At 72.6% G+C, this 55231-nt stretch carries 60 protein-coding genes and 1 pseudogene (1 of these 61 only partly in view); 28 read left to right on the top strand and 33 right to left on the bottom strand.

Going from position 1 to position 55231, the window contains the following annotated elements; all coding sequences use genetic code 11:
• Window positions 1–26: 26 nt before the first annotated feature.
• The 3 genes from FHX75_RS07735 to FHX75_RS07720 all read left to right on the top strand — a co-directional run bounded on the left by FHX75_RS07735 (window position 27) and on the right by FHX75_RS07720 (window position 2088).
• Window positions 27–425 carry a TraR/DksA family transcriptional regulator gene (locus tag FHX75_RS07735; RefSeq protein ID WP_154937541.1) on the top strand — a complete coding sequence of 133 codons (399 nt, stop codon included), beginning with the start codon at window positions 27–29 and terminating at the stop codon, window positions 423–425.
• 51 nt (window positions 426–476) lie between these two features.
• Complete coding sequence (locus tag FHX75_RS07730) at window positions 477–1352, top strand: DUF72 domain-containing protein (protein ID WP_154937539.1); 876 nt, start codon at window positions 477–479, stop codon at window positions 1350–1352.
• A gap of 307 nt (window positions 1353–1659) precedes the next feature.
• On the top strand, window positions 1660–2088 hold the full coding sequence (locus tag FHX75_RS07720; RefSeq protein ID WP_154937534.1) for a DUF2267 domain-containing protein: 429 nt from the start codon (window positions 1660–1662) through the stop codon (window positions 2086–2088).
• 57 nt (window positions 2089–2145) lie between these two features.
• Here FHX75_RS07720 and FHX75_RS07715 read toward each other — a convergent pair whose 3' ends face one another.
• On the bottom strand, window positions 2146–2895 hold the full coding sequence (locus FHX75_RS07715; protein ID WP_154937532.1) for a DUF72 domain-containing protein: 750 nt from the start codon (window positions 2893–2895) through the stop codon (window positions 2146–2148).
• A gap of 9 nt (window positions 2896–2904) precedes the next feature.
• A complete protein-coding gene (locus FHX75_RS07710; RefSeq protein ID WP_154937529.1) occupies window positions 2905–3654 on the bottom strand; it encodes a PIG-L deacetylase family protein in 750 nt (249 codons plus the stop codon).
• A gap of 221 nt (window positions 3655–3875) precedes the next feature.
• Here FHX75_RS07710 and FHX75_RS07705 point away from each other — a divergent pair, with 221 nt between their 5' ends.
• Both FHX75_RS07705 and FHX75_RS07700 read left to right on the top strand, forming a co-directional pair.
• A complete protein-coding gene (locus FHX75_RS07705; protein ID WP_154937526.1) occupies window positions 3876–4166 on the top strand; it encodes a hypothetical protein in 291 nt (96 codons plus the stop codon).
• 7 nt (window positions 4167–4173) lie between these two features.
• Complete coding sequence (locus FHX75_RS07700; RefSeq protein ID WP_154937523.1) at window positions 4174–5442, top strand: cupin domain-containing protein; 1269 nt, start codon at window positions 4174–4176, stop codon at window positions 5440–5442.
• An 86-nt stretch (window positions 5443–5528) separates the two neighbouring features.
• On the opposite strand, the gene FHX75_RS07695 is transcribed toward FHX75_RS07700, so the two are convergent.
• The 5 genes from FHX75_RS07695 to FHX75_RS07675 all read right to left on the bottom strand — a co-directional run bounded on the left by FHX75_RS07695 (window position 5529) and on the right by FHX75_RS07675 (window position 10672).
• A complete protein-coding gene (locus FHX75_RS07695) occupies window positions 5529–6194 on the bottom strand; it encodes a hypothetical protein (RefSeq protein WP_154937520.1) in 666 nt (221 codons plus the stop codon).
• The gene (locus tag FHX75_RS07690) at window positions 6191–8872 is read right to left on the bottom strand and encodes an FtsK/SpoIIIE domain-containing protein (RefSeq protein WP_154937517.1); all 2682 of its coding nucleotides are present in this window, start codon (window positions 8870–8872) and stop codon (window positions 6191–6193) included. The genes FHX75_RS07695 and FHX75_RS07690 overlap by 4 nt, the downstream gene beginning before the upstream one ends.
• The gene (locus tag FHX75_RS07685) at window positions 8865–9782 is read right to left on the bottom strand and encodes a hypothetical protein (RefSeq protein ID WP_154937515.1); all 918 of its coding nucleotides are present in this window, start codon (window positions 9780–9782) and stop codon (window positions 8865–8867) included. The genes FHX75_RS07690 and FHX75_RS07685 overlap by 8 nt, the downstream gene beginning before the upstream one ends.
• 10 nt (window positions 9783–9792) lie before the next feature.
• Window positions 9793–10053 carry a hypothetical protein gene (locus FHX75_RS07680; protein ID WP_088962374.1) on the bottom strand — a complete coding sequence of 87 codons (261 nt, stop codon included), beginning with the start codon at window positions 10051–10053 and terminating at the stop codon, window positions 9793–9795.
• A gap of 223 nt (window positions 10054–10276) precedes the next feature.
• Window positions 10277–10672 carry an NYN domain-containing protein gene (locus FHX75_RS07675; RefSeq protein ID WP_154937512.1) on the bottom strand — a complete coding sequence of 132 codons (396 nt, stop codon included), beginning with the start codon at window positions 10670–10672 and terminating at the stop codon, window positions 10277–10279.
• Between the two features lie 122 nt (window positions 10673–10794).
• On the opposite strand from FHX75_RS07675, the gene FHX75_RS07670 reads away from it, so the two are divergent.
• From FHX75_RS07670 to FHX75_RS07665, 3 genes are read left to right on the top strand one after another with little or no spacing between them, the layout of a single operon-like run.
• Window positions 10795–13347 carry an ATP-dependent Clp protease ATP-binding subunit gene (locus FHX75_RS07670; protein WP_154937510.1) on the top strand — a complete coding sequence of 851 codons (2553 nt, stop codon included), beginning with the start codon at window positions 10795–10797 and terminating at the stop codon, window positions 13345–13347.
• Window positions 13348–13361: 14 nt separating this feature from the next.
• Window positions 13362–13523 (top strand): hypothetical protein, encoded by a 162-nt coding sequence (locus FHX75_RS30630; protein ID WP_170285310.1) that lies wholly within the window; start codon window positions 13362–13364, stop codon window positions 13521–13523.
• The gene (locus tag FHX75_RS07665) at window positions 13523–13873 is read left to right on the top strand and encodes a DUF3140 domain-containing protein (protein WP_154937508.1); all 351 of its coding nucleotides are present in this window, start codon (window positions 13523–13525) and stop codon (window positions 13871–13873) included. Before FHX75_RS30630 ends, FHX75_RS07665 begins: the two co-directional genes overlap by 1 nt.
• Window positions 13874–13938: 65 nt before the next feature.
• Here the strand turns inward: FHX75_RS07665 and FHX75_RS07660 are convergent, their stop codons facing one another.
• The 3 genes from FHX75_RS07660 to FHX75_RS07650 form a co-directional block, all read right to left on the bottom strand.
• Window positions 13939–14178: a hypothetical protein gene (locus FHX75_RS07660; RefSeq protein ID WP_154937505.1), complete on the bottom strand. Its 240-nt coding sequence runs from the start codon at window positions 14176–14178 to the stop codon at window positions 13939–13941.
• 19 nt (window positions 14179–14197) lie between these two features.
• Complete coding sequence (locus FHX75_RS07655; protein ID WP_154937502.1) at window positions 14198–15178, bottom strand: LysR family transcriptional regulator; 981 nt, start codon at window positions 15176–15178, stop codon at window positions 14198–14200.
• 67 nt (window positions 15179–15245) lie between these two features.
• Entirely contained in the window at window positions 15246–15863 is a 618-nt protein-coding gene (locus FHX75_RS07650; protein WP_154937499.1) for a hemerythrin domain-containing protein, read from the bottom strand.
• Window positions 15864–16052: 189 nt separating this feature from the next.
• Between FHX75_RS07650 and FHX75_RS07645 the strand changes: the two genes are divergently transcribed.
• A complete protein-coding gene (locus tag FHX75_RS07645) occupies window positions 16053–17381 on the top strand; it encodes a M20/M25/M40 family metallo-hydrolase (RefSeq protein WP_154937496.1) in 1329 nt (442 codons plus the stop codon).
• A gap of 49 nt (window positions 17382–17430) precedes the next feature.
• Window positions 17431–18090 carry a hypothetical protein gene (locus FHX75_RS07640; protein ID WP_154937492.1) on the top strand — a complete coding sequence of 220 codons (660 nt, stop codon included), beginning with the start codon at window positions 17431–17433 and terminating at the stop codon, window positions 18088–18090.
• A 94-nt stretch (window positions 18091–18184) separates the two neighbouring features.
• Here FHX75_RS07640 and FHX75_RS07635 read toward each other — a convergent pair whose 3' ends face one another.
• Entirely contained in the window at window positions 18185–18376 is a 192-nt protein-coding gene (locus FHX75_RS07635; protein ID WP_039906151.1) for a DUF5703 family protein, read from the bottom strand.
• A gap of 415 nt (window positions 18377–18791) precedes the next feature.
• On the opposite strand from FHX75_RS07635, the gene FHX75_RS07630 reads away from it, so the two are divergent.
• Window positions 18792–19535, top strand: coding sequence for a hypothetical protein (locus tag FHX75_RS07630; RefSeq protein ID WP_154937490.1), 744 nt, complete (start codon window positions 18792–18794; stop codon window positions 19533–19535).
• 333 nt (window positions 19536–19868) lie between these two features.
• On the opposite strand, the gene FHX75_RS07625 is transcribed toward FHX75_RS07630, so the two are convergent.
• A complete protein-coding gene (locus FHX75_RS07625) occupies window positions 19869–20870 on the bottom strand; it encodes an SseB family protein (protein WP_154937488.1) in 1002 nt (333 codons plus the stop codon).
• Window positions 20867–21286 (bottom strand): YbaB/EbfC family nucleoid-associated protein, encoded by a 420-nt coding sequence (locus FHX75_RS07620; protein ID WP_170285309.1) that lies wholly within the window; start codon window positions 21284–21286, stop codon window positions 20867–20869. Before FHX75_RS07620 ends, FHX75_RS07625 begins: the two co-directional genes overlap by 4 nt.
• A 100-nt stretch (window positions 21287–21386) precedes the next feature.
• Here FHX75_RS07620 and FHX75_RS07615 point away from each other — a divergent pair, with 100 nt between their 5' ends.
• Genes FHX75_RS07615 through FHX75_RS07605 form a run of 3 tightly spaced genes read left to right on the top strand, consistent with a single transcriptional unit; the run spans window position 21387 to window position 23720 of the window.
• The gene (locus FHX75_RS07615; protein WP_154937482.1) at window positions 21387–21719 is read left to right on the top strand and encodes a hypothetical protein; all 333 of its coding nucleotides are present in this window, start codon (window positions 21387–21389) and stop codon (window positions 21717–21719) included.
• Entirely contained in the window at window positions 21716–22780 is a 1065-nt protein-coding gene (locus tag FHX75_RS07610; protein WP_154937479.1) for a WXG100 family type VII secretion target, read from the top strand. The genes FHX75_RS07615 and FHX75_RS07610 overlap by 4 nt, the downstream gene beginning before the upstream one ends.
• A gap of 22 nt (window positions 22781–22802) precedes the next feature.
• Window positions 22803–23720, top strand: coding sequence for a hypothetical protein (locus tag FHX75_RS07605; RefSeq protein ID WP_154937476.1), 918 nt, complete (start codon window positions 22803–22805; stop codon window positions 23718–23720).
• 54 nt (window positions 23721–23774) lie between these two features.
• Here the strand turns inward: FHX75_RS07605 and FHX75_RS07600 are convergent, their stop codons facing one another.
• Window positions 23775–24746, bottom strand: a complete 972-nt coding sequence (locus FHX75_RS07600) for an aldo/keto reductase (RefSeq protein WP_154937474.1) — start codon at window positions 24744–24746, stop codon at window positions 23775–23777.
• Window positions 24747–24946: 200 nt separating this feature from the next.
• Here FHX75_RS07600 and FHX75_RS07595 point away from each other — a divergent pair, with 200 nt between their 5' ends.
• The 6 genes from FHX75_RS07595 (at window position 24947) to mshC (ending at window position 30604) form a co-directional block, all read left to right on the top strand.
• Window positions 24947–25999, top strand: coding sequence for an LLM class F420-dependent oxidoreductase (locus FHX75_RS07595; protein ID WP_154937472.1), 1053 nt, complete (start codon window positions 24947–24949; stop codon window positions 25997–25999).
• A complete protein-coding gene (locus FHX75_RS07590; protein WP_154937470.1) occupies window positions 25996–26832 on the top strand; it encodes an undecaprenyl-diphosphate phosphatase in 837 nt (278 codons plus the stop codon). Before FHX75_RS07595 ends, FHX75_RS07590 begins: the two co-directional genes overlap by 4 nt.
• 256 nt (window positions 26833–27088) lie before the next feature.
• Window positions 27089–27793, top strand: coding sequence for a histidine phosphatase family protein (locus FHX75_RS07585; RefSeq protein ID WP_154937467.1), 705 nt, complete (start codon window positions 27089–27091; stop codon window positions 27791–27793).
• Between the two features lie 111 nt (window positions 27794–27904).
• Entirely contained in the window at window positions 27905–28483 is a 579-nt protein-coding gene (locus tag FHX75_RS07580; RefSeq protein WP_154937464.1) for a DUF3090 domain-containing protein, read from the top strand.
• Window positions 28480–29298: an SCO1664 family protein gene (locus FHX75_RS07575; RefSeq protein WP_154937461.1), complete on the top strand. Its 819-nt coding sequence runs from the start codon at window positions 28480–28482 to the stop codon at window positions 29296–29298. Before FHX75_RS07580 ends, FHX75_RS07575 begins: the two co-directional genes overlap by 4 nt.
• Before the next feature lie 67 nt (window positions 29299–29365).
• Window positions 29366–30604 (top strand): cysteine--1-D-myo-inosityl 2-amino-2-deoxy-alpha-D-glucopyranoside ligase, encoded by a 1239-nt coding sequence (gene mshC / locus FHX75_RS07570; protein ID WP_154937458.1) that lies wholly within the window; start codon window positions 29366–29368, stop codon window positions 30602–30604.
• A 199-nt stretch (window positions 30605–30803) separates the two neighbouring features.
• On the opposite strand, the gene FHX75_RS07565 is transcribed toward mshC, so the two are convergent.
• Window positions 30804–31595 (bottom strand): GntR family transcriptional regulator, encoded by a 792-nt coding sequence (locus FHX75_RS07565; RefSeq protein ID WP_154937455.1) that lies wholly within the window; start codon window positions 31593–31595, stop codon window positions 30804–30806.
• Between the two features lie 127 nt (window positions 31596–31722).
• The gene (locus FHX75_RS07560; RefSeq protein WP_154937452.1) at window positions 31723–32592 is read right to left on the bottom strand and encodes a PAC2 family protein; all 870 of its coding nucleotides are present in this window, start codon (window positions 32590–32592) and stop codon (window positions 31723–31725) included.
• Window positions 32593–32852: 260 nt separating this feature from the next.
• Here FHX75_RS07560 and metH point away from each other — a divergent pair, with 260 nt between their 5' ends.
• Window positions 32853–36368, top strand: a complete 3516-nt coding sequence (metH, locus tag FHX75_RS07555) for a methionine synthase (RefSeq protein WP_211364360.1) — start codon at window positions 32853–32855, stop codon at window positions 36366–36368.
• 89 nt (window positions 36369–36457) lie between these two features.
• Here metH and FHX75_RS07550 read toward each other — a convergent pair whose 3' ends face one another.
• Window positions 36458–36862 (bottom strand): RidA family protein, encoded by a 405-nt coding sequence (locus FHX75_RS07550; protein ID WP_211364359.1) that lies wholly within the window; start codon window positions 36860–36862, stop codon window positions 36458–36460.
• A gap of 446 nt (window positions 36863–37308) precedes the next feature.
• Here FHX75_RS07550 and FHX75_RS07545 point away from each other — a divergent pair, with 446 nt between their 5' ends.
• Entirely contained in the window at window positions 37309–38505 is a 1197-nt protein-coding gene (locus FHX75_RS07545; protein ID WP_154937449.1) for a low temperature requirement protein A, read from the top strand.
• A gap of 146 nt (window positions 38506–38651) precedes the next feature.
• Here FHX75_RS07545 and FHX75_RS07540 read toward each other — a convergent pair whose 3' ends face one another.
• Window positions 38652–39137 (bottom strand): carboxymuconolactone decarboxylase family protein, encoded by a 486-nt coding sequence (locus FHX75_RS07540; RefSeq protein WP_154937446.1) that lies wholly within the window; start codon window positions 39135–39137, stop codon window positions 38652–38654.
• A gap of 167 nt (window positions 39138–39304) precedes the next feature.
• On the opposite strand from FHX75_RS07540, the gene FHX75_RS07535 reads away from it, so the two are divergent.
• Window positions 39305–40246: an RNA polymerase sigma-70 factor gene (locus FHX75_RS07535; protein ID WP_154937443.1), complete on the top strand. Its 942-nt coding sequence runs from the start codon at window positions 39305–39307 to the stop codon at window positions 40244–40246.
• A gap of 37 nt (window positions 40247–40283) precedes the next feature.
• Here FHX75_RS07535 and FHX75_RS07530 read toward each other — a convergent pair whose 3' ends face one another.
• The 4 genes from FHX75_RS07530 to FHX75_RS07515 all read right to left on the bottom strand — a co-directional run bounded on the left by FHX75_RS07530 (window position 40284) and on the right by FHX75_RS07515 (window position 43359).
• Complete coding sequence (locus tag FHX75_RS07530) at window positions 40284–40781, bottom strand: DinB family protein (protein WP_154937440.1); 498 nt, start codon at window positions 40779–40781, stop codon at window positions 40284–40286.
• A gap of 233 nt (window positions 40782–41014) precedes the next feature.
• Window positions 41015–42109 (bottom strand): winged helix DNA-binding domain-containing protein, encoded by a 1095-nt coding sequence (locus tag FHX75_RS07525; protein ID WP_154937437.1) that lies wholly within the window; start codon window positions 42107–42109, stop codon window positions 41015–41017.
• Between the two features lie 192 nt (window positions 42110–42301).
• Entirely contained in the window at window positions 42302–42724 is a 423-nt protein-coding gene (locus FHX75_RS07520) for a nitroreductase family deazaflavin-dependent oxidoreductase (protein ID WP_154937434.1), read from the bottom strand.
• Window positions 42724–43359: an NAD(P)-dependent oxidoreductase gene (locus tag FHX75_RS07515; protein ID WP_154937431.1), complete on the bottom strand. Its 636-nt coding sequence runs from the start codon at window positions 43357–43359 to the stop codon at window positions 42724–42726. Before FHX75_RS07515 ends, FHX75_RS07520 begins: the two co-directional genes overlap by 1 nt.
• A 98-nt stretch (window positions 43360–43457) precedes the next feature.
• Between FHX75_RS07515 and FHX75_RS07510 the strand changes: the two genes are divergently transcribed.
• Complete coding sequence (locus FHX75_RS07510; RefSeq protein ID WP_154937428.1) at window positions 43458–43823, top strand: winged helix-turn-helix transcriptional regulator; 366 nt, start codon at window positions 43458–43460, stop codon at window positions 43821–43823.
• Window positions 43824–43958: 135 nt separating this feature from the next.
• Here the strand turns inward: FHX75_RS07510 and FHX75_RS07505 are convergent, their stop codons facing one another.
• Window positions 43959–44612, bottom strand: coding sequence for a Type 1 glutamine amidotransferase-like domain-containing protein (locus FHX75_RS07505; RefSeq protein WP_154937425.1), 654 nt, complete (start codon window positions 44610–44612; stop codon window positions 43959–43961).
• Between the two features lie 211 nt (window positions 44613–44823).
• Here FHX75_RS07505 and FHX75_RS07500 point away from each other — a divergent pair, with 211 nt between their 5' ends.
• Window positions 44824–45225: a hypothetical protein gene (locus FHX75_RS07500; protein WP_154937422.1), complete on the top strand. Its 402-nt coding sequence runs from the start codon at window positions 44824–44826 to the stop codon at window positions 45223–45225.
• A 103-nt stretch (window positions 45226–45328) separates the two neighbouring features.
• Here the strand turns inward: FHX75_RS07500 and FHX75_RS07495 are convergent, their stop codons facing one another.
• The gene (locus FHX75_RS07495) at window positions 45329–46279 is read right to left on the bottom strand and encodes an alpha/beta fold hydrolase (RefSeq protein WP_154938911.1); all 951 of its coding nucleotides are present in this window, start codon (window positions 46277–46279) and stop codon (window positions 45329–45331) included.
• Between the two features lie 2 nt (window positions 46280–46281).
• Window positions 46282–47487: a cytochrome P450 gene (locus tag FHX75_RS07490; protein WP_154937419.1), complete on the bottom strand. Its 1206-nt coding sequence runs from the start codon at window positions 47485–47487 to the stop codon at window positions 46282–46284.
• A gap of 588 nt (window positions 47488–48075) precedes the next feature.
• On the opposite strand from FHX75_RS07490, the gene FHX75_RS07485 reads away from it, so the two are divergent.
• Window positions 48076–48411, top strand: coding sequence for a ribonuclease FAU-1 family protein (locus FHX75_RS07485; RefSeq protein ID WP_170285308.1), 336 nt, complete (start codon window positions 48076–48078; stop codon window positions 48409–48411).
• Window positions 48412–48616: 205 nt separating this feature from the next.
• On the opposite strand, the gene FHX75_RS07480 is transcribed toward FHX75_RS07485, so the two are convergent.
• Window positions 48617–48898 carry a hypothetical protein gene (locus tag FHX75_RS07480; RefSeq protein ID WP_246157777.1) on the bottom strand — a complete coding sequence of 94 codons (282 nt, stop codon included), beginning with the start codon at window positions 48896–48898 and terminating at the stop codon, window positions 48617–48619.
• A gap of 425 nt (window positions 48899–49323) precedes the next feature.
• Window positions 49324–49527 carry a transcription antiterminator/RNA stability regulator CspE gene (cspE, locus tag FHX75_RS07475; RefSeq protein ID WP_013283833.1) on the bottom strand — a complete coding sequence of 68 codons (204 nt, stop codon included), beginning with the start codon at window positions 49525–49527 and terminating at the stop codon, window positions 49324–49326.
• A gap of 873 nt (window positions 49528–50400) precedes the next feature.
• Here cspE and FHX75_RS07470 point away from each other — a divergent pair.
• Window positions 50401–50868: an SAM-dependent methyltransferase gene (locus tag FHX75_RS07470; protein WP_154937410.1), complete on the top strand. Its 468-nt coding sequence runs from the start codon at window positions 50401–50403 to the stop codon at window positions 50866–50868.
• 219 nt (window positions 50869–51087) lie between these two features.
• On the opposite strand, the gene FHX75_RS07465 is transcribed toward FHX75_RS07470, so the two are convergent.
• On the bottom strand, window positions 51088–51600 hold the full coding sequence (locus FHX75_RS07465; RefSeq protein ID WP_246157775.1) for a suppressor of fused domain protein: 513 nt from the start codon (window positions 51598–51600) through the stop codon (window positions 51088–51090).
• A gap of 38 nt (window positions 51601–51638) precedes the next feature.
• On the opposite strand from FHX75_RS07465, the gene FHX75_RS31945 reads away from it, so the two are divergent.
• On the top strand, window positions 51639–51767 hold the full coding sequence (locus tag FHX75_RS31945) for a hypothetical protein (RefSeq protein WP_281290799.1): 129 nt from the start codon (window positions 51639–51641) through the stop codon (window positions 51765–51767).
• Between the two features lie 174 nt (window positions 51768–51941).
• On the opposite strand, the gene FHX75_RS07460 is transcribed toward FHX75_RS31945, so the two are convergent.
• The 5 genes and pseudogenes from FHX75_RS07460 to FHX75_RS07440 form a co-directional block, all read right to left on the bottom strand.
• Window positions 51942–52583, bottom strand: coding sequence for a GNAT family N-acetyltransferase (locus tag FHX75_RS07460; RefSeq protein WP_154937407.1), 642 nt, complete (start codon window positions 52581–52583; stop codon window positions 51942–51944).
• Between the two features lie 188 nt (window positions 52584–52771).
• Complete coding sequence (locus FHX75_RS07455) at window positions 52772–53659, bottom strand: low temperature requirement protein A (protein ID WP_170285307.1); 888 nt, start codon at window positions 53657–53659, stop codon at window positions 52772–52774.
• 25 nt (window positions 53660–53684) lie between these two features.
• Window positions 53685–53978 (bottom strand): annotated as a pseudogene (locus tag FHX75_RS32200) (low temperature requirement protein A); the annotation flags it as partial.
• 413 nt (window positions 53979–54391) lie between these two features.
• Window positions 54392–54895 (bottom strand): O-acetyl-ADP-ribose deacetylase, encoded by a 504-nt coding sequence (locus FHX75_RS07445; RefSeq protein WP_154937401.1) that lies wholly within the window; start codon window positions 54893–54895, stop codon window positions 54392–54394.
• A 165-nt stretch (window positions 54896–55060) separates the two neighbouring features.
• On the bottom strand, window positions 55061–55231 hold the 3' portion of the coding sequence (locus FHX75_RS07440) for a hypothetical protein (RefSeq protein ID WP_154937398.1). The gene runs 123 nt beyond the window's last position; the window shows 171 of its 294 coding nt (coding positions 124–294); its start codon lies beyond the right edge, outside the window; it ends in the stop codon at window positions 55061–55063.

Below are 55231 nucleotides of genomic sequence, written 5' to 3'. Positions count from 1 at the left end.
CGGAGCCCCACGAAAGGCAGGCAGCGATGCTCGTCCACGACACCGTCGGTACGGGCCGATCCCAGGCGGAGATCGACCAGATCCGACTCTCCCTGCAGGCCCGCTACGACGAGCTGTCCGCGGAGTACGAGCAGGCCGTCGCGCAGAGCCAGGTGCTGCGGCTGGTGGAGGTCGGCGACACCGCCGGCGACGACCAGGCCGACAGCGGCACCAAGACCGCCGAACGGGACACCGCGCAGTCGCTGCTGCGCACGATCCTCGATCGTCGCGCCCAGTTCGAGCACGCGCTGACCCGCCTGGACGAGGGCACCTACGGCTTCTGCGAGGGCTGCTCGGCGCCGATCCCGGTCGAGCGCCTGGAGATCTTCCCGTCGGCCACCTCCTGCGTGGCCTGCAAGCAGACGCGGGAGCGGCGGGCCGCCTGAGCGGCGGGCGTCGCGGTTGCCAGTCAGGTCCGGGCGCGGTGAACTCCTCCCATGGGTGACATCAAGGTGGGCACCGCGTCCTGGACCGACCGGACCCTGCTGGAGTCGGGGTGGTACCCGCAGACCGCGGACACCCCGGAGAAGCGCCTGGCGTATTACGCCCGGCGCTTTCCGCTGGTCGAGGTGGACGCCACCTACTACTCGCCGCCGGCCGAGCGGACCGCCCAGCTGTGGGCCGAGCGCACCCCGGCGGGGTTCACCTTCAACGTCAAGGCGTTCAGCCTGCTGACCGGGCACCCGACGAAGGTGTCCGCGCTCTACAAGGACCTGCGCCCGGAGACGGAGAAGAAGAACCTCTACCCGGACGACCTGCCCGCGCAGGCGTACGAGGAGGTGTGGACCCGCTTCCTGTCCGCACTGGACCCGCTGGTGACGGCCGGCAAGCTCGGCGCGGTGCTGTTCCAGTTCCCGCCCTGGTTCACCATCAAGCGGGAGAACAAGGAGTACCTGCTGGAGGTGGAGCGGCGCTGCCGCCCGCTGCGGCCGGTCTTCGAGTTCCGGCACGGCTCCTGGTTCGACGGCGCCAACGCCGACGAGACCCTCGCCTTCCTGCGCAAGCACCGGCTGCCGTACGTCTGCGTGGACATGCCGCAGGGCCACCGCTCCTCCGTACCCCCGGTGCTGGCCGCCACCGCGGACCTCGCGGTGGTGCGCTTCCACGGGCACAGCGACAAGTGGACCAGCAAGGACATCCACGAGAAGTTCGGCTACCACTACTCCGACCGGGAGTTGCGGGACTGGGCGCCGAAGCTGCGCGAGCTGGCCGACTCGGCCGGCCAGACCCACGTACTGATGAACAATTGTTACCGCGATTTTGCCCAGACCAACGCCGCCACCCTGGCCGGCCTGCTCGACGCCGGCGGCTGACGCGGTCGCCGGAGTTCACCCGGCCGGGGTGACGCCGGCTCACCCGATCGCCGCGCAGCATGGGCGGTGTCTGCGGTCCGTCGACCGACGGAACCGTGAGGCCGACAGCGACGGAGGTGGCCCATGGCGGTTCGCGTCGTGACGGACAGACGACGTGGCGGGGTGCTGCACGTGGTCGGAAGGGCCGACGGCAACGCCCGCGAGCGACCCGGCCGGATCAGGCCGACCCGACTGTCGCGGGGGCCGAGCGGGCCGCCGCGCCGCACCGACGACCGACGATGGGAAGACGACGCACGGGGGTGGGCAGATGGCTGAGCAGTTGAGTTCGGCGTTCGAGACCTCGCTGGACAAGACGAACCTGATCCTGAAGGACATCGAGCAGGCGTACGGGTGGCCGAAGGCGCAGCGCAACCAGTCGTACGCGGCGTTGCGGACCGTCCTGCACCTGCTGCGTGACCGGATGTCGGTGCAGGAGAGCGCGGAGTTCGCCGCCCAGTTGCCGGTGCTGCTGCGCGGGATCTACTTCGACGGGTGGCAGCCGGACAGCGTGCCGATCAAGCTGAACCGCGACGACTTCCTCTACGAGGTCCGCCAGGGCTTCCCGTACGACGTGGAGGGCGGCACGGAGCGGGTGGTGCAGGTGGTGCTCGACGCCCTGCGCAAGCACGTGACGCAGGGCGAGTGGCAGGACGTGAAGTCCAACATGCCGGGCGACCTGCAACGCATGATCCCCTGACCGAGGGTGATCTCCGGCCCGTCCCGCCTGCATGGCGGGGCGGGCCGCCGCGTGCTCTCAGGCCGTGCGGCTGACCGAGCGCCCGGCCCGGCGGGCGAGCCCGGCGAACGCGACGGCGTCGACCACGGCCGCCCCGCCCGGATCGTTGTTGAAGTAGACGTACGTCGGCTCGGCGTCGTCGAAGGCCTCGGCGAGGCGGCGTACCCAGGAGGCGAGCGCGGCCCGGCCGTAGCGCGGCCACGGCTGGGCGCGGCCCTCGTGCAGCCGCAGGTAGCCGAAGTCCGTGGTACGCCACAGCGGCGTCACCGGCCGGCCCCGCCGGTCGGCCCAGACCAGCGCGGCCCGCCGGCGCTCCAGCACCTGCCGCACCGGCGCCGTCCACCAGGACGGGTGCCGGGGTTCCACGGCCACCCGCACCTCGGCCGGGAAGAGGCGCAGGGTGGCGTCCAGCGCCTCCGGATCGGCGGGCAGGTTCGGCGGGAGCTGCACCAGCACCGGCCCGAGCCGGTCACCGAGCGCGGTGGCCCGGCCCAGGAACCGGGCGACCGGCTCGGCCGGGTCGCGCAGCCGCTTGATGTGGGTCAGGTAGCGGCTCATCTTCACCGCCACGCAGAAGTCCTCCGGGGTACGCGCCCGCCAGGCGGCGAAGGTGTCCCGCTCGGGCAGCCGGTAGAAGGCGTTGTTCACCTCGACGGTGGCGAACCGGGTGGTGAAGTGCTCCAGCCAGAGCCGCTGCGGCAGCTTCGGCGGGTAGAAGCGCTCCCGCCAGTCGCGGTACTGCCATCCCGAGGTGCCGACCAGGATCATCGCTTCCGCCTAGTGCAGGCCCAGCGGGAAGATCTCGAACGCGGCGCCGTAGCGGACCCCGAGCCGGGTGCCGACCGGGCGGCTGATGCTCTCCAGGAACTCCGCCGGGTCGAACCCGCCGTCGCCGAGGCCCCGCAGGTAGGCGTCGTGCGCGCGCAGCGAGGCCAGCCCGGCGTCGAAGGTGGCCGTGACGTCCACCCCGTGCCGGGACAGCGGCGAGGCGGCCGCCCACACCTCCCGGACCCGGTTCCACGGCGCCACGTCGCCGGTCAGCTGCTCCGGGAAGATCCACCGGTTGCCGGCGTCGCGGGCCGCGTCGAGCACGGCCCGCCCGGTCGCGATGTGGTCGGCCTGGTTGAGCGCGTACGCCCCGTCCCAGGTGTCGCGGAAGTTGTTGGTGATCACCACGTCCGGGCGGTGCCGCCGGATCACCTCGGCGATCGCCCTTCGCAGCGGCACGCCGTACTCCAGCAGCCCGTCCGGCTGGCCGAGGAACTCCACCGTGGTCACTCCGACCACGGCGGCCGAGGCGCGCTGTTCCTCCTCGCGGACCACCCGGGCCCGCTCCGGGGTCGTCCCGTCGATGCCGGCCTCGCCGCTGGTGACCAGGCAGTAGGTGACCTCCTTGCCCTGCCCCGTCCACCGGGCGACGGCGGCGGCCGCGCCGAACTCCAGGTCGTCGGGGTGGGCCACCACGGCCAGGGCGCGCTGCCAGTCCTCGGCCAGCGGCGTCAGCGGTGCGGGCTGCGGCTGCCCCATGGTGACCTCCCTGCCGGACGGGCCGTCCCCCCATCCTGGCACCGCCGTCGCCGCCGCGCCCGATTCGCGGCGCGCCGGTGAGCCCCGGTGGGGCCGGGCGAACTGTCCCGCTCGCCGGGTCCCGCCGTCTACGGTGTGGTTAGAGAAGATCGCGCGTGGGGTACCACCCGCTGCACGACGGACCCCGCCTGTGGCGGGGCGGCACACCCGAGGGAGCACCCATGGCACTCAACGACGACGACATGCAGACCACCAGCGGCGGCGGCCTCGAGGGCCCGGCCGACGGTGGCGCGACTCCCGGTCACCAGGACGGCGGCGCCGACGGCGGTGCGGACCGTGGTGCGGAGCGCGGCGCCGACCAGGGCGCCGACCGGGGTGCCGAGGGTCCGGCCGACGGTGGCGCCACCCCCGGCCAGCAGGACGGTGGCGCCGACGGTGGTGCCGAGGGTCCGGCCGACGGCGGTGCGACCCCGGGCCAGCAGGACGGCGGCGCCGACGGCGGCGCGCGCTGACCAGGTCATGACGATCATCGACCCGCCGGGCGGTCACGGCCGCCCGGCGGTTCCGTCCGCCGCCGAGGCCCTGGCGCGCTGCGTCAGCGTGGAGCCGGCGAAGTTCGCCGCCGCCCACTGGGGACGGGCCCCGCTGCTCTCCCGCGCCGACGAGCTGCCCAACCCCGACGGCTTCACCGACCTGCTCAGCCCCGCCGACGCCGACGACCTGCTCAGCCGCCGGGGTCTGCGTACCCCGTTCCTGCGGGTGGCCAAGGACGGCCAGCTCGTGCCGGCGGCGCGCTACACCGGCGGCGGTGGTGCCGGCGCCGAGATCACCGACCAGGTCCTCGACGAGAAGGTGCTGGAGCTGTACGCCTCGGGCGCCACGCTGGTGCTCCAGGGACTGCACCGCACCTGGCCGGCCCTGGTCGACTTCGCCCGCGATCTCGGCGCCGCGCTGTCCCAGCCGTTGCAGGTCAACGCCTATCTGACCCCGGCCGGCAGCCAGGGCTTCGCCACCCACTACGACACCCACGACGTCTTCGTGCTCCAGGTCGACGGCCGCAAGCACTGGCGCATCCATCCGCCGGTGCTCCCCGACCCGCTGGAGCAGCAGCCCTGGGGTGGGCGGGCCGACGAGGTCGCCGCCACCGCCGACGGGCCCGCCGCGCTGGACGTGGTGCTCGCTCCCGGCGACGCGCTCTACCTGCCGCGTGGCTGGCTGCACAGCGCGCAGGCGCAGGAGTCCAGCTCGCTGCACCTGACCGTCGGCATCCGCGCGCTGACCCGGTACGCCATGGTGGAGGAACTGCTCACCCTGGCCGCCGAGGACCCCCGACTGCGCGCCGGGCTGCCCTTCGGCACCGACGTCGCCGACCCCGACGCCGTCGAGCCCGAGCTGACCGAGACCGTCGAGGCGCTGCGGGACTGGCTGCTGCGCGTCGACCCGGCGGCGGTCGCCGCCCGGCTGCGGCAGCGCGCCTGGCCCGCCGCCCGGCCGGCCCCGATCCGGCCCCTCGCCCAGGCCGCCGCGCTCGCCGCGCTCGCCGCCGACAGCCGGATCGCCCCGCGGGCCGGGCTGCGCTGGCAGCTCACCGCCACCGACGACCACCGGGTGGCGCTGCGGCTGCCCGACCGGACCATCACCCTGCCCGGCACCTGCGAGCCGGCGGTGCGCACCCTGCTCACCGGCACCGTCACCCGGGTGGGCGACCTGCCCGGCCTGGACGACGACGCCGACCGGCTGGTGCTGGCCCGCCGGCTGCTGCGCGAGGCCGTCGCCGTCCCCGCCTGACAGCCGCTGCGCCTCGACGGTCCACCGAGCCGACCGACCGGCCGGCCCGCCGCCCGGTCCCGCCGGACCCGGTCGGACCGCCGGGTTCAGCGGGTCGACACCAGCAGGGCCACCGTGGTCGCCACCCCGGCGACCAGCACGATCGCCATCGGCCGCGGCCCCAGCAGGGCGTGCCGCCGGTCGGCCAGCCGCTTCGCCGGCGCCAGGCCGGCCAGCGGTCCGAGCAGCGTCACGACCAGCGCCAGCACCGGCATCCCCACCGCCAGGTCACCGCCGTAGCGGTGGCCGAGCGCGCGGGCGCCCGCCCCGAGGCCGTACGCGACCAGTGCTCCCGCCACCCCGCAGAGCGCCAGCAGCGGGTTCACCGACGCGGGCAGCTCACCCGGCTGCCCGGCCCGGTCCAGCAGTTCCCGCACCCCGCGCAGCGACGACACCGGGTCACCGGAGGCGTCCCGGGCCGGCCCCGGCGCCGGGCCGAGCCGCCGCCCGCCCAGTCCCAGCCGGCCCCGCAGCTCCGCCCAGAGGTGCCCGACCTCGGCGTCGACCCGCTCCACCATGGACCGGGCCTCGGCCACCTCGGCCTCGGCCCGGCGCAGCTGCGCGGTCGCCTCGGCCACCGCCCGTTCGGCGGCGGCGCACTGCTGGTCGTGCCAGGCCTGCGCCTCGGCCCGCTGGGCCCGGACCCGGCCGGTCAGCTCGGCCAGTCGGCGGACGTGGGCGGCGTACGTGTCACTGGCGACCGGTTCGTTCATCGGGAGGGACCATAAGGGATGATCACCTGTCCGGTGCGGTGCACCGCCCGGTCGAAGAAGAGCCCGCGCCACGGACGGGGATACCAGTCCGGGCCGCCGGTGCCCGGATAGAGCGAACCCAGCTCCGCGCCCTGCACGTCGAGGGCGACCCAGGCCCCGATCTGGTCGGTGCGGGCGGCCGGCCCGCCGAGGTCCACCCGCATCCGGGCGATCCCGCGCCACCAGGCCAGCACGTGGGTACGCCGTTCCGGCCCGTCGTGCAGGATCCGGCGCAGCTGCTCCAGCCCGCTGCGCCCGCCGGCCGGCGCGGCCAGCCGTCCGGCCGCCGCGTCCACGGCGAACAGCAGCAGGTAGTGCGGGGTGCTCGGGGTGCCCGGCCGGCCCAGCGCCTCGGCCGTCTCGGCCATCAGCTCCGGCACCGTCTCCTCGTCGTACCAGGCCGCGTCGTCGGCCAGGTCCTCGTAGAGGGCGCGGGCGGCCGGGTCGGCGTCCGGGTCGAGGCAGGCGATGGAGAACCGGGCGGTACCCGGCCGGTGCTGGCGGGCCAGCGACCGGGCGGCGGCGTCGAGCACCGCGCACGCCTCGTCCACCCGGGTGCCCAGCACCGCCAGGTTGCGCCCGGGGGCGCGGGGCAGCCGCAGCGCCGCCGAGCGGGCCTGCACGTCGATGATCTCGCCGAGCAGGGCGACCGGCCCCCGGGGCGGCGGGGTGTCGCCCTGCGGGGTCAGCGCGCGGTAGTCGGGCGCGTCGAGCAGCCGGGGGACGGCGTCGCCGTCGAAGAGCCGCGCCGGCGCGGCGTCCTGCGGCCGCATCCGCCACAGCCGGTGCTGCAGTTCGCTCCAGGTCTCCCAGTCGCTGGCCGACGGGATCCGGGCCACCTGGTTGCCCTCGGTCATTCCGGACTCGGCGTTGACCACCGCGTGGTGCCGGGGCAGCGCCTGCGCCGCGTCGTTGCGTTCGGCCAGGATGCGCAGCGCCTTGGGCAGCGCGATCCGCAGGGTGAACTGCGCGACCAGCGCTGGCCGCCCCCACAGCGCCTCGATTCCCCGCACGTCCTGCGAGGCGAGCACCAGGTGGATGCCCTGCGACCGGCCCCGCCGGGCCAGGTCCTCCAGCAGGTCGGCGGCCTCCCGGGCCACCACGTCCCGGCCGGCCAGCAGGGCCTGGAACTCGTCGACCACCGCCACGATCCGCGGCCAGTGCCCGGTCGGGTCCACCGCCCGCAGCTCGGCCAGCTTGGTGACCTCGTGCTTCTTGGCGGCGTCGGCCCGCCGGCGCAGCTCCTCGGCGAGGAACCGCAGCAGGGCCAGGCCGAACTCACGGTCGGTGTTGACGTTGATCCCGACCAGCCGCATGTGCGGCAACCAGCTCGGGTCGCGCCGGCCCTGGGCGAACCGGGCGAAGGACACCCCCTCCTTGAAGTCGAGCAGATAGAACTCCAGCTCGGCGGGGGAGTAGCGGGCGGCCAGCGCGCCGATCCAGGCGAAGATCAGGTTGGTCTTGCCGGTGCCGGACGGGCCGCCGATCAGCGCGTGCGGCGGGTAGTCGCCCAGGGTCAGCAGCACCGGCCGCCCGTGCGGGCCCTCGCCGATCGGCGCGGTCAGCCCGTGCGCCGAGTCCTCCTTCCACATCTGCTCCGGCGGGGGCAGCAGGTCGGTGAAGGGCGTCGGGGGCGGGCCGGCGTTGACCCGGGAGGCGATCTCCCGGCAGGTCTCGGTGACCAGCGTGGCGGGCGGCGGCGGGTCGAGGCGTACCGGCAGGCCGGGCGGGGCGCCGACGCGGGCGTCGCCCGGCTCGGCGGCGACCCGGGTGACCGTCGGGTCCTCCGGCAGCGGGATGCCCCGCACCACCAGGTGCACCCCGCAGGCCGCCCCGGTGCGGACCACCCGGTCCAGCTGGCCGCGTTCGTGCCGGGACAGCTCGTCCCCGCCGAGCAGCACCGCCACCCGCCACGGCTCCGGCCGGCGGCCGGTCGCCGCGGCCAGCTCGCGCAGCGACGCGTACTCGCCGGCCAGCACCGTCTCGTTGATCCGGCGGATCTGCTCCACCAGGTCGTCGAGCAGCCGGCCGAGCCCGCCCGGGCCGACGAAGGTGAGCAGCCCGGCGGTGCCCAGCGGGGCGAAGCCGGCCAGCCCGCCGCCCAGGTGCTCCGGGTCGTAGCCGTACAGCCGCACCGCGCCCGGGTCGGCCCGACCGACCCCGCGCAGCAGCAGCGCGCCGACCACCGCGTCCGCGCCGTCCCGGTCGCCGCCGGACAGGTGCACGTGGCCGGCGTCCAGCAGCGGGACCAGCGCCGGGACCGGTTCCGCGCCGGCGATGCGCAGCGTGCCGACGCGTACCGGACCGACCGGCTCGCCGCGCCCGGCCGGTGCCGCCCGCCAGGCCGTCCACGCCGCGGACGCCGGGCCCGGCGCTTCCCGCAGCGCGGCGGCGGCGGCCCGGCGGGCCAGCTCGGCGATCCGCGCCGCGTGCCGGTCGTCGATCTCGGCCAGCCGGCGGTCGCGTTCCGCGCCGACCCGCTGCGGCACCGCCGCGGCGGCCCGCCGCACCCGGACCAGCCGTTCGCGGGCGGCGGTCAGCTCCGTCTCGGCGCCGGCCAGCCGGGTACGCGTCGCGCCGAGGGCCTCGGAGAGCATCCCCCGTACCCGCGTGACCAGTTGGCTGCGCAGGTCAGCCACGGTGCCCACCGTCGGGCCGGTGCCCGGCGCCCGGCGCGGCGGCGGCCGGCGCCCGGCGGGCGTCGGGCTCGTCGCGGGGCAGGTCCCGACCGAGCCGGGCCAGCAGCACGCCGGTCACCACCCCGGCGGTGACCGCCGGGTCGGCGGCGTGCGGCTGCTCGCCGGCGCGGGGCGGGGGCATCCGGCAGACCCGGGTGAGCAGGGTGTCCAGCACCGGCGGCGGCAGGCCGGGGAGCAGGTCGCGGACCCGGCCGTCCAGCTCGCGCCGCAGCCGGCCCAGGTCGTCGGCGCGGGGCGGGTGCCCGAGCAGTTCCCCGGCCAGGTCGCGCAGCAGCGGCGGGGCGACCGCGGCCAACCCGAGGCCGACGTCGGCGTGTGCCGTGCGCAGCTCCCGGTGCAGCCGGTCCCGGTCGCCGGAGCGGACCCCGGTGACCACCCGGCGCAGCAGCTCCCGGGAGTCGGCGATCCGCTCGTCCGGCTCGTCCGGCGGGCCCTCCCGGCCTCCGGTCAGCTCCGCCACCCGCACCGACCACCAGCGCTTGACCGTCGGGTCGGCCGGTGGCTGCGGTGCCGGACCGGTCGGCGGCGCGGCGTCCGCGCGGGGCGCGTCGTGCCTCGGCTCGCGGCGGGCCGGCGCCGCCGGGGGCGCGCCGTCGGGGGCCAGCCCGATCGCGGCCAGGTACGCCGACAGCTGCTCCTGGGCCACCCGCAGGGCGTGCCCGGCGGCCTCGGCGTGCTCGGTGGCCGCGGAGAGCTCCGGCACCCCCATCGGGTTGGCCGACTCCTGCCGGACCCAGCGCAGCCGCTCGGTGGCCTGGCCGAACTTCTCCAGCGCCTGGGCCAGCGGCGCCAGCGGCAGCTCCTCGGCGGCGGCGCGCACCTGCGCCCCGACGTCCTCGATGATGGACACGGCCGCCCGCTCAGAGCGTCGAGACGTAGAGCTGCGCCTGCTCGACCGCGACGAGGGTCGCGGCGAGGCACTCCTCCAGCTCCTGGCCGGCCTGGGTCAGCGAGGCCTGCGCGCTCTCCACCGTCTCGTGCCCGCTGCCCTCCAGCGCCCCGGCCAGGGTCTGCTGCGCCTCGGAGAGCTTCTCACCGGCCGCCTGCACGGCTGTCTGCCCGTCACCGATCTGTTGGAGGGCGACCTCGATGGCTGCCTTCAGCTCGGCGACGCTCGCCACGGTGACCTCCTGGGGGCGGGGAGACGTCCATTACAACGTATACCCGTCGGGTAGAGAACATCCGCCCTGTCGGTGTTCCCGCCCCGGTGTCCGGTTACGCCCGTGACCTGCGGGAAAGCGCCCGCTGCCGGACTACCCGGTCCCACCAGGGGATCCCTCGGTCCCGCTGACGGGACCGCCGGACCGCCGCGCGAACTCCCTGCTCACGGGGCCGGCCGGCGCGTCAGGGGGTCGGGTGGGTGTGCTCGCGCAGCCAGCGCGGGCCGTGCAGCTCCGCGCCGAGGGCCGCCACCCGGTCGCGCAGCTCCCGGTCGGAGGTGACCACCAACCGGCGCCGGTCCGCCGCGTCGCGCACCAGCGCCACGATGGCGTCGTCACCGGAACCGGGCGCCGGCACCGTGTGCACCCCGGCCACCCCGGGCACCTCTCGCGCCGCGCCCTCCACCACCAGCACCACCTCCACCGGCGGCGGCAGTTCCGGCGGCAGCCCCCGGTCGGCCAGCGGCGCCAGGGCGTCGCGCAACCGGGCCGCCGCCCCGGCCCGGTCCCGCCACCAGCCGTCCGGGCGGGACCCGACCACGTTGGCACCGTCGACGATCAGCAGCGGGCGGGAGTCCATGCCCCCAGCCTGCCATCCGCCGGCGTTTGTCGCGCCGGCCGCCGGGTAGCCACCGGCGACCGTGCCGCGCCCGCGGTGTCGCCCTCGGCGACCGTGCCACGCCCCGACTGCGGAGGACAGAGATGATGGGACCCGGTGACTACGGCTCCGACCCCTGGGACGAATTCCTGGCCCGGTACTTCGGCCGGGGTGAGGGCGGACGCCGACCGGCCCACCGGGTCGACATCACCCGGCTGATGACCGCCGACGCCCGGGAGATGCTGGCCGACGCGGCCCGGCGGGCCGCCCAGAAACACAGCAACGACCTGGACACCGACCACCTGCTCTGGGCAGCGCTGCAACGCGAGCCGCTGCGCGACCTGGTACGCCGGGCCGGCGCCGACCCGGACGCCCTGGTCAACGCCCTCGGCGGGCGGGGCGACGGCGCGCCTGGGGGCGAGGTGCCGCCGAACCTGTCGCTCACCCCCGCCGCCAAGCGGGCGCTGCTCGACGCCCACCAGCTGTCCCGGGCGATGGGGGCGAACTACATCGGCCCCGAGCACATCCTGATGGCGCTGCCGCTCAACCCGGAGTCGCCCGCCGGCCGGATGCTGGCCGCCGGCCGCATCCAGCCCGAGTCGTTGCAGGCGGCCAGCGCGGAACGCGGACCGATGGGCGGGCCGAAGCCCGACCGGGGCACCCCGACCCTCGACCAGTACGGGCAGGACCTCACCGAACTGGCCCGGATGGACCAGATCGACCCGGTGATCGGGCGGGCCGACGAGATCGAGCAGGCCGTGGAGATCCTGTCCCGGCGGACCAAGAACAACCCGGTGCTCATCGGTGAGGCCGGCGTCGGCAAGACCGCGATCGTGGAAGGGCTGGCCGAGCGGATCTGCGACGGCGACGTGCCGCAGACCCTGCTCGGCAAGCGGGTGGTGCAGCTCGACCTCGCCGGACTGGTCGCCGGCACCCGCTACCGCGGCGACTTCGAGGAACGGCTGAAGAAGGTCATCGACGAGATCCGGGCGCACCGGGACGAGCTGATCATCTTCCTGGACGAGATCCACACCCTGGTCGGCGCGGGCGGCGCCGGCAGTGAGGGCGGTATGGACGCCTCCAACATGCTCAAGCCGGCGCTGGCCCGCGGCGAGCTGCGGGTGATCGGCGCGACCACGCTGGACGAGTACCGCAAGAGCATCGAGAAGGACGCCGCGCTGGCCCGCCGCTTCCAGCCGGTCCTGGTGCCCGAGCCCAGCGTCGAGGACACCGTCACCATCCTGCGCGGCCTGCGCGACCGGTACGAGGCGCACCACCAGGTCCGCTTCACCGACGAGGCGCTGGTCGCGGCCGCCGAACTCTCCGACCGCTACGTCACCGACCGCTTCCTGCCGGACAAGGCGATCGACCTGATCGACCAGGCCGGCGCCCGGGTACGGCTGCGCACCCGCACTCCCGACGCCGACGTGCGCGAGCTGGAGCAGCAGCTCGACGAGGTGCGCCGGGACAAGGAACAGGCGGTCGCCGACGAGCAGTACGAGCGGGCCTCCGCGCTGCGCGACCGGCTCGCCGAGGTCGAGGAGCAGATCCGCCGCGCCCGGGGCGACGAGGGCACCGGCCGCGTCCCCTCGGTCGGCCCGCAGGAGATCGCCGAGGTGGTCTCCCGCGCCACCGGCATCCCGGTCAGCCAGCTCACCGAGGAGGAGCGGGACCGGCTGCTGCGGCTGGAGGGGCAGCTGCACGAGAAGGTCGTCGGCCAGGACGACGCGGTCACCGCGGTGGCCGAGGCGGTACGCCGCTCGCGTACCGGGCTGGCCGACCCGAACCGGCCGATGGGCAGCTTCCTCTTCCTCGGTCCCACCGGCGTCGGCAAGACCGAACTGGCCCGGGCCCTCGCGGAGGCGCTCTTCGGCGAGGCCGACCGGATGGTGCGGGTCGACATGAGCGAGTTCCAGGAGCGGCACACCGTCGCCCGGCTGGTCGGGGCGCCCCCCGGCTACGTCGGGTACGAGGAGGCCGGCCAGCTCACCGAGGCGGTGCGCCGCCGCCCCTACGCGGTGGTGCTGCTCGACGAGATCGAGAAGGCCCACCCGGACGTGTTCAACATCCTGCTCCAGGTGCTCGACGACGGCCGGCTCACCGACAGCCAGGGCCGGACGGTGAACTTCAAGAACACCGTCTTGATCATGACGAGCAACCTGGGCTCGGAGCTGATCACCGGCACCACCCGTGCGGTGGGCTTCGAAGCCGGCGGGCCCGGCGGCACCCAGGAGAGCGACGAACTGCGCGAGCGACTGATGCGCCGCCTCCAGGAGAACTTCCGCCCGGAGTTCCTCAACCGGATCGACGAGACGATCATCTTCCGCCGGCTGGAGGCCCAGCAGCTGCGGCAGATCACCGAACTGCTGCTGGAGGAGACCCGCCGCCGGCTGCACGCCCAGGACGTCCAGGTCGAGTTCACCACCGCCGGCGTCGACTGGCTCGCCGAGCACGGCTACCAGCCGGAGTTCGGCGCCCGGCCGCTGCGCCGGGTGATCCAGCGGGAGGTCGACAACCGGCTGTCCCGGATGCTGCTGGAGAACCAGCTCTCGCCGGGGCAGAAGCTCACCGTCGACGCGCGCGACGGTCAGCTCGCCTTCGACGTGGCCGCGGGAGAGCGGGGCTACACCGCGGCCTCGACGTCCCACCCGCGATGACCCGGAGGGCGGAGATGACCGAACCCGAGGAGAGCGACGAGGAGACCGACCGCACCGAACCGATCCTCGCGCCGCCGACGGCGAACCCGGCCCGGGTGCAGGTGCCGCCGGAGGGCCTGAAGCAGCAGACCGACGAGAACCCGGCGCCGTCCGGGCCACCGGAAGAGGAGGCGTGATGGTACGCGAGCAGCGACTCGACCCCGAGGTCGAGGTGATCTGGGACGACTTCCACGCCGAGGTGAACGTCCCCTCCGAACAGTTGCGGCAGTGGCTGTTGACCCGGGGCTCGGGGGAGGAGTCGTTCGGCCCGAACCCGGACCTGGACCTGCCCGAGCCGGGCCGGCAGATCCTGCGGGTGCTCAGCAAGCGCAAGGTGGACCTGACCCGGGAGGACATCGAGGTGATGCGGGAGGCGATCGACCGGATCCGGGCGCTGACCGCGGAGAAGCCGCGCGGCGGCAACGCCAACGACGAGTGGCGGCACTCCCTGCTCGACCTGGGCCACGACGTCCTGGTCGAACGCTGACAACGCACGGGCGGCGGCACCCGGGAGCTCTCCCGGGTGCCGCCGCCCGTCGGTGGCGGCTCGCGCTACGGCTCGGTGCCGACGCTGGGCAGTTCCAGGCCGGCGGCGGTGGCGAGGGCCTGCCGCTCGGCCCGGGTCTGCTCCTCCTGGGTGACCAGGGTGGCGTACTCGGTGATGTCGGCCGGATCGGGCACGTCCGGCAGCCGACGCAGGAACGCCTCGAGGTTCCGGACGGCGGCGGAGTGCGCGGCGGCCGCATCACGCAGCAGTTCCCGCTCGTCGGCGTCACGGTAGCGATCGGTCATGGGGTCCAGGTACCCGCCGTCAGGCGATTCGCACCCCGCCGGCCGGTCGGGCCCCGAACTCCGGGTGGCGCAGCAGCCAGGCCAGGTAGTCGGGGTGCGGCGCCAGCGAGTCGGTGTACGCCGCCACCGCCGTCTCCAGCACCGCCTCGGCGACCCGGGCGGCGGGCGACTCGGGGTGCCAGCCGAGCAGCAGCCGCCAGCGCAGCGGCACGCCGGCCAGCCGGCGGGTGACCAGGCCGTCGACCGGGCGGAAGGTGGCCTGGCACAGCGCCACCGCCTCGCCGGCGTCGACCAGGTCCACGCAGCCGCGCACGTCGGTCTCGTACACCTTGCGGGGGGTGAAGCCGGCCCGGGCGCAGGCGGCGGCGAAGCAGTCGCCGAAGCAGCCCTCGCCCGGCGCGGCCACCCACTGTTCGCGGCGCAGCTCGGCCAGGCCGATCTCCTCCCGGCCGGCCATCGGGTGGCTGGTCGGCAGCAGCACCAGCACCGGGTCGACCGCCACCTCCCGCCAGCAGAGCCCGAACTCCGGGGACGGCGTGGCGTCGCCGCAGACCCCGGTGAGCGCGAAGTCGAGCCGCCCGCCGGCCACCAGCCCGGCCAGCTCCGCGGCCGACCAGGAGGCGTACGTGGTGATCTGCGCCTGCGGCTGCTCGGCGACCAGCCGGTGCACCAGCCGGCCGAGGATCGGGCTGTTCACCCCGCCGAAGCGGTACCGGCCCAGGCTGTCGTCCGCCCCGGCCAGCCGGGCCGCCTCGTCCTGCAGCCCCTTCATCGCCGGCAGCAGCACCCGGGCCCGGGCCAGCACCAGCTCGCCCAGCGCGGTGGGCCGGGCGCCGCGCCGGTCGCGTTCGAACAGCGGGCCGCCCAGGGTGCGCTCGATGCGCTGGAGCTGCGCCGTCAGGGCCGGCTGGGCCAGGCCCAGGGTGGACGCGGCCTTGGTCACGCTCCCCGTCTCGGCGATCGCGCAGACGACCCGCAGGTGTCGCAGCTCCAGATTCATAACGTGACGGTAGGACCACGGCACGGGCCGGCGGAAGGGCCTGGGCGGATCGGCGTCGGACGATGGATCAGTCGCGCGCGTCGCGCTTCAGGTCGGCCAGGTACGTCCGCCGCCCGGTGACCGCGTCGCGCACCTTGTCCACCACGCCCAGCGCCGGCTCGACCACCCGGTTCCAGGGCGGGGTGGCCGGCGTACCGGGGTGCGGGCGGGTGGGGGCCGCCTCCTCGGCGATCTCCCACCGGTTGCCCAGCCGGATCAGCTCCGCGTCGGTGGCCACCTCGCGCAGCGGGGTGATCAGCGCAGACACCGCCTCGACGTGCCGGCGGACCCGCGCGGCGACGTCCGCCAGCGCCGGGTCGTCCGGCCCGCCGAGCGACTTGAGCGCGGCCAGCAGCGCCGCGTCGGCCGCCAGTTCCCGGTCGACCCGCTCGGCGCTCTCGGGCAGCGCCGCCCGCGCGGCGGGCAGCAGGTACTGCTCCTCGGCGGAGAGGTGCCGCGAGATCGCCGCGGTCAGCACCTCGGCCACCTCGCGGCGCCGCTCGGGGCTCAGCCGCTGGTCGGTCACCTGGTCGGCCAGGCCGAGCAGTTGCCGGTGCTCGGTGTCGGCGATGTCGGCCATGCTGCGCCCGCCGGGCCGGTAGGCGTCGTCGGCGGTGGGCGGCAGGGGCGGCAGCGGGACGGTCATGGGGCCCTCCTCGACGGGCGGCCGGAGCCTGGGGACGGCCGGCGCGACGGGCGGTGCGGGGTGGCCGACGCGATACCCGTACCGCAAGATCGTGAAACGGGGACGGCCCGGGAGTGCCGTGCGGACGCCGACGCGCGCGAGCGCCGGCCGGGCCGCCGCGACAGCTCGCCCGACTGGTAGAAAGAGCCGATGACGAGCGACCCCGCCTCCGCCCGACCCGACCCCACCGACGAGGTCGTGGAACTCTGCCGCGACCTGCTGCGCATCGACACCACCAACACCGGTGACAACGCCACCAGCGCGGGGGAGCGGCTGGCCGCCGAGTACGTCGCGGAGAAGCTGGCCGAGGTCGGCGTCGAGTCGCAGATCCACGAGTCGGCGCCCGGGCGGGCCAACCTGGTCGCCCGGATCCCCGGCACCGACCCGGGCCGGGACGCCCTGCTGGTGCACGGCCACCTGGACGTGGTGCCCGCCGACGCCGACGAGTGGTCGGTGCACCCGTTCTCCGGGGAGATCCGCGACGGCTACCTGTGGGGCCGGGGCGCGATCGACATGAAGGACTTCGACGCGATGGTGCTGGCCGTGGTGCGGCACTGGCAGCGCACCGGTGTGCGCCCGCCGCGCGACATCGTGCTGGCCTACACCGCCGACGAGGAGGCCGGCAGCGACTACGGCGCGCACTTCCTGGTGCAGCGGCACCGGGAGCTCTTCGACGGCTGCACCGAGGCGATCGGCGAGGTCGGCGGCTTCTCCTACTCCATCGACGACGCGTCCCGGCTCTATCTGATCGAGACGGCGGAGAAGGGGCTGGACTGGCTGCGGCTGCACGCCAAGGGCCGCCCCGGGCACGGGTCGTTCATCCACGACGACAACGCGGTCACCGCGCTCGCCGAGGCGGTCGCCCGGGTCGGGCGGCACCGCTTCCCGGTCACCGTCACCCCGACCGTGCGGGCCTTCCTCGAAGAGGTCTCCGACGTGCTCGGCGTCGAGCTGGACCCGGACGACCCGGAGGCGGCGATCGCCAAGCTCGGCCCGATCGCCAACATCATCGGGGCGACCATCCGCAGCACCGCCAACCCGACCCGGCTCGCCGCCGGCTACAAGGACAACGTCATCCCCGGCCGGGCCACCGCCACCATCGACTGCCGCAGCCTGCCGGGGCAGTCGGAGATGCTGGAGCGTCAGCTGCGCGAGCTGGTCGGACCGGACATCGACATCGAGTACATCCAGCGCCAGCCGGCCCTGGAAACCACCTTCGACGGTGACCTGGTCGAGGCGATGTCGGCGGCGCTGCGCGCGGAGGACCCGGGCGCCCGCCCGGTGCCGTACATGCTCTCCGGCGGCACCGACGCCAAGGCGTTCTCCCAGCTCGGCATCCGCTGCTTCGGGTTCGCGCCGCTGCGACTGCCGGCCGACCTGAACTTCTCCGCCCTGTTCCACGGCATCGACGAGCGGGTACCGGTGGACGGACTACAGTTCGGCGTGCGGGTCCTCGACCGGTTCCTGCGCACCTGCTGACCGGGTCCGTCGTCGGACCGCATCCTCCCCATCGCGAAGGGACTCCCTCATGACCGACCAGCACGGTGAGCTGGACGCTGCTCTGGAGCGCGTGATCGACGCCGCCCGGGCCCATCTGACGGCCGTGCGCGCCGCCCAGGGCCGGATCGACGACGACGGCGTCTGGCAGGCGTACGTGGCGTTGAACAACGCCTCGTACGCCTACGACGAGCAACTGCTCGACGCGTTCGGCGAGGTCACCCCGTGGGACGTCGAGTCGATCGACCCCGACGAGGCCGACGAGCGGTTCGGCGGCGCCGAGGGTGTCGAGGCCAGCGACCCGCACCCGGCGGTGATCTCGGTGCGGCAGCGCCGCGACTACCGGGTACCGAGCGTGTCCGCGCTGATCCAGGTCGCCGAGGCGGCCCGCCGCGAGGGCACCCCGGAGGAGGACGAGCCGGCGCCCGTCGAGGGGGTCGGCGAGGCGGTGCTGGAGCTGCTGCAGAGCGGGGACGGCTCGCTGAGCGCGCTGGACGTGCCGGAGCTGGAACCGCTCGACGGCGTGGTGATGGTCAGCGAGGTGGGCACCCCGGTCGACCTGGAGTCCTTCGACGACGACGACCCGGTGGGCCCGTTCCAGCCGGCCGCCGACGACCGTCTCGTCGGGCGGCTCGACGAGCACCCGTTCCTCGACGAGGACGAGCACGACCACGCCGGGCACCAGCACTAGGCCCTGGGCCGCGACGCTCCCGGGGCCCGACCGTGCGGTCCGGCCCCGGGCGCGTGGGCAGCCGACCCGGGTACGCCGGGCGGCGTGCCCGCCGTCAGTAGGACAGACCCGGCTGCGGCTGGTTGACCCGCCGACGGCGCAGCATGACCTGCCGCGTGCCGTCCCGGAACAGCCGCACCCGGGCCAACTCCCAACCGGAGAACTCCGCCTGGATCGCCAGCTGCGCCGCGGCGGTCAACCGGTCGACGTTCGGCGGCAGCCGCAGCGGCGCGTATTCGTAGTCCATGGACCTATGCTGCCCAGCCCGCAGGCCGTTCGCCACCCCCTCCCGCGTGACCCGCGCCGCTGGCCGGCCACCCCGGCGCCACCACCGCCCCGGACGGCACCGCTCGCCCGGTTTCCCCGGGTATACGTGCGGCGTCCCTCGGGCACCCGCCCGCGCCCCTGTGGTGCGTTCGTGGCGACCATCCGGTTCGAACCGATGACCGAGGCGCGGTACGCGCGCTACCCCGAGCGGGCGGAGGTCGACTGGCCCTGACGGCAGGCCCGACGAGCCCGCCCTGGTGGGTCGCGGCCGCCCGTCGGCGGCGTCGTGGTCCAGCGTCGCAGCGGTGCCGTTCCGGCGCACGGTGCGGCCGGGCGCCGCCGGCCGGTACCGATGGGGGTCTCCGCCCCGCCGCGCTCCGCCGTACCATGCGCCGGTGCCGCTCACCATGACCGTGACCCGACCCCGCCCTGGCCGCGCCGCCCCGCTGTTCGCGCGAGTCGTCGCCGGGCTGGTGGCCACATTGCTGCTCGCCGGCTGCGGTCTCGTCGTCCGGTCCCGCCCCGCCGCCGCCCTGCGGTTCGAGTTCGCCCCGACCACTGGGGACGGGTACATGAACCAGGTGCTCACGATCGTCAACGAGGGCACCCAGGTGCTCGCGCCGACGCTGGAGTTCACCGCGCTGGACGCCGCCGGGCGCACGTTGCCCAGCGTGCGGGTCGCCTCGGTCTACGGCAGCGACCGGGGCCGGCTGGTCGTCCCGCCGGGCGCCAGCAGCGACGTGCTGACCTTCACCGGTGCCGGAGCCCGGGCGGCCGAGGACGTGACCGTCTCGGTACGCACCGCGGAGCCGGTGGACGCCCCGCCCGTCGACGCCGAACCGGTGGTGACTCCGGTGGACGACGCCGGCCGGGTACTCGACCGCAACAGCCGGTTCACGGCCGTCTCGCTACGCAACGACGACAGCGAGCAGATGAGCGTCCGGCTCGTGTACATCATCTGGAGCAAGCCGCCCGCCGACCAGCGGCAGCAGGCCGAGCGGGTGGTGCCGGTCGGCGACCTGATCGTCCTACCGCCCAAGCACACCACCCTGGTGCCGGTGACCGGGGAGGCGCGGGCCGCCGTGGCGGATGCGGCGGGCCGCGTCCCGACCAGCATCAAGGCGTACCAGTCCCGGTAGCTCTCGCGGCCGAGCGCGCCCTTCCCGGTCCGGCCGCCGCTCGACGCGTGGACCGACCGGCCGCTGCCCGGCACGGCGGTGCGGGGGTGCGGCCACGCCGACGAGGCGGCGCGGTGGTGTGCGCACCGGCACCCCCGTCCGCTGGACGGAGATCCTCGCGCCGAGGGCGGCACGGGCCGTGACCCGGCTCGGCCGGCCACGGCGGGAGCACCGCCGGTCGGGGTGCCGACGGTCGGATCACCGCCGGTCGGGTGCCGACGACGCGACCAACGCGAGCGACCGGGAAGGCGACCGCGCCGATCCGGCGGGTCCGAGGTGCGGTGGGGACGCCGGTCAGCGGCCGGTGGTGCCCGGTTCCTCGACGGTGGCCGGAGCGAGGGACCCCGGCGGATCGGTCGGGTCGTTCGCGGCGAGCAGCGCGGCCAGCGCCGGGGCGGTCAGCGTCAGGCCGTGGGCGGCGCCGGGGTCGACGGCGAGGCCCCAGCCCGGGTCCGGCCAGTCCGCCAGCAGGTCGGCGGCGGACAGCGCGACGAACGGCACCCCGACCCCGGCGAAGGCGGTCAGCGCGTCCGCCGAGGTGAAGACCGGCAGCAGCGGCGCGCGGTCGGCCCCGAGGACGACCGTCCACGGAAAGTCCCGGTCGGGCGACGGCTCGCCCGCCAGCGGTACGCAGACCGGGCCGGCGGCGAGCACCCCCAGGTAGCGGGGCAGGTCGTGCGCGGCCGCCGCCCGGGCGAGCAGTTCGGCCGGCTCCGGCTCGGCCGTCCGCGACCCGCCGCCGTCCGCGACCGTATCCCCCGGGGGGACGACGTCGGCGGCCGTCGCGTCGGCCCCGGCGCCGCCCTCGAGCGGCGAGGGAACGCCGGCGCCCGCCTCGACCGGCACGGCGACGCCGACGCCCGCTGGCACGGCGACGCCGACGCCGGCCGGTGCGGGCGCGCCGACACCGGACCCGGCTGCGCCGGTCACCTCGACGCCGGTCGCCGTCGGCGGTTCCGCCCCGCCGTCGAGCGGGAGCACCCGACAGGAGAGCGCGGCCGGGTCGGCGGTCAGCGCGACGGCGGCGGTCCGGGCGGCGAAGCCGCTCCACCAGTGCAGGCCCTCGGCGGTACGCGGGGTGGCGTACCACCAGTCGCCGTCGTCGCCGGGCCGCCAGCCCAGCTCGGCCAGCCGCTGGCCCTCGTACCCGGGGCAGTGGCCCTCGACGGTGTCGCGGCGCACGGACAGCCGGAGCCGGCGCGATCCGGCGCTGAGTTCCAGGTCGGTGTCCCGGTCGCAGGCGACGAGCGTGCGGTGCAGCCGGGTCACGATCTCCGGCCAGCCGATCCCGGTCACGCCGGCGGCCTCGGCAGCCGGGCGTCCAGGGCGCCGAGTCGGGCGACGGCCTCCTCCAGGCGGCCCAACGCCGCGAAGTCGCCCGGCTTGCCGAACAGTTCGGTCAGGCCCGCCCCGAGCGTCGCGTCGAGACCCTCGGTGCGCTCATCGAGCTGGGCGGTCGCCGCCGCCCGGGCCCGCCGGTACGCCTCCAGCACCATCTTCGCCAGGTCGGCGGTGCCGGAGCGCAGCGCCGCCGGCTCGACGGACAGGTCGGTGAGCCCTCCGGTGGCGTCCACGGTGGCCGACACCAGGCCCGTGTCGTCGGTGGCGGTGCCGTCGACGTCGTCGAGGCCGGCGTGCAGCCCGGCGAAGCGGCGTTCGATGTCGGCGAGCCGGCCGGCGAGCGCGTCCAGACCGGACAGCGGATCAGTCATGCGGGCTTCCTCCCCCTTGGTTCCTCCTCGGGCCGGGGTGGCGGCCGGAGGCCGGGGAATCGTATCTTCGACCCGCGTCGGATGCGGGGGAGGAACGGCGATGGCAGCTGACATCGAAGTGGACGTGACGGCCGTGAAACGGCTGGAGGCGGCCGCCACCGGAGTGGCCAACGCACTGGGCGCGCTGGAGAGCCGGGTGGTGGCCGCGGGTGACCTGCCCGACGGCGCCTTCGGTCACCTGCCGTTCGCCAGCGACATGCTGCGCGCCAAGTACGCCGAGCAGGTCGCCGACGGCACGACGCTGTTCCGGGCCGGTCAGGACGCGTTCACCCGCGTCGGGGCGGCGCTGGGGTCCACCGCCGAGTCGTACGAGCGCAACGAGCAGGACATCGACTCCGGCTTCCGGGCGATGCGCGAGGGGATGGGCCGGTGAGCGGACCCGCCGGAAGCGCCGTCCAGCTCTGGAACGGCATCGACAACGCGCTGTCCGGTGTGGAGGACGTGGTCGACAGCGTCTGCCGCACCCTGGCCTGGCCGCTCATCCAGCTGGTCGACATGGTCGACGGCGAGCCGGAGGCGCTGCGCGCCCGGGCCGGTGACTGGGACGCCCTCGCCGCCCAGGTGCGCGAGCTGGCGCTGAGCCACCGCGGCGTGCGCGAGGCCGAGCAGCCGGGCTGGCGGTCGCCGGCGGGGGAGGCGTACGGCAAGCGCCTCGCCGAGGTCGAGCAGCAACTGCTGGACGTGGCCGGGCAGTTCACCGCCACCGCCGAGTACCTGCGCGGCGTCGCCGAGGCCCTGCAGATCGTGCACGAGGTGCTGGTCGACCTCTGCGTCGAGTTCGTCAACTGGATGCTGGTCACCCTGGTGACCGCCCTGCTCATGGCGCCGTTCACCGCCGGGGCGTCCTGGGCGGCCGGCCTGGCGGTCACCGTGACCCGCGGCATGATCGTGCTCACCCGGTCGCTGAAGATCATCCGTCCGCTCGCCACCCACCTGCAGAAGGTCATCCGGCTGCTCCAGCGGGTCATGCTCTACCTGCGCAAGCTGCGCAACCACCTGGACAAGCTGGTGGACAAGCAGAAGGCCCTGCGGATGGGGCAGAAGGCGATCGACAAGCGGCGCGCCGCCGGCAAGGCCGACAAGTGGTTCCACAAGATCACCGACCCGGCGCAGGGCACCTTCAAGCTCGGCAAGTCCGGGTCGCCGTTCGACATGGGGATGCTGGAGCGGGCCGGCGCCCTGCGCGCGCACGGCCTGGCCGACGGCGGCCGGATGATCGCCCAGAACTGGGCCACCAACCTGCCCTGGAACGTGCCGAACTCGGTCGTGCACGGCGCGGTGTGGGGCGGCACCGCCCTGGTCAGTGGCCTGTCGGTGCCCGGCTCCGACCTGGTCAAGGACGAGATCGGCGACGCGGTGCAGGGCGGCGCCGACTGGATCGACCAGAATGTCTTCGGGCAGCCACCCGCCGAGCAGCAGCCGGCGGGCCGCTGACCGGCGACGGAGGAGGTACGGCGTGACGGGTGCGTGGGGACGGCTCGGGCGGCTCGGCGACGCGGTGCGCGACGGCGCGCGGGTGGCCCGCGACCGGGCCCGCGCGCTGCGCGACGAGTTCCGCACCTCCGACGAGCCGGAGCGGGCCCTGGTCGCCCCCCTGGTGACCGGGCAGGAACTGCGCTACATCGGCCTGGCCCCGGTACGGGCGCACGAGACGCACCGCGCCGGCAGCCAGTTCGTCGACCACGTCGGCACCGAGGTCGCCGAGGCGCTCGATCCCCGGGCGCTGTTCGGGCTGCTGAACATCGTCAACCCGGTGGCCTGGGTGGAGGCGGTGCTGACCCCGGTCCGGATCGTGGCCGGGGTGCTGCTGCTGCCCGGCAAGGCGGCCGCGCTCGCGGCGGGACTGCCCGAGGCGGCCGGTCGGGAGGTGGACGTCGAGCCCACCCCGGCGGTCCCGCAACCCCGGCCGGTTCTGCCGCTCACCGCTGAGCAGGAGGCGTTCCGGGCGCTGTTCCGGCTCAGCCGCCACCGCCCGCTCGCCGACCAGCTCGCCGAGATTGCCTACCGCCGCCGGTACGTGTTCAGCGGCGACCTGGCCACCCTCGCCGGCAGCCTGCTGCTGTTCCTGGAGCGCTACACCGGCACCCCGCTCGCGGTCACCGACACCCACCTGCACCTGCTGCGGATGGGGCGCCGCCCGGACGAGGGCCGGCCGGACCGGCGCGAGCCGCGGCTGCTGTGGAGCGTCGAGCGGCGGCGGATCACCCGGATCGACTGCGACCACGGGACGGCGCGGCTGATGCAGTTCCCGGCGACCCTGCACTTCGACGACGGCTCGTGGATCCGGATCGTCAACCCGGCCACCCGTGACGACCAGGCCCGCTTCCTGGCCGCCGTGAGGGAGATCCCCGGCGACCGGCCCACCCTCGACTGATCCGCCCGCCGGCGCGCACCGGCCGGCCTGCCCGCCGGCCCCCGGACCGCCGCCTCAGCCGTCGCGTTCCGGGTAGCCCACCGGCACCGCCGACACGTCGTCCAGCGCCGTGGTGATCTCCGCCGGCAGGGTCATCCGCTCCACCTGGAGCGCGCCGAGGAGCTGCCCCACCGTACGGGCGCCGAGGATCGGCGCGGTGACGCCCGGCCGGTCCCGGATCCAGGCCAGCGCCACCTCCATCGGCGAGACGCCCAGCCCGCCGGCGGCGGTGGCCACCGCCTCCACGATGCTGGAGCAGCGCGGCTCCAGGTAGGTGGCGACGAACCGTTCGAAGTGCGGCGAGGCGGCCCGCGAGTCGGCCGGCCGGCCGTGCCGGTACTTGCCGGTGAGCACCCCACGGCCCAGCGGGGACCAGGGCAGCACGCCCAGCCCGAGCGCCCCGCAGGCCGGCAGCACCTCCCGTTCGACGCCCCGCTCCAGCAGCGAGTACTCCACCTGCGCGGCGATCACCGGGGCGCGCCCCGGCCAGGCCGCCTGCCACGCGGCGGCGCGGGCGGTCTGCCAGCCGGAGAAGTTCGACACGCCGACGTAGCGGACCCGGCCGCTGGCCACCGCGTGGTCCAGCGCCGCCAGGGTCTCCTCCAGCGGCGTGTCCGGGTCGTACCCGTGGACCTGCCACAGGTCGACGTGGTCGGTGCCCAGGCGGCGCAGCGAGGCGTCCAGCGTGCGCAGCAGGTGCCCGCGCGAGCCGTCCCGGCGCCGGCCGCTGCCCGGCCGCAGCCCCGCCTTGGTGGCGATGAGCAGCTCGTCGCGGGGAACCAGGGCGCCCAGCAGCGAGCCGAGCACCGACTCGGCGTCACCGTCGCCGAAGACGTCCGCGGTGTCGACCAGGTTGCCGCCCGCGTCGAGGTAACTCTTCAGCTGGGCGGCCGCGTCGTCGGCGTCGGTGTCCCGGCCCCACGTCATGGTGCCGAGCGCGAGCCGGGAAACCGCCAGCCCGCTTCGGCCGAGCGGTCGCTGTTGCATGGGTGAACCTTATTTCGAACCTGGCGTCACGGATATCCTCGCTCCCGTCATCTCTGCCCGCCACGTCGCCGATCCGACCGTGGCGTGGCCCCGCGCTGGTCGCCGGGCACCCCGGCGGGGCCCGGGTGAGCCGGTGATCGGGTCCACCGCCGCCATTGCGTACCCTGGTGCGACCTGTGGTGCGGATGGGGGAGGATCCAGTGCGACTCGGGCTCAGCCTCGGATACCAGACGGCGTGGAGCACGCCCGCCGACCACCTGGCACTTGCCCAGGAGGCGGACCGGCTCGGTTACTCGGTGGTATGGGCGGCGGAGGCCTACGGCTCCGACTCGCCCAGCATGCTGGCCTGGATGGCCGGCCAGACCCAGCGGATCGACGTGGGCAGCGCGGTGATGCAGATTCCCGCCCGGACCCCGGCCATGACCGCGATGACCGCGGCCACCATCGACGCGCTCTCCGGCGGCCGGTTCCGGCTCGGCCTGGGCGTCTCTGGGCCGCAGGTCTCGGAGGGCTGGCACGGCGTGCGGTTCGCCAAGCCGCTGGCCCGCACCCGCGAGTACGTCGACATCGTGAAGCTCGCGGTGGCCCGCAAGGAGGTGGCCTACGACGGCGAGCACTACACGCTGCCGCTGCCCGACGGCCCCGGCAAGGCGCTGCGGCTGGGCTTCCACCCGCCCCGCGAGCACATCCCGATCTACCTGGCCGCCGTCGGCCCGAAGAACCTGGAGCTGGCCGGCGAGGTCGCCGACGGCTGGCTGGCCGTCTTCTACGCCCCCGAGTTCGCCGAGGAGCAGCTCGCCTCGGTGCGCGCCGGCCGGGCCAGGGCCGGCAAGGAACTGGCCGGCTTCGACGTGGTCCCCTCCGTGCCGGTGGTGGTCGGCGACGACGTCGCCACCTGCGCCGAGCTGGTCCGCTGGTACGCCGCGCTCTACGTCGGCGGGATGGGCAGCCGCCAGCAGAACTTCTACAACCAGCTCGCCACCCGGATGGGCTACGGCGACGCCGCCCGCGAGGTGCAGGACCTCTACCTGGCCAAGCGGCAGCGCGACGCGGCCGCCGCGGTGCCGATGGAGTTCATCGACCGCACCTCGCTGCTCGGCCCCAAGGAGCGCATCGCCGAGCGGATGCGCGAGTACGCCGCGGCCGGCGTGACCACCCTCTCGGTGACCCTCTTCGTCGCCGACCGGGACAGCGGCGTGCAGACCCTGCGTACCGTCGCCGAGGCGCTGGAGCTGTCCGGGGTCGGCGAGTGACCTGGGTCGAAGCCATCGTCCTGGGCATCGTCCAGGGACTCACCGAGTTCCTGCCGGTCAGCTCGTCCGGACACCTGCGGATCACCTCCGCGATCTTCTTCGACCGGGACGCCGGCGCCTCCTTCACCGCGGTGACCCAGCTGGGCACCGAGGCGGCGGTGCTGATCTACTTCGCCAAGGACATCTGGCGGATCACCCGCACCTGGCTGCTGGGCCTGCGGGACCGCTCGGTACGCGCCAGCCTCGACTACCGGATGGGCTGGTACGTGATCGTCGGCTCGATCCCGATCGGGCTGTTCGGCTTCGTGTTCAAGGACCAGATCCGCACCGCCGGCCGCAACCTCTGGGTGGTCGCCACCACCCTGATCGTGTTCGCCTTCGTGCTCGCCTTCGCCGAGTACTGGGGGCGGCAGACCCGCACCCTGGCGAACTTCCGGATGCGCGACGGCGTGGTGATGGGCTTCGCCCAGGCGATGGCGCTGATCCCCGGGGTGTCCCGCTCCGGCGGCACGCTCACCGCCGGCCTGCTGCTCAACCTCACCCGGGAGGCGGCGGCGCGGTACTCGTTCCTGCTGGCCATCCCGGCGGTGGTGATGTCCGGGATCTTCAGCGTCGGTGACGTGTTCGAGCCGGCCGCGCCGGGCACCTCGGTGCCGAGCGTGGCGCAGATGGTGGTGGCCACCGCCATCGCCTTCGCCATCGGCTACGCCGCGATCGCCTGGCTGCTGCGCTACGTGGCCCACCACACCCTGTACGTCTTCGTGCTCTACCGGGTGGCGCTCGGCACGTTGGTGCTCGCGCTGCTGCTCACCGGCACGATCACCGCCACCTGAGGCGTACCGGCGACGACCGCCGGCGACGGCCCCCGACACCACCGGTGCCGGGGGCCGTCGCCGTCCGCGGCCTGCGCCCAGGGCCTGTGTCGAAGTCCCTGGCCGGCCTGCGGCGGGCCCAGACGACGACCGGCCGCGTTGGAGATTCGTCCGGATACAACGCCGGTATCCGGACGAATCTCCGCCTTGCCGGATCGCCGCCTGGACTCCGCCTCGGCTCGACCGAGGACTTCGACACAGGCCCTAGGGTGGTGTCGTGGCGACCCTTCTGCTTCTGCGACACGGCCGGACGACGGCGAACGCCGACGGCGGGCTGGCCGGCCGCCAGCCGGTCGAGCTGGACGACACCGGCCGGGCCCAGGCCACCGCGGTCGGCGAGCGGCTGCGCGCCCTGCCCCTGGCCACCGTGGTGACCAGCCCGCTGATCCGCTGCCGGCAGACCCTGGAGCTGGCGTTGCCGCAGGTGCAGCCGGTGGTCGAGGAGGGCCTGATCGAGTGCGGCTACGGCGCCTGGGAGGGGCAGCCGCTGAAGAAGCTGGCCAAAGAGCCGCTCTGGCCGGTGGTGCAGCAGCACCCGAGCGCGGTGGTCTTCCCCGAGGGCGAGTCGATGGCGGCCATGGCGGCGCGGGCGGTCGCCGCGGTGCGCACCTGGGACGCCGCGGTCACCGCCGAGCACGGGCCGGAGGCGGTCTGGCTGGCGTGCAGCCACGGCGATGTGATCAAGGCCATCGTGGCGGACGCGCTCGGCGTACACCTGGATCTCTTCCAGCGCATCGTCGCGGACCCGGCGTCGGTCACCGCGATCCGCTACACGCCGCTGCGGCCCTTCCTGGTCCGGCTCAACGACACCGGCGGTGACCTCGGCGGGCTGGTGCCGCCGCCGCGCAAGCGGCGCCGGCGGGCGACCCGGCCGACCGACTCGGACGCCGCGGTCGGCGGTGGCGCGGGGGCGGCCGGGTGAGGGGACCCGCCACGCCCGGCGGGGCGCGAGCAGCTGGCGGCGTTTCGCCCTCGGCTGAACGACCCTCGGTGCGGTGCGCGACGCTTCCGTGTGCCGGATAGGGTCGTGGGTATGACCCACCAGGTGCACGCCTTCGAGCCGCCGGAGCGGTTCGTCGCCGGGACCGTCGGGCCGCCGGGGGAGCGCACGTTCTTCCTCCAGGCGCGCGGCGGTGGCCGGCTGGTCAGCGTCGCGCTGGAGAAGGTGCAGGTCTCCCTGCTCGCCGAGAAGCTGGAGGAGCTGCTCGCCGAGGCCCAGCGCCGGTTCGGCGTCGACCTGCCCGAGGCGCCCGTCCTCGTCGGCGACAACGACCCGCTGGACACTCCGGTCGACGAGGAGTTCCGGGTCGGCACCCTCGGCCTGGCCTTCGACGTCGACAGCGCGACCGTGGTGATCGAGGCGATCGCCGCCGGTGAGGCGGAGGTCGAGGTCGAGCTGGGCGACGAGGAGGACGACGACCAGGACGACGTCGAGGAGCCGGACGAGGACCTCGACCGCCTCCGGGTCCGGCTGACCCCCGAGGCGACCCGGGAGTTCATCGAGCGGGCCCGCCGGGTGGTCAACGCCGGCCGTCCGCCCTGCCCGCTCTGCGGCCAGCCGCTCGACCCCGCCGGGCACCTCTGCCCGCGGCACAACGGTTACCACCGGTGACCTCGTCGGAGTTGCAGCCCCGCCAGGACGGCAGCGCGGCGCTCCGGCTGCTGCGCGACGGTGAGCTCGCCCTGGAGGGGCGGCTGGTCGACGCCTCCAACACCACCCTGCGCGGGATCCTGACCCTGGGCGGGCGGACGGCCCGCTGCGTCTACAAGCCGGTGCGCGGCGAGCGGCCGCTCTGGGACTTCCCCGACGGCACCCTGGCCGGCCGGGAGGTCGCCGCCTACCTGGTCTCCCGGGCCACCGGCTGGGACCTGGTGCCGCCGACCGTGCTCCGCGACGGCCCGTTCGGCCCCGGTTCCTGCCAGCTCTGGATCGACGAGCCGGACGACGCCGAGCCGCTGGTCGGCTTCGTACCGGCCGAGGCGGTGCCGCCGCGCTGGTTCCCGGTCGCCGCCGCCCGCGACGACGACGGCGCCGCGTACGCCCTGGCGCACGCCGACGACCCGCGGCTGGCCCGGCTGGCGGTGCTCGACGCGGTGCTGAACAACGCCGACCGCAAGGGCGGCCACGTGCTGGTGGGCCCGGACGACCGCCTCTACGGGGTCGACCACGGCGTCTGCTTCCACGTGGAGGAGAAGCTGCGCACGGTGCTCTGGGGCTGGGCCGGCCGGCAGCTGCCGCCGGACGCGGTGGAGATGCTCGACGTCCTGGCCCGTCAGGTCGCCGGTGAGCTGGGCGAGGAGCTGTCCGACCACCTGACGATCGGGGAGATCGCCGAGCTGGCGGCGCGGATCGACCGGCTGCGCGAGACCGGGTGCTACCCGCAGCCCCCGCAGGACTGGCCGGCGATGCCCTGGCCGCCCATGTGAGTCGCTGTCACGTTGATCACCCGTGGGGTGCCTGCCCGCCGCCTGACGGCTCGTTAGGCTGACGGTCATGGAGTCTTGGGCGGGACACGAGGTGCCACGGCTGCCGGGCGGCGGCGGGCCACTGGGCTTGTACGACTCGGCGCGGCGCGGCGTCCACCCCAGCCGCCCCGACGGCGCGGCGACCATGTACGTCTGCGGCATCACCCCGTACGACGCCACCCACCTCGGCCACGCCGCCACCATGATCACGTTCGACCTGGTGCAGCGGATGTGGCGCGACGCCGGCCTGACCGTGCGGTACGTGCAGAACGTCACCGACATCGACGACCCGCTGCTGGAGCGCGCGGCGCGCGACGGCGAGGACTGGAAGGTCCTGGCCATGCGGGAGACCGCGCTGTTCCGGGAGGACATGGAGGCGCTGCGGATCATCCCGCCGGCGCACTACGTCGGCGCGGTGGAGTCGATCCCGGACATCGCCGAGAAGGTCCTCGTCCTGCTCAAGGACGGCGCCGCGTACCGGCTCGACGACGGCACCGGCGACATCTACTTCGACGTCAACGCCGCCCCGGAGTTCGGCTACGAGTCGAACCTGACCCGCGAGCAGATGCTGGAGATCTTCCCGGAGCGCGGCGGCGACCCCGACCGGGCCGGCAAGCGCGACCCGCTCGACCCGCTGCTGTGGCGCGGCGCCCGCGAGGGCGAGCCGTCCTGGCCCGGCGGCGAGCTGGGCGCCGGCCGCCCCGGCTGGCACATCGAGTGCGCGGTGATCGCGCTCAACCTGCTCGGTGACCGGATCGACGTGCAGGGCGGCGGCAACGACCTGCTCTTCCCGCACCACGAGTGCTCCGCCGCGCACGCCGAGCGGCTCACCGGCGAGGCGCCCTTCGCCGCCCACTACATGCACGCCGGCATGATCGGCCTGGACGGCGAGAAGATGTCGAAGTCCCGGGGCAACCTGGTCTTCGTCTCCCGGCTGCGCGCCGACAAGGTCGACCCGATGGCGGTGCGGCTGGGCCTGATGTCCGGTCACTACCGCGCCGACCGCGCCTGGACCGACGACCTGCTCACCACCGCGCATGCCCGCCTGGACCGCTGGCGGCGGGCCGCCGCCGCGCCCGCCGGGCCGTCCGGGGCGGACTTCCTGGCCGGGGTACGCGCCCGGCTCGCCGACGACCTCGACACCCCCGGTGCCCTGGCACTGGTCGACGACTGGGCCGACCGCGCCCTGGCCGGTGCCGCCGACGACCCGCAGGGGCCGGCCCTCTTCGCCGACACCGTGGACGCCCTCCTCGGCATCCGCCTCTGAGCCTCGGCCGGCGGTTGCCGCCCCGGCGGTTGCCGCCCCGGGTCGCAGTCCCATGATCCAGTCGCATTTACCGACACCGCCGACGGCGTGTCGTGTCGGTGAATGCGACTGGATCACGAGAGTCGGGCGGTGGCAGCCGGCTCAGGCTGCTGGCCGCGCTCGCCGCGGCTGAGGCCCCGCACAGGGGTGCGGCAAGGGGTCAGCCGAGTACCAGGCCGGGGTCCGGGTCCTGGTCCGGGGTGGGGGCGGGGATCTTGTACTCCTCGGTGAGGGTGGTCATCGGGCCGGGCCAGGTGGCCTGGGCGACCTCGATCGGCTTGCGCTTCTCGTCGTAGGCGACGTGCAGCAGGTGCAGCACCGGGGTGTCGGGGCGGATCTGGAGGGTCTCCGCCTCCTCCCGGCTGGGCTGGCGGGCGCTGATCGTGTCGGTGGCCGAGACGTACCGGCGGCCGGTGGCCTCCTCGGCCTCCTGGTAGAGCGGGCGGCCGAACGCCTCGGCCCGCTCCAGGGAGGTGCCCGCGGTGTCGGCCGGCAGGAACCAGGAGGCGCCCACCTCCACCGGCGAGTCCTCGGTGCGTACCAGGTGCCGGCGGCAGAGCAGCTCGGTGCCGTCGGGCACCCCGAATGCGTCGGCGACCTCCGGCGGGGCGGGGGAGCGGCCGACGGAGACCAGCTGCTGCCGGTACCGGGCGGCCAGGTCGGTGTGGTAGCCGCGGAAGCCGCCGTAGCGGCCCCGGGAGAGCCGGTTGAGCCGGCGCCGGGTGCCCCGCACGTACGTACCCGAGCCGGGCTTGGTGATCAGGATGCCCTCGACCCGCAGCTGGTCGACGGCGCGCTGCACGGTCTGCTTCGCCACGCCGAACATCTCGGCGATGGCCGGGATGGACGGCAGCCGCTCGCCCGGCGCCCAGTCGCCCCGGCGCACCTGGGTCTTGAGCTGCGCGGCGATCTGCCGGTGCGGGAACTCGGCGGCCCCCGGGTTGATCTGCACACCCGCCTCCTCATACCACTAGGTTCCTAGGATGCCCTACGCGGCGTGACCCGCGCCACCCCGGACACGCACAGAACGGCCCCGGACGCGCGAACGTCCGGGGCCGGTGACTCGGTGGGGAAGGGCGTTACCAGGAGCCCGCCGTGGGGCCGGCGGAACCGCCCCGGCGGCGCAGGTACTTCTCGAACTCCTGGGCGATCTCGTCCCCGGTCAACGGGGTGATGCCGGCGTCGCCGACCCGCTCCTCCAGCTCGCGGACGTACTCACCGAGCTCGGCGTCCTGCTCGGCGGCGCCGCGCACCCGCTGCTCCCACTCGGCGGCCTCCTCGGCCAGGTCGGCCATCGGCACCGGCAGGTCGAGCACGTCCTCGACCCGGTGCAGCAGCGCCAGGGTGGCCTTCGGGCAGGGCGGGTTGTTGGCGTAGTGCGGCACGTGCACCCAGAACGACACCGCGTCGACCTCGGCCCGGGTGCAGGCGTCCTGCAACACCCCGACGATGCCGGTCGGCCCGTCGTAGCGGGTGGGGGTGAGCTGGTAGCGCTGGGCGGCCTCGGCGTCGGAGGCGCTGCCGCTGATCGGCAGGGGACGGGTGTACGGCACGTCGGCCAGCAGCGCCCCGAGCAGCACCACCCGCTCGACCTCCAGGCTGTGGCAGATCTCCAGCACCTGCTCGCAGAAGGTGCGCCAGCGCATGCTGGGCTCGATGCCACGGATCAGCACCACGTCCCGCTCGGTGCCCTCCGGGCTGGCCACCATGAACTTCGTGGTGGGCCACTCGACCCGCCGGGTCTCACCCTCGGCCATCGTGATGGTCGGGCGGCTGACCTGGAAGTCATAGAAGTCCTCCGGGTCCAGCTCGGTGACCGGACGGGCCTGCCAGACCTGTTCCAGGTGCTCCACGGCGGCGGTGGACGCGTCCGCGGCGTCGTTCCAGCCCTCGAAGGCGGCGATCGCCACCGGGGACCGCAGCACCGGCAGCCCGTCGAACTCGGTCACGCCGTCACCTCACCCTGCTCGTCGGGGACGGCGCCGGGCGCCGACCCGGTCCTCCGCCCGCCGTGCACGGTGACGTCCCTGATGTCCTTCACGTCCGCCAGCCTACGTGGCGGCGCCAGGTGCGGCCCGTCGGCCGCGCCGGTCCGCCGCGCTGGTGGACCGCCCAAAGGGTACGAAAGGGATGGGCGTTCCCGCTGGCAGAATGTGGGACCGGCTACGGCCGTGGACCGGCGGGCGCATCGTCGCATTAACCTGAACCCGTGCGGACTTCGTTGCTGGATGTGCTGGCCGACCGGATCCTCGTCGCCGATGGGGCGATGGGGACGATGTTGCACGCTGCCGACCTGACCCTCGACGACTTCGAGGGGCTGGAGGGGTGCAACGAGATCCTCAACGTCACCCGCCCGGACGTGGTGCGTGGCGTGCATGAGGCGTACCTGGCCGCCGGGGCCGACTGCGTGGAGACCAACACCTTCGGCGCCAACCTCGCCAACCTCGGCGAGTACGGCATTCCGGAGCGGATCCGGGAGCTCTCCGCGGCCGGCGCCCGCCTCGCCCGGGAGGCCGCCGACGCGTACGGCACGCCGGAGCGGCCCCGGTTCGTGCTCGGGTCGATCGGGCCCGGCACCAAGCTGCCCACCCTCGGGCACACCGCGTACGCGACGCTGCGCGACGCCTACCAGGAGAACGCCGCCGGTCTGATCGCCGGCGGGGCCGACGCGCTGATCATCGAGACCTCCCAGGACCTGCTCCAGGTCAAGGCGGCGGTGGTCGGCTGCCACCGGGCGATGGCCGAGCTGGGCCGGAAGGTCCCGATCATCTGCCAGGTTGCCATGGAGACCACCGGCACCATGCTGGTGGGCAGCGAGATCGGGGCCGCGCTGGCGGCCATCGAGCCGCTGGGCGTGGACCTGATCGGGCTGAACTGCTCGACCGGCCCGGCCGAGATGGGCGAGCACCTGCGCTACCTGTCCCAGCACTCCCGGACCCCGCTGTCGGTGATGCCGAACGCGGGCCTGCCGGTGCTGACGGCCGACGGGGCGTACTTCCCGCTGACCCCGGTGGAGCTGGCCGACGCGCTGGAGCGCTTCGTCACCGAGTACGGCGTGTCGCTGGTCGGCGGCTGCTGCGGCACCACCCCGGAGCACATCCGGGTACTGGCCGAGCGGCTGCACGGCGCGACCCCGGCGCCGCGCGCGCCGCGGCACGAGCCGGGCGTCTCCTCGATCTACCACCCGGTGCCGTTCGCGCAGGACGCCTCGGTGCTGATGGTGGGGGAGCGGACCAACGCCAACGGTTCCAAGGCGTTCCGGGAGGCGATGCTCGCCGCCGACTGGCAGGCGTGCGTGGAGATCGCCCGCAGCCAGGCCCGGGACGGCTCGCACCTGCTGGACCTCTGCGTCGACTACGTCGGCCGGGACGGCACGCAGGACATGCGCGAGCTGGCCGGGCGCTTCGCCACCGCCTCCACCCTGCCGATCATGCTGGACTCCACCGAGCCGGCGGTGATCGAGGCCGGCCTGGAGATGCTCGGTGGCCGGTGCGTGGTCAACTCGGTGAACTTCGAGGACGGTGACGGGCCGGAGTCCCGCTACGCCCGGGTGATGCCGGTCGTCAGGGAGCACGGCGCGGCCGTGGTGGCGCTGCTGATCGACGAGGAGGGGCAGGCGCGGACCGCCGAGTGGAAGGTCCGGGTCGCCGCCCGCCTGATCGACGACCTCACCGGACGGTGGGGGATGGACCGCTCCGACATCCTGATCGACGCGCTGACCTTCCCGATCGCCACCGGGCAGGAGGAGACCCGGCGCGACGGCATCGAGACGATCGAGGCGATCCGGGAGATCGCCCGCCGCTACCCCGGCGTCAACTTCACCCTTGGCATCTCCAACGTCTCGTTCGGGCTCAACCCGGCGGCCCGGCAGGTGCTCAACTCGGTGTTCCTGCACGAGTGCCAGCAGGCGGGGCTGACCAGCGCCATCGTGCACGCCAGCAAGATCCTGCCGATGAGCCGCATCCCAGACGAGCAGCGGGAGGTGGCGCTGGATCTGATCTACGACCGGCGCCGCGAGGGGTACGACCCGGTGCAGCGCTTCATCGAGGCCTTCGAGGGCGTGGACGCGGCGTCGGCGCGGGCCGGGCGGGCCGAGGAGCTGGCCGCGCTGCCGCTGGACGAGCGGCTCAAGCGGCGGATCGTCGACGGCGAGCGCACCGGCCTGGAGGCCGACCTGGACGCGGCGATGGCCGGCGGCCGGTCGCCGCTGTCGATCATCAACGACCTGCTGCTCGACGGCATGAAGGTCGTCGGCGAGCTGTTCGGCTCCGGGCAGATGCAGCTGCCGTTCGTGTTGCAGTCCGCCGAGGTGATGAAGACCGCGGTGGCCTACCTGGAGCCGCACATGGAGACGGCCGAGGACGGCGGCAAGGGCCGCATCGTGCTCGCCACCGTCCGGGGCGACGTGCACGACATCGGCAAGAACCTGGTCGACATCATCCTGTCCAACAACGGCTACGAGGTCGTCAACATCGGCATCAAGCAGCCGATCACCGCGATCCTGGACGCCGCCGAGGAGCACCGCGCCGACGCGATCGGGATGTCCGGCCTGCTGGTCAAGAGCACCGTCATCATGAAGGAGAACCTCGCCGAGATGGCCTCCCGAGGGGTGGCCGAACGCTGGCCGGTGCTGCTCGGCGGGGCCGCGCTCACCCGTGCGTACGTCGAGGACGACCTGCGGTCGATGTTCCCCGGCCAGGTCCACTACGCCCGCGACGCCTTCGAGGGGCTGTCCCTGATGGACCGGGTGATGACCGCCAAGCGCGGTGGCGCGCCGGTCGTCGACCCGGAGCGGGAGGCCGCCCTGGCCGCCCGGCGGGCCCGCCGGGAGCGGCAGCGCACGATGGTCAGCGAGGCGCTGCCCGAGCTGCACGACGCCTCGGTCCGCTCCGACGTGGCCACCGACGTGGAGGTGCCCACCCCGCCGTTCTTCGGCACCCGGGTGGTCAAGGGGGTGCCGCTGGCCGACTACGCGGCGCTGCTCGACGAGCGGGCCACCTTCCTCGGGCAGTGGGGGCTGCGCGGCGCCCGGGGCGGCAAGGGCCCGTCGTACGAGGAGCTGGTGGAGACCGAGGGCCGGCCCCGGCTGCGCTACTGGCTGGACCGGCTGATCGCCGACAAGGTCCTCGAGGCGGCCGTGGTCTACGGCTACTTCCCCGCGTACGCCGAGGGCAACGATCTGGTGGTGCTCGACGAGAACGGCAGCGTCGAGCGGGCCCGGTTCTCCTTCCCCCGCCAGCGCCAGGAGCGCCGACTCTGCCTGGCCGACTTCTTCCGCCCGAAGGGCGACCAGCTGGACGTGGTGGCGTTGCAGCTGGTCACCGTCGGACAGCCGATCAGCGAGTACACCGCGAAGATGTTCGCCGGCAACGAGTACCGCGACTACCTGGAGGTGCACGGGCTGTCCGTGCAGCTCACCGAGGCGCTCGCCGAGTACTGGCACCGGCGGGTGCGCGCGGAGCTGACCCTGCCCGGTGGCCGTACCGTCGCCGACGACGACCCGGCGGACCTGGCCGGCCTGCTGCGCACCGACTACCGGGGCTGCCGGTACGCGTTCGGCTACCCGGCCTGCCCGGACCTGGAGGACCGGGCGAAGATCGTGGAGCTGCTGGGCGCGGAGCGGATCGGGGTGCAGCTGTCCGAGGAGTTCCAGCTCGTGCCGGAGCAGGCGACGGACGCGATCGTGGTGCACCACCCGGAGGCGAACTACTTCAACGCCAAGTGATCAGCGCAAGGGCTCTGCCTGCGACGGCCCACCCTGCGGAACCGTGGTTCGCGTGATCATGCCGTCTCCAGGCCGTCCGGCGTCGTGCGTCAGGAGCCGATGTCCAGGCGAACGACGGCCCCGATCTCCACGAGTTGGGCTGGTAGAGCCAGTTCCACCACGCCGAAGGTGGTGCTGGTCGGACGGTGGTCCCCGAAATACCGTGCGTGTGCCGCAGCCGCTGCGTTGAAGTGTTCGCGCAGGCCCACGACGAGGACTGTGGTCTCTACCACCTGGAGTCGGGAAGCGCCGAAATGCGCCAGCACCTTGTCCAGGTTCTCCAGCGTTGCCTTCATTTGGGCGTCGAAGTCGCCCTCCCCCACGAAGTTCCCCTCGGCGTCGTGCGCGAGCTGCCCTGAGATGTAGACCGTGTCTCCGACCTGCATCGCCTGGCTGAATCCGTACAGACCCTCCCAGGGAACATGGAAATTGAAAGACTTCACCGTGGTGCTCAAGAACCCTCCATGTGAGATCAAGTAATGCGTGTCCGTGCAGCAACGTCGGTCATGTTTCTTCGCGCGACCATGACGCGGGGTCGGGCTAAAGCCTCGATGTGCTGATGCCGCGCGTCGATCGCGTTCTTCCGCGGAAGAATCCGTGATTCTTCTGCGGGGTACGGGAAGCCTGCATCTGCCCTGGCAGTCACGAAATCCTGAGCTGCTGCGCGGCAGGCAGCTTTCGTGGCAGCCTACTTGACGGAGTGGTATGAGACGCCGGGATGACGGATGATCCAACGCCGCAAGAGGCTGTGCGCGACATGCGCGTCGGGCAGCGGCCCGCCGAGAGGGTGGAGCAGCGGATCAGTCAGCCGCCCAGGGTTCCGCCTATCCGCGTCGGGGCCCTGATCGACGTGGTACGACTGCGTCAATAGTGGCGCGAGGCGGACGGAAACGGGCGGAAGATGACGGTCGGCGGCTTGCGTGGTCTGCTCCGTGGCCGCGAGGGAGAGCTCCTTCTCGACCTGGTTTATGTCTTCGCGCTCAGCCGGATCGCGGAGCGGCTGATCGTGGACCTCACCACACAGCGGCGGGTCGTTCTGCCAGAACTCGGTCAGACGGCGTTGTTGCTGCTGGCCTTCTGGTTGACCTGGGTCCGTGCGGCGCTGGTGACCAGCGCCTTCGATCCGCGAAAAGGGGCGATCCGGCTCGAACTCGTCCTGGTCATGTTCGGCGTCATGATCATGGCGGTCACGCTGCCCTTTGCGTTCGGCCATCGGGGCGTGGTCTTCGCGGTCACCTATGTCGCCATTCAACTCGGCAAGCCCCTCGTCCTCCTGCTCGGCCGGTGCGACCCTGAACGGCACAACCCCGCGCGGGCACTCTGCTGGGCAGCGGTATCCGCCGTGCCCTGGATCGCCGGCGCGGTTCTCTTCCCGCAGAGTCCCGCGCGCGGGGCCCTGTGGACGCTGGCGTTGGCGCTGGACTACACAGGACTCGTCGTCGGCTGGCCTGTTCCGGGACTTGGCCGCACCCGTATCGAAGACTGGAAGCTCGCCGGCGAGCACATTGCCGAGCGTTTTCAGCAGTTCATCGTCATCGCGCTCGGCGAGACGATTCTGCTCGCGGGACTGACGTTCGCCGAGCAGTTCACCCCCGATCGGGTGGCGCCGAGCGTCGTGGCCTTCGCCAGCACGATGCTGATGTGGCGAATCTATTTCCACCGCGCCGGGGCGGTGTTGCCCGCCGCCATCGAGGCCATCCCCAGTCCCGCCCGCCTCGGTCGGTCTGCGTTCCACACCCACCTGATCATCGTGACCGGCATCCTCGCCACCGGCGTCGGCCACGCCCTGGTCATCCACCATCCGGTGCTGCACGAGGATCCGCTGTGGCTCGCGGTCATCCTGGGTGGGCCCGCGCTGTTCCTGGCCGGGCGGACCCGCCTCGAGTACGAGGTGTTCGCCCGGGTGTCCGCGTCCCGGGTCGTCGGGCTTCTCGCGCTTGCCGCTCTGGCACCGGTGATGGTCCGCCTGCCGCCGCTGGTCGCCACCAGCACCGCAACCACCGTGCTGGCCGGGATCGCGGCGTGGGACGCGATACGCGAGCGGAAACACCCAGGTGAGGCGCCCTCGCCGCCCGAGTCGACCCGACAGCAACGCTGACAGCAACCGAGGCGCACGTCAGTGTTCGAATCGATGGCCCTTGCCAGGCACCAGTCGACGGCAGTTCAACGCCAGGTGGCGCCCGGACACGCGCGGGCCCGGCTCAGGATCGATTGATCCTGAGCCGGGCCGACGCCGTCTGCCGATCAGCTGAGCGCGGCGGCGAACATGCCGGGCTCGTAGGAACCCCCCTGCTGGTGCACGATCACCGCGAGCCGGTTGGCCGCGTTGATCACGGCGACCAGGGAGACCAGCGCGGCGATCTGGTCGTCGTCGTAGTGCTTGCGCACCTGTGCCCAGGTCTCGTCGGACACGCCGTGGTGGGCGTCGGCGAGCCGGGTGCCCTCCTCGGCGAGCGCCAGCGCGGCCCGCTCGGCCTCGGTGAAGACGGTGGACTCGCGCCAGGCGGCGACCAGGTGGAGCCGGACCGCGGTTTCACCGGCGGCCGCGGCCTCCTTGGTGTGCATGTCGATGCACCAACCGCAGCCGTTGATCTGGCTGGCCCGCAGCGACACCAGCTCCTGCGTGGACCTCGGCAGCGGCGACTGATGGATCACCAGGCTGGCGTTGGCGAACCGCTTGAAGAACTTGACGGCGATCTCGTTGCCGAGCATGTTGAATCGAGCGTCCATGATTCCGCCCTTCCTCGTGGTGCTGCACTGGACGAACACGAGATGCCGGCGATCAGGTCCCTGTGACACCGGGATCAGGTGACGCCCGCCACAAGGTCTCGGTGTCACACCACGGCGGGGGTCGGCATCTGGTGGGTGACACAGTCGCGAGCGAACAGGAGTCACCCATGGTCGGCACGTCGCGGACCGCACCCGACGATCGTGGCAGGGGCAGCGGCCGCGACGACCGCCCGGACCTCGCCACCGAGGCGTTCCTCGCCCACCGCAACCTGCTGTTCACCGTCGCCTACGAGATGCTCGGCTCGGCCGCCGACGCGGAGGACGTGCTGCAGGAGACCTGGTTGCGGTGGGCGGGCGTCGACCTCGGCGCGGTGCGGGATCAGCGTGCCTACCTGGTCCGGATCACCACCCGCCAGGCACTCGCCCGGCTGCGTACGCTCGGCCGCCGCAGGGAGTCCTACGTCGGTCCCTGGCTGCCCGAGCCGCTGCTCACCACGCCCGACGTGGCCGATGACGTCGAGTTGGCCGACAGCGTCTCGATGGCGATGCTGCTGGTGCTGGAGACGCTCACGCCGACCGAGCGGGCGGTGTTCGTGCTCCGCGAGGTGTTCGATGTCGGGTACGACGAGATCGCCGAAGCCGTCGACAAGAGCCAAGCCGCGGTCCGCCAGATCGCGCACCGGGCACGGGCACACGTTGCGGCGCGCCGGCCGCGCGGGGTCGTTTCCGCGGCCGAGACCCGAGACGCGCTCGAGGCGTTCCGGCGGGCGGCCGAGACGGGCGACCTGCAGAGCCTGCTCGACATCCTCGCACCGGATGTCGTTCTGCTGGGTGACGGTGGCGGAGTCAAGCAGGCCGTCTCGCGGCCCGTCGTGGGGGCCGACAAGGTGGCGCGCCTGCTGGTTGCCGGGCTGGGCAGGATCGCCGCCACCGCGTCGCTGCGGCCGGCACAGGTCAACGGCTACCCGGCGCTGATTCTCTGGCAGGCCGGCGAGATCGATTCCGTCGTGGCGGTGCGCATCGACGACGGCCTCATCACCGGCCTCTACGCCGTGCGCAATCCCGAGAAGCTGTCGCACATGGAGCGGGAGACCGCCCTGCGCCGCTGAGGCGTGCGGCCAGCGGCATGTGCGGACGCCCCGCGCGCTACTCGCTGAGGAGCTGCTCGCGCAGGATGTCTGCGTGCCCGCAGTGCTGAGCGAGCTCGCGCAGCATGTGGAGGTACACCCAGCGCAGCGGGAGCGGGCCGCGCCGGTTGCCGTGGACCATGTCGTCCAGCCCGAGGGGTGACGTCGCGCGGCGTGATGCTTCGCATGCCTCGCCGTGTGCTCGCCGAACGGTGGCGATGGTGTCGTCGTCATCGACGATGAACGACTCGTCCGGCGTCGCGGGGATGCCGATCTCGGCGCGCGACCGGCACGTGACGGCTTCGTCGAACCAGACCTTCTCGACGAAAGTCGCGTGCTTCACCAGGCCCAGCAGCGTGGTCCGGGACGGCACCAGCGATCGGCGCACCTGTTCCTCGGTCAGCCCGTCCAAGCAGTCATTGAGCGCGCGGCGGTGCTCATCGATAAACACTTCGAACTGGGCCTTGGCCGGCTGATCGATGACGTCTTCGGCGAACGTCGCCGGGAGGGAGGACATATGCGTAGCATCCCAAGACCCGTCACCCAAGAGCAACTAGCGCTCGTCGGCACGGCCGTGCGTTCGATGCGGTGCTCACCCGGTACACGCTGCTGGCCGGCCGAGGCTGATGCGCCGGGAACATTCGCACCGAGTACAGCACCTTCCAGTGGTTGCTGGAGGGATTCTGGACGCGGCCGGCTTCGACGTCGTGGGCGGCGAGGTCTCGCACCCCTACGGCGCCCACACCTGCGTCACGCGTCCGTGATCGAGACGCGGCTGGCGCGTCGTGGCTCGGGCTCAAACATGGCCAGCATGCTCTCGCCCTCGGCGACGACGGCGTCGCGCTCGTCCGTCGTGAGCGCGCGCAGCGGCGTGATCCGCAACGTCGCCGCGCCGTCGTCGACGGTGACCGCCCAGGTGCCCGCGACCCGGCCGTCGACCAGCAGGAAGCGGGCACCCGTGACGCTCAGCCCGCGATGCTCGGCGTCGATGACGCGGCTGCGGTCGTCGTAGCCGAGCACGGCGTTGTCGAACGCCGGCAGGAAGCGGGGCGGCGCCGGGGTCTCCGGGTCGGGCAGCGCGCCGTCGGGCACGTCGAGCAGCTCGCGGCCGCGCTCGTCGCGGAACGTCCGCAACCGCGGTCGCAACCGTTGGACGGACTCCCGCAGCCCGCTCAGCCCCGACCAGGCGCGGATGTCAGCGCTGGCCGCCGGGCCGTAGGCGGCGAGGTAGCGCAGGACCAGCGCGTCGACGGTGGCCGGCGACTCCGGCTCTGGCGGGCGGCCCAGCCACGCCTCGATCGTGGTGTTGTACGCAGCGCCGCGCTCGCCCCAGACACCGCGGGGTGGCACCTGTACGAGCGGCACGAGCGTGCTGAGCGCGTCACCCAGCCAGCGCGGCTCCACCCCCGGCCAGCGGTCGGCGATTGCGCGGGCCGCCTCGGTCAGCATGCGCGGCCGCTCCTCGAACAGCGGCCGGCCCAGCCTCGCCAGCTCGTCAAGGTCGACGCCGGGCAGCACCCGGCGCAGCGTCGACCACATGCGTGAGACCAGCATTGCCTGGTGCACGGGCCGAAGCGCGAGGCAGTCGCGCGCGGTCACCAGGTGGAGGGTGCGGCGCATCAGCAGCGTGCGGACCGCCCGGCGGCTCAGCAGCAGCTCGGCCAGTGCCGGCGGCTGGAAGCCGGCCAGCCGGCTCCACAACCCGACGTACGGCTCCAGGGGCTCCTGCGCCTGCAACCCCACCAGGTGCTCAAGGGCGTCGGCGGCCGGCATGTCGTGCCGCTGCAGCAGGAGCTGACGGGCCAGGAGCGACCGGTTGAGGGTGCGGCGGTCGAGCACGCTCATGGCGGTGACGCTATCGCCCACCCCAGACACTTTCCCCTCTGACGTCGCCCAGCGGGTTCTTTACCTCACGGTGCGTCACCGACCTGGTCGATGCCAACGCCCTCTGGGCGGCATGAGCGTGTGTTTGAGGCGAGGGCGGAAAGCGGGCGATGCTGGCGTGGCCGAAGGCGATGCTGTGGTGAGCGCGCCAGATCAAGGAGAAGGTTCGATGATCACCACGGGGATGTCTCTCGCGGTCGCCTTCTCGTACTCCCGGTAGGACGGCATCATCGAAATCATCAGCTGCCACAGTCTCAGCCTTTCCTCGGCCGTGGCGGTCCGCGCCCGCGCTGGAAAGGTCTGGGCCCCGACCTGCACGGTGACGTCGGGATCGGCGACGAGATTGAGATACCAGGCGGGGTGCCGATCGGCTCCCGCGTTGGACGCGGCGACAACGTAGCGATCATCGTCTCGTGCGTAGAGCAGCGCGGTCCGGCGCAGCTTTCCTGACCTGCGACCACGCGTGGTCAGCAACAGGTCGTTCATGCCGCTTCGGGCGTTGCCGTTGGTCTCCACGAAACGGCGGATGTGGTCGGCCACCCAGGGGTTCGGGCTGTCAGAGACTTCCTCGGCCATCAGGCGGCCTCGACGCCCAGGTGAGTCCGGTGGTGCGTAGGGGTGTCGATCTCGTCGATCAGCGCGACGGCGAGGTCGGCGTACGAGACGCGACTGGCCGCGTCGGCCATCGCCGTACGGTACCGCCCGGTGCGTGCGCCGCCGTGGTCGAAGTCGCCAGCAGGGCTGACGACCAGCCAGTCCACCCCGGTGGTCGCGGTACGCAGCACCTGCGTACCGGCGGCGTGGGCGAGGTAGAACGAGCGGTACGCCTGCGGATAGCCGGGCGTGTCCATCAGCGCCACCCCGTGCTTGGTCTTCAGCACCGACGCCAGGCCGACCACCAGAAGCCGCGCCACCTCGGCGCGGGCCAGTCCGTCGAGCAGGGCGCGGGCGGCGCCGATGTAAAAGGTGTCGGGCTGCGCCGCGGCGTCGTAGACGGCGCTGATCGCGGCATCGTGTCCAGCGGCGACCCGGGCGACGCTGTCCCCGTCGGTCACGTCACCGGCCACCAGCTGCACGCCGTCGGCCGATGGGCCGCCGTGCCTGCCTGGATCGCGGACGGCTGCGGTGACCTGGTGACCACGTCGGCGCGCCTCGGCGACGGCCGCCCGTCCGGCCCGGCCGCCCGCACCGAAAACCACAATCTTGCCCATCCGATACCTCGCCTCCCTGAGCCGGCCCGATCGCCGACGCCGCCGCAGACCGTATCCGGGCACGCGGTTACCGATCGGATACCGGCTACCGTGGGGCCGTGACGACGCCCCTGGACCCCGAAATGTTCGACCCGGTCTGCCCCTCCGATCTGTCGCCGATCCGTGTCGGCGACAAGTGGGCCGGCATGATCGTCCGGTGCCTGGAGCGCGGGCCGCGGCGCTTCTCCGAGCTTCGAGTCCCGCTGCGTGGCATCACCGCGAAAGCGCTCACCAAGTCACTACGGACGCTGGAACGCGACGGCCTGATCAAGCGCACCAGCCACCCCGAGCCGGTGCGTCGCGTCGAGTACGGACTGACCCCGCTGGGCCGCAGCCTGCTCCAGCCGATGGCCGCCGCATGCGCCTGGGCTCAGGAACACTGGGAGGAACTCCTCGACGCACGCGAAGCATCGGCTCACGGGTGACGCTTCTTCTCGGCACCAAGCATCCGCACATCGGCACGTCCGGACGGCAACCGGGCCAGCTCGGCGTGACGCTGCCTAGCGCGCAGATCGCGGCATGAGCGGGCGCTTCGCCACGCCGATCACTGTTGGCCGCGACTACGAGGGGAACAGCCTCCAGTGCCCGTCGGAAACGACCTCGACGGTGCCGTCGGTCACCTTGATGGCCGTCTGGTCGTCGATTGCGTACGCCGGACCGGCGATCTCGGCCGCCCATCTCTCGGCACCAGCCATGGTGTTGTCCGGCTCGAGACCTAGGTGCGGGAAGATCGAGAAGTCGACGACCCCCAGTGTGCGGTCGTCGGGCGCGGACTGCCACTCGACGAAGTCCGCACCGATCCGGGGGGTCAGCACCATGCTCCCAGCACTCAACCCCACCCAGACGGTGTCCCGCAGCGACGGCAGGAGATCCGCCAGCCCGGACTGCCGCATCCAGTGGCACAGGTACGTCGCATCGCCGCCGGCCACGAGCATGACGTCAGCCTCCCGGACCCAGGGGACCCACCGCTCCTCGCCGATGCTGGGCAGCGCTGTCAGCTCGAGGACGCCCAGCGACTTCCAGCCCAGGTTGCACATGGGTAGTGGCGTCTGCCCGGTGATGAAGCGCCAGGCCGAGGCTGGCCCGCCCATGGGGTGGGCCGCCGTAGGGATGCAGAGGGCACTGGAGTCGGCGATCGGCTTGCCCAGCAGGTCGACCAGCGCATCGCGGATGCTCGGGTTCTTGACGCCCGCGGACGTGAGAAGAAATTTCACGCTTGCCTCCTGTACGTAGCGGTCATGACGCTCTCCCCGAGAGTTGGGAGATCGGGCGCATGGGAGTACAGACTGGACACCATAACGAAACTCATCGCCGTTGCGACCCCTCAAGCCCCCCCGCACGCACATCGGCATGACCGCGCGATCAGCGGCAGATCCGGACGCTGGCTCGATTTGTTGATTGATCACCGATGGGAGGATCGGCGGTGTGATCGAACTGCCTGAGGGATCTTGGTGGGATTGGGACGCGCTGCACTTCGACGGCTCCCAGCTTCGGTTGGCCGCCGGACACGACCTGACCTACCACCACGGTCTCGAGGTGGTCTTCACAGACGTCGCATACCTGGCCTGTCCGACCCAGTTCCGGGATCCTCGGTTCCGGGAACCCACCCTCGACGAGCGCGCACTCGTGCGTCGGCACGTCGGTGAAGAACCACCAGTGATCGTTGCCTTCGACGTCGACGCACCGGCCGGGGGTGATCTTCTTACCTGCCTTGTCGCAGCAGGGTCGGTTGAGGTGTTACTCGGCCTGGTCTACCGCTACTGGCGCGACGACCTCGCTGCGGGAGAACGCCTGGCTCCGCACGTGCGGCCGCCAGAGCAATCGTAAGGTCCGCACCTCGCCGGGCGCCGCGGGCTGACCAGGTACGACAGGACCCGCGCCGGTAGTCCTTCACCACCAGGATCACGGGTCCGGTCAGCCGCGTGGGTGCTTACTGCTGGAGTGACGCGATGACCTCGACGAGGACATCGGGCGCCTCCCAGTTGAGCAGATGTCCGGCATCGGGCACGGTCACCAGCCGCGCTCCGGGCACGCCGGCGGCGAGCCGGTGTGAGTGGCTCGGGGGCGTCGAGCGGTCCGCCGAGCCCACCACGACGACGGTCGGTACGGTGATCTCGCTCAGCCGGGGGTAACGGTCCTCTCGGCTGAAGGCCCGCACGATCGGGATGAGCGGCTGGTGGCTCTGACGGACGAAGACGTCCCGGAACACGGAGATCATGGCCGGCGACGGCCGGGTGCCGCACTGCGCGGCTCCGAACAGCACACCACCGGCACGAGTGCGCGCGAGCCGCTGCAGAAGACCGGTTTCCAGCAGCGGAATCTGCAGCCGATTCTGCGGTGCTTGGTCGAGGATGCGGCCCGCCCAGGTAGCGAACAGCACCAGGCCGCGCAGGCGCCGGGCCAGCTCGGGGTGGTCGAGCACAGCACGGATCGCGATGAACCCGCCCATGGAGTGGCCGACCAGCACGCCGTCACGCACGTCGAAGTGCTCCAGAATGGCGGCGTAGTCCGCCGCCATGAGTTTCGAGCCGGTACCGGCGGAACCGAGCGTCGACCGCTCGTGGCCGCGCTGGTCGAAGGCGATGACGCGGTGACCGCGGGCGACCAGGGTGTCCCACACCACGTTCCACTCCAGCAGCGAGGCCCCGTATCCGTGGGCGAGCACCACCGGCGGGCCGTCCCCGGTCACGATCGCGCGCAGCACCGTTCCGTCCGGACGCGGGACCAGCACCTCCTCGCCCTGCGGCTCCCGAACAAGCCGGTCATACGGCAAGGGGTCCGGGTTGCGTTCGATCCTGGCGACCGCCGCGCGCGCCGCCCCGATGGTCGCGGCACCGAGCAGCGCGACGGCCGTGCCGCCGACGATCCAGGCGCGGTGCATGCTCACCGCCGCCCGAACCGGAGCGGCAGGTTCTCGGGTCCATGGATGGCGGTGGGCGGACGCCAGGTGACGGGGCCGGCTATCGACGGCGGCGCCAGTTGACTGCTGAGCGCGATCAGCGACTCGGCCATCTCGACGCGGGCGGTCGGTGCGCCGATGCAGTAGTGCGGTCCACCGCCGAAGGTCAGGTGCGGAACCTGCCGGTGGATCGTGATGTCGAAACGGTCACCGTCGTCGACGGCGAGCGGGTCTCGGCTGGCGGCGTGCGTGCCGAGCAGCAGGAAGGTGCCCGCTGGGACGTGGACACCGTGCACGTCGAGGTCCTCGACGGGGAACCGGAAGATCGTCGGTACCGCCGGCGCCCATCGCATGACCTCCTCCACGGCCTGTGGCGCGAGCTCCGGGCGCTTCGCGAGCAGCCGCCACTGGTCGGGGTACTCACTGAACGTCGCCAGCGCCTGACCGAGCTGGTTACGGGTGGTGTCGTGCGCGGCGAACACGAGGGTCAGGGAGAGGTTGCGCAGTTCCTCAGTGCTGAGCCGGTCCCCGCTTTCCTCGGCGGCGATGAGCGCCGACAGGAGGTCGTCCCGCGGCTCGGCGCGGCGCTGCTCGATCAGTGAGTCGACGTACGCACGCAGCCCCACGACGGCCTCCTCCACCCGCGTACGCAGCTGCGGCAGGGTGAAGCTGTAGACCAGTCCGACATCGGTCGACCAGCGGCGGAACAACTCGTAATCGGTCGGTGGTACGCCGAGCAGCGCGCACATCACCCGCACCGGCATCGGGTCGGCGAAATCTGCCATGAACTCGCACTCGCCCCGCTCGGCGATCGCCGCGGTCAGACTCGTCGCGGTGTCACGCATGAACGGCCGCAGGCCCTCGATCATCCGTGGCGAGAACGCCTTGCTGACCAGTCGCCGCAGGCGCAGATGGTCGGCGCCGCGCTGGTGCAGGATCATCGGCACGAACCAGTCGTACAGCGGTCCGTCGGAAATGCCCATCAGCTCCAGGTAGCGCTCGCCGCTCTGCGCCAGCCGCGGGTCGCGGAGCAGTTGGTGCATCTCGGCGTGGCGCAGCACGATGAGTCCCATCGGCGTCATGGCACACCAGTTCGCCTCGCGTGCCGCAGCGACCGCGGGAGAGTCGAACCGAAAGTCCGGCGCGGTGATGTCGAGGAACGGAAGGTCCACGGCGGGGGTCGTCGTCATCGTCACTCCTGACCGAATGATCCAGGTACATGATTCGATGCCGTGGTCACGGTAGCCGCACGGCACCTCTACGCGACACCCCTTGTAATCAACATCCCACGATGTGTCACCGTCGTCATGTCGCGTGCCGCGTCCTCGGCAGAACCGACACGTGCGTGTGGAGCGGCAGGGATCAACAGCCCAGGACAGAACACCTGGCCGACGACTTCGACCACCCCACGTACCGCTGGACCATCGGCTCCGCCGGCACGTCCTGTACCGGATCTCTCCCGGCTAGCAGCAGGAAGGCACTGTGCTGAGCAACGCACTCAATTCGGCAGATCCGGTCACCGGCGCGCGGTCTGCGGCAGATGCGGACGCTCCATGGTGCGCCGGGTCGCGGCGTACTTCGTTTGCCCCTAGCGTGCTCCTGTGGGCGTGGTTCAGAACAGCGGGAGCGTACGTCTGTGCAAGATCAAACGCCCCGGAGGCGTCTTCTGGTTTGATCTCCAGCAGGTCCTTCAGGACCGTGACGGGACGTGGCTGCGAGGCCCGGCCGGTTCACCATGGGGTGCTCCGCATGACAGTGGCGCTCTTCCGGTCCCCGTCGTGGTGTTGCTCGCGGCGGGCCGTCCGTGGGTGGCGTGGTGGGTCGGCGATCCTGCTGATCGACGGCTTGAGATCGACGTGTGCCTCCCGCCGGAGGGTACCGAAGCATGCTGGCGGTATATCGATCTCGAACTGGACCCAGTGCTCCACGAGCGGGATTCGCGTGTCGAGATCGAGGACTGGGACGAATACGAACAGGCGTGCCGCAACGGCTGGATGAGCGCGGATGACGCCAAGCTCGCGCAGTCCACGGCCGAAGATCGTGCCGGGGCGCTTCGGCGCCGGGACGAGTCCTGGCAGGAGCGCGGATGGCAGATGCTTTCTCAACAGACGTGAGGACTCGGATGCCGCACGCTCATCGGCACGTCCGGACGGCAACCGGGCCAGCTCGGCGTGACGCTGCGTAGCGCGCAGATCGCGGCATGAGAGTTAACGGTTCCTGGCAGAGTCTACCGATCAACACGGTCCTGCCCTGGTCGCCGCGCCAGAGCAGAGTGACCGCGTCGCGGCGACGATGTAGCGGCGGCCGTGCGGCGCACGATCAGAATGGTGCGGGTCCGCGGCCTGCCAACGACATCAACACCTGCGTGGCGAGTAGCTTGCGCATGCCGGTGACGGCGACTATCCCCATCCGATCGTAGGGCAGTTCCAATTGCAGCCCTTCGACTGCGTCGCGAAGGTCTGTCGTGATCTCGTCCGGACGGAACGTGCCGCCCCAGCCGTTGAGTCCTCCGCGCTGGTTGGTACTGAGGGAAGCCATGCCGGATATGCATGCGCCGTCGACCAGGATCAGCCTCGCAGGACCCGAGTAGGTCGTCGTCATAGTCATCAACCCTTCAGGATGTAACGCCGTGCACTCCGGGTCCCGGCTGTCTGACAGTCATCAGGAGGCGAGGCGTCGAGTCCGACCATGGTGTGCTCCACCTGGACCGCGACCGTACGTGCCTCGACCGTCAGGGAGGCGGCGATGGGGAATTCGGCTCGTTAGCGATAAAGGTCGATGTCTGTGTCTGCCTGGTTCATGAGCCAGAGGCGCGCCTTGGGCGAGCTGACAGTCGGCCTGGGCAGACTAGCGCCCGAGGTCCGAATCGATCCAGAGAAGAGAACACGGGGGCAATGCTGAGCTGGCTCCACACCGAGATGGCCGGCCTTCTGCCGGTCAGACGATTTCGCGATGCCGTGGTGAGCGCATGAAACGCGGAACGGCGGCCCGCTGAACCAGTCGGGCCGCCGTTCGCAGAGTGTGGATCAAAGCGGGCGGATGTTCTCCGCCTGCGGGCCCTTCTGGCCCTGGGTGATGTCGAACTCCACCTTCTGATTCTCGTCGAGGCTGCGGAAGCCGCTCGCCGAGATCGCGGAGAAGTGGGCGAAGACGTCGGCGCCGCCGTCGTCCGGGCTGATGAAGCCGAAGCCCTTGTCGGCGTTGAACCACTTCACGGTACCTGTAGTCATGTCTGCTCCTTCGCAGGCTGTTAGAGACCGCACTATGCGGACCCTTACGCCGCCGCGTTGATCACCCGCGTCGAAACGACACGAAAACGAAAAGCGCCTGGATGGGTTTCAGATGCCCCATCAGGCGCCGGAAAACGTCTACGGAAATCAAAACTGCAACTCCGTTACCGTAGCACATGATCCGTCGTCGATCCCATGGCGGTGAGTGGACCTGGTCACTCGTCTGCTTGCCACGCCGCGTGGACGGCGCGTTGACCGGGTTCACGATGGGCTAGTTGCAAGACTTGGAAGTGGCAGCGACACCGAGAATCGGCAGGTCGCGCCTGATGTGGCGTGAATTCTAGTCGGGCGCTGTCAGGGCGAGCGGCGACGATGTCCGTCCACACGGGCTCGATTACTCGGCGTGGGCACCTGCGGAAGCGCTGTCTGGCTCCGAGGCGGGACGGGAGCAGGTGGGCGGATCGGCCGGCTCGCCCAGTGGTCTCGGTGGAGAACCTTGGTGTGGTTCGCGTCGTGCCCGACGTTGGTGGCCGTGCGGGGCGGCTGGCATAGCGCGCAATGGCGAGCGCTGAAGGGTCGAGAGACGTCCAGTACCGCCGTACGGTGGCTGGCCTGCGTGAGAGCTATCCGGCCCCGAGGTAGTCAGCCTGACGACACGATGTTGAATCGCACCCCGGATCCCGGACGTGTGATGTAGTGGTATTCGCTCGACAAGCAGTTCGCGGGCTGCGGTCGAGGAGTCGGGACTGCCCGAACCAACCACCTGCCGTGCGAGCCGTGACAGAATCGGCCGTTGGCGGCCCAGGCCGTGGTCGACGGCGGCGCCGATGGCCTCGACGCTGGTTTGGGCGCGGTGCGCATAGCCTCTAGCCCATGCTGAGCTTCGAGATCACTCCGATAGGTACGGTCCGGAACGACCGGACGGACGTCCAGCACACGGACAACTGGGGTGCCGTCCGCAGCACGATCACCATCGACGAGCGCTTCGGCGATTTGTGCCTCCAGGGCCTGGAGGGCTTCTCCCACGTGGAGGTCCTCTTCATCTTCGATCAGTTCCCGGAGCACGGCGATTACCGCGAACCCCGTCCCTACCGCGGCCGTTCCGACCTCCCGTCCGTTGGCGTATTCGCTGGCCGCGGCCCCCGCAGACCGAACCGCATCGGGGTGACGTGCTGCGCCATCGAATCCGTCCATGGCCGCGAATTGACGGTGGTGGGCCTCGATGCGGTCTCGGGCACTCCGGTCATCGACCTGAAGCCGACGATGGCGGAGTTCCTCCCGGTCGACATCAAGCAGCCGGAATGGGTCAGCCGCGTGATGTCGGAGTACTTCCAGCCGTAGCGTGGTTCCGGTGCCACAGCCTGCCGCACCCGCGCGATCGCCTGACATCGGAGAAGCGCCTTGAAGCAAGGTCAGGTGCGCGCACATCGGCAGTTCCGGATGCCATAGCCACGCAGACCGCCGGCACGGACGGTGACGAGCCGACCAGCGACCGGCGCGCCTTGACAGACAGCGGCAGAAGCGCACACCTGGTCTCGGTCAGTGCGTGCAATCGAGCCGTCAGGCGTACGAGGGACGGCGCGGCTCCAGCAATTCGGTGACACGGCCACGGTCGAGCACTTCGATGAGTGCGTCTGTGCCGTGTTCGACCTTGACCGCTATCTCGTCCGGGTGCAGAGGGATCAGCGCGAGCAACGCGATTCGGATACCGCTGCGGACCGCGATCGTGCGAGCCTCGGGCGGTACCCGCAGCATCGGCGTAACGACGACTCCAGCGAACGGGGTGTCCGTAGCGTACGGCTGCGCGGGATCGCCGTTGGGCACGGAATGCCATTCGCCGATCCAGGTCCCGTACTCGTGCGGCAGCCGGGCCACCTGCTTGAGGACTCGCAGCGGCCAGCCGGCCGGGTCGTCGTCCAGCCCGGTCAGCCGAGTCAGCGGCCAGTCGGCCGGCAGGCAGAGCATCAGTTCGGCGTACGGGCTGACGCCATGGCCCTCGGGGACCGTCATCGGCAGCTCACTCATGCCAGACGTGATCAGCGTCCGATAGGGGCGTTCCTCGGTCGGTGCCACGACATAGACATGCACGCCGACCAGGTGCGCGCAATCTCGTGGTAGACGAACTCGACAGGCCCGAAGTGTTCCTCGATGTGCCGGTCGATGGCCTCGGCGAAGCCCTGCTGCGGCCCGTGCGCCGGTACGAACCCGTCATGCAACGGCTGATGGCGGAGGACTCCTGACCCGAGCGGCTCGTTCATGACGACGCAGCCTAGGCCACGATCCATCGAGGAGAAGACCTGAGTCACGCTCATCGGCCATGTCCGCACGGGAACCGCACCGAGGCTGACCGACGCAGCGTGACCGGTGTGCCGAGGCCCCAGTGCGCACGATCGGCGGCAGATCCGGATGTGGGATCAGAGACCGAACGAGGCTCGGCAGCCGTCCAAGCCATCGACCGTCACGGCTGGCCGCTTCTGCTGGCGCCACCGCTGCAGGGTCAGACGCAGGCGGTCGGAGACGACCGCCTCACCGTCGCGCGCATCGACGGAGATTCCGTCGTGCTCGTAGCCGAGTTTGCGCGATACGCCCTGGGAGGAGTGGTTGTCCTGGAACACCTCGGTCAGTGCGGCGGTGGCGCCGAGATGGTCGAAGGCAAGGGTGAGCAGTCCGGCCCTCGCCTCCGTTCCATAGCCTCTGCCCTGATGATCGATGCCGAGCCAGGCCGAGGTCGTCACCTGTCTCACCACCGGGAAGTCCTGTGCGCGAAGCGTGACCATGCCGATCGGCTGGCCCGCCCGGAAGACGCCCATCCCGAGCCGCCACGCTGCCACGTCCCAGGAGCCAAGCCGGTCCCAGTGTCCCTGCAGGACGGACCGCGCCCGGTCCGCATGGCTGCCGTCGGTCCATGGGGTCAGGAACGGCCGCTCGCCGGGACGATGCACGCCCTGACCTGCGAGATCGGCTAGCTCCGCCAGTTCCTCCTCGCGGGGCAGGCGCAGCTGCAGGTGCGGGGTGACGATGGTGAGACCGTACAGCGGCCACAGATCGGCAAGCATGTCCCGCATCCTGTCGGCCAAGATCTGTCCGGGCAAGCGAGATACATCGACGCACCGGTGTCGGCAGAAGACCGGCGACAGCTCAACGCCAAGCGACGCCGTCGTCGCCGGACCAACGCGGGGAGATTGCGCCCAGGCAGGACTTGCGCCGTAGCGTCCGCGCGATCGCCGGAGCCCTGCCACCGGCGTCAGGGTCGGTCTTCCGGGCGGCATGGCGGGCGTTCGCCCTCATCCGAGGCCGCAGACCCGTCCGAGCGCTGCCGTCTGACGAACTCCACCGCCGCGACTCCCAGCAGGACGATGATGGTGCCGAAGCCCAGGACCAGGTTCGACAGGTGCGGGGCGGCCGGCGCGAGGGCGACGGCGGCGAGGACACCGACCACGTGCGAGAGCGGGATGCGTCCGAGGACCTCGTGGTCGAGGGTGGCCCGCCCGACCAGGAACAGCGCCGCACCGCCCAGGATGAGCGCGGTCAGGGTGTCGTCCGGCCGCTCCGTGGGATGCTCGATGACCCGCATGAATCCGGCGGCGATGCCGACCACGCCCACCACCATGAGCCAGTGGACGTACGGGTTGGTCTGGACGAGCCGTTCCCGGTGCGGGGACCGCGCGATGGCGGTACTCAGCCTGGCGCCGGCTCCCCGGGCGTAGCTCCACCACAGCAGTACCGCCGCGACGAACGCGGTGGCGAACGCGGTGATCCGGCCGGCGCTGAACGGCATGTCGCTCAGGGTGAGGACGGTGACCAGGATGAGCTCGCCCAGGGTGAGGACGTAGATCTGCTGGTACCGCTCGGCCAGGTGCTCCGGCACCACGTCGTACTTTGGCAGTGGCGGTCGGCCGGGGATCGGGAACCGCAGGCCGAAACCGAGGTAGTCCACCGCCAACGCGGCCAGCCACACGGCGAGACGGGTACCGGGGGAGGGAATCAGGCCGCCGATGATCCACAGGGTCCCGGCCACCGTGGTCCAGAGCAGGACCCGCTTCGGGCGTTGCTGCTCCGGCCGGCCCCGCAGCGACGGGATGACCACCAACGCCCGACCCCAGTTGATCCCGGCCCAGGTGGCGCCGAACACCAGACCGTGGGTTGCCGAACGCGGTCGGCAGGGCGGCGGACATCAGCATGCCGCCGAACATGATGCCCAGGATCACGAGCTGGACGGGTCGCGCCTGAGGGCAGTAGAGGTCGGTGAACGACGTGGTGGTCACCCAGACCGCCCAGAGCGTCGACAGGGCGAGTAGTGCCTGGGCGATACCCGTCCAGTTCTGCTCGGTCGCCATCTTCTCCGAGGTCAGGGTCAAGGTGGCGATGGCCGAGAGGTCGAAGAAGAGCTCCAGCAGATCGGTCCGCCGTGCACCGCCCGGCTCCCGCGTTATCCGGCGTCCGCCATCCACCACTTCGGCCTTCTCGATCTCGCGACGCCGGACCGCCCTCTCGGATCACGGACCGATCCCCCGGGTGTCGCCGACCGTCGGCGCCGGGACGGCTGACAGCCGCGTCGCGCAGCTCAGGCGCCGGGGGGCGTCCCGGTCGGTCGGCCGACCTGGCCCTCCCGGGTACGCGACAGGGCAGGGGCCGGTACTCCCGCGTGGCTTCACACCGCCCCGCTCAACGCTAGTAGACGCGAGGTCGGGCGACCGGCGATTGTCGAACTGCGTACGCGAGGCCCGCAGCGCTCAGCGAGCCCGACGCCGCGCCACGACGACGCGCCGTTCCTCAGCGGACCGGGGCGATCGCCGGCCTCACCTCGGTGCCGCCGCCGGCCCGGCTCGTTCCACGGCTCGACACGCGGGCCGGCGATCGCGGTTCACCCCTGCGCCGCCGTGGTCAACAGCTGGTACGTCGCCTCGTCGAAGGCGACCAGGCGGACGCGCTCGACCTGGGTCGGCGTGGCGCTGATGGTCGAGATCGCGATTGTCGCCGCCTGCTCGGGCGGGAACCCGTACACGCCGGTGGCGATGGCGGGGAAGGCGACGCTGCGGGCGCCGACCTCGTCGGCGACGGCGAGGCTGCGCCGGTAGCACGAGGCCAGGGTGTCGGCCTCGCCGTGGCCGCCGCCCTCCCACACCGGGCCGACGGTGTGGATGACGTGGCGCACCGGTGGGTCAAGGTCGAACGCCGGTGTGGCGACCGCGTCGCCGGCGTCGCAGGGCGCCAGCGCGCCACCCGCCCGGGCCAGTCGCGGTCCGGCCGCGCGGTGGATCGCCCCGTCCACACCGCCGCAACCCAGCAGCGACTCGTTGGCCGCGGTGACGATGGCGTCGACGTCCTCGGCGGTGATGTCACCGAGCACCACTTCGATCGCGGGCATGCCCCATCATGTCACCGGACCACGCAGCAGGTGGTCCGAGCGGCACGGCAGCACTGCCGCGCAGGAGCAGGTGGCGCGCCCGTTGCTCAGATCATCGTGACCGGGTCGGGTGCGTGGTGCCAGGCCGGGGAAGGCAGGTGCCGCTCCCGGGCGACGTCGTTCAGCTCAGACCCGCCGAATGTCCAGCGCTCGCGACGGTGCCGCCCAGGTCTGCCAGTAGGCGCGGACCGGGCACGACACCTCCAGCGCCACCGTCTCCCCATCACCCACCCGGACGGTCAGCGCCTCGCTGCGCGTCCAGTCCAGGCTCGCCTGGACGACGTGCTGGCCGCTCTC

It is taken from the genome of Micromonospora palomenae (genome assembly GCF_007829925.1).
In the GTDB taxonomy this organism is placed as follows: Bacteria; Actinomycetota; Actinomycetes; order Mycobacteriales; family Micromonosporaceae; genus Micromonospora; species Micromonospora purpureochromogenes.
This window is presented reverse-complemented; position numbering and strand designations above follow the sequence as displayed.

Coding starts and splice junctions, on each gene's coding strand:
- FHX75_RS07735 (WP_154937541.1), top strand. CDS start 27: ATGCTCGTCCACGACACCGTCGGTACGGGCCGATCCCAGGCGGAGATC.
- FHX75_RS07730 (WP_154937539.1), top strand. CDS start 477: ATGGGTGACATCAAGGTGGGCACCGCGTCCTGGACCGACCGGACCCTG.
- FHX75_RS07720 (WP_154937534.1), top strand. CDS start 1,660: ATGGCTGAGCAGTTGAGTTCGGCGTTCGAGACCTCGCTGGACAAGACG.
- FHX75_RS07715 (WP_154937532.1), bottom strand. CDS start 2,895: ATGATCCTGGTCGGCACCTCGGGATGGCAGTACCGCGACTGGCGGGAG.
- FHX75_RS07710 (WP_154937529.1), bottom strand. CDS start 3,654: ATGGGGCAGCCGCAGCCCGCACCGCTGACGCCGCTGGCCGAGGACTGG.
- FHX75_RS07705 (WP_154937526.1), top strand. CDS start 3,876: ATGGCACTCAACGACGACGACATGCAGACCACCAGCGGCGGCGGCCTC.
- FHX75_RS07700 (WP_154937523.1), top strand. CDS start 4,174: ATGACGATCATCGACCCGCCGGGCGGTCACGGCCGCCCGGCGGTTCCG.
- FHX75_RS07695 (WP_154937520.1), bottom strand. CDS start 6,194: ATGAACGAACCGGTCGCCAGTGACACGTACGCCGCCCACGTCCGCCGA.
- FHX75_RS07675 (WP_154937512.1), bottom strand. CDS start 10,672: ATGGACTCCCGCCCGCTGCTGATCGTCGACGGTGCCAACGTGGTCGGG.
- FHX75_RS07670 (WP_154937510.1), top strand. CDS start 10,795: ATGATGGGACCCGGTGACTACGGCTCCGACCCCTGGGACGAATTCCTG.
- FHX75_RS30630 (WP_170285310.1), top strand. CDS start 13,362: ATGACCGAACCCGAGGAGAGCGACGAGGAGACCGACCGCACCGAACCG.
- FHX75_RS07665 (WP_154937508.1), top strand. CDS start 13,523: ATGGTACGCGAGCAGCGACTCGACCCCGAGGTCGAGGTGATCTGGGAC.
- FHX75_RS07660 (WP_154937505.1), bottom strand. CDS start 14,178: ATGACCGATCGCTACCGTGACGCCGACGAGCGGGAACTGCTGCGTGAT.
- FHX75_RS07655 (WP_154937502.1), bottom strand. CDS start 15,178: ATGAATCTGGAGCTGCGACACCTGCGGGTCGTCTGCGCGATCGCCGAG.
- FHX75_RS07650 (WP_154937499.1), bottom strand. CDS start 15,863: ATGACCGTCCCGCTGCCGCCCCTGCCGCCCACCGCCGACGACGCCTAC.
- FHX75_RS07645 (WP_154937496.1), top strand. CDS start 16,053: ATGACGAGCGACCCCGCCTCCGCCCGACCCGACCCCACCGACGAGGTC.
- FHX75_RS07640 (WP_154937492.1), top strand. CDS start 17,431: ATGACCGACCAGCACGGTGAGCTGGACGCTGCTCTGGAGCGCGTGATC.
- FHX75_RS07635 (WP_039906151.1), bottom strand. CDS start 18,376: ATGGACTACGAATACGCGCCGCTGCGGCTGCCGCCGAACGTCGACCGG.
- FHX75_RS07620 (WP_170285309.1), bottom strand. CDS start 21,286: ATGACTGATCCGCTGTCCGGTCTGGACGCGCTCGCCGGCCGGCTCGCC.
- FHX75_RS07615 (WP_154937482.1), top strand. CDS start 21,387: ATGGCAGCTGACATCGAAGTGGACGTGACGGCCGTGAAACGGCTGGAG.
- FHX75_RS07600 (WP_154937474.1), bottom strand. CDS start 24,746: ATGCAACAGCGACCGCTCGGCCGAAGCGGGCTGGCGGTTTCCCGGCTC.
- FHX75_RS07580 (WP_154937464.1), top strand. CDS start 27,905: ATGACCCACCAGGTGCACGCCTTCGAGCCGCCGGAGCGGTTCGTCGCC.
- mshC (WP_154937458.1), top strand. CDS start 29,366: ATGGAGTCTTGGGCGGGACACGAGGTGCCACGGCTGCCGGGCGGCGGC.
- FHX75_RS07545 (WP_154937449.1), top strand. CDS start 37,309: ATGACGGTCGGCGGCTTGCGTGGTCTGCTCCGTGGCCGCGAGGGAGAG.
- FHX75_RS07540 (WP_154937446.1), bottom strand. CDS start 39,137: ATGGACGCTCGATTCAACATGCTCGGCAACGAGATCGCCGTCAAGTTC.
- FHX75_RS07535 (WP_154937443.1), top strand. CDS start 39,305: ATGGTCGGCACGTCGCGGACCGCACCCGACGATCGTGGCAGGGGCAGC.
- FHX75_RS07530 (WP_154937440.1), bottom strand. CDS start 40,781: ATGTCCTCCCTCCCGGCGACGTTCGCCGAAGACGTCATCGATCAGCCG.
- FHX75_RS07525 (WP_154937437.1), bottom strand. CDS start 42,109: ATGAGCGTGCTCGACCGCCGCACCCTCAACCGGTCGCTCCTGGCCCGT.
- FHX75_RS07520 (WP_154937434.1), bottom strand. CDS start 42,724: ATGGCCGAGGAAGTCTCTGACAGCCCGAACCCCTGGGTGGCCGACCAC.
- FHX75_RS07515 (WP_154937431.1), bottom strand. CDS start 43,359: ATGGGCAAGATTGTGGTTTTCGGTGCGGGCGGCCGGGCCGGACGGGCG.
- FHX75_RS07495 (WP_154938911.1), bottom strand. CDS start 46,279: ATGCACCGCGCCTGGATCGTCGGCGGCACGGCCGTCGCGCTGCTCGGT.
- FHX75_RS07490 (WP_154937419.1), bottom strand. CDS start 47,487: ATGACGACGACCCCCGCCGTGGACCTTCCGTTCCTCGACATCACCGCG.
- FHX75_RS07480 (WP_246157777.1), bottom strand. CDS start 48,898: ATGACGACGACCTACTCGGGTCCTGCGAGGCTGATCCTGGTCGACGGC.
- cspE (WP_013283833.1), bottom strand. CDS start 49,527: ATGACTACAGGTACCGTGAAGTGGTTCAACGCCGACAAGGGCTTCGGC.
- FHX75_RS07470 (WP_154937410.1), top strand. CDS start 50,401: ATGCTGAGCTTCGAGATCACTCCGATAGGTACGGTCCGGAACGACCGG.
- FHX75_RS07460 (WP_154937407.1), bottom strand. CDS start 52,583: ATGCTTGCCGATCTGTGGCCGCTGTACGGTCTCACCATCGTCACCCCG.
- FHX75_RS07445 (WP_154937401.1), bottom strand. CDS start 54,895: ATGCCCGCGATCGAAGTGGTGCTCGGTGACATCACCGCCGAGGACGTC.